Below are 41,730 nucleotides of genomic sequence, written 5' to 3'. Positions count from 1 at the left end.
AGTGACCAGGGGAGACGCGGAGAGACTCCAGGAAGCCGCGCAACCTCCACCGCAACACCCTGGCGCAACCCCCACCGCAACCCCCACCGCAACAGGGCCAGCACCGTAGACATGCCCCCTCCAAGACCGCTCGGCCACCCGGACACTCACGTCGAAAGCGTGGAATCGATGCGCACGTGAGAACCGTCGCCCGTCCGGGGGAACGGTGGCTGATGCGGCTCGGGCGGTGGAAGGCGTCGACCATGCCTGCGTCTGTGCCGTCCAGCTGGTCGTTGCCCGAGCCGATGCGCGCTGTGCCGGTCAACGATCCGGCACTGCCTGCGGGGTGGGCGGCGCAGCCCAAGTGGGATGGCTACCGTGCGCTGGCTGGCCGGTGGGCCGACGGCCGTGTCGCCGTCCGCAGCCGTAACAGCAGCGACCTGAGTGCGGCGTTCCCGGAGATTGAGGAAGCCCCAGCTGCCCGACGACACGGCGGTCGACTGCGAGCTCATCGTGTGGGAGGCGGGCCGGCTCACATTCGAGCGTCTCCAGCAGCGCATGCACCACCGCGGCGCGGCCGCCGCCCGCGCGGCCCTCGAGTTGCCTGCGCACCTGGTCGCGTTCGACTTCCTGCGCATGCACGGACGGGAAACCGACGTGGAGCTGCGCAGTGCGGGGGTGAGTACGGGATTGAGTACACGTACTCATGGCCGGGACGGCGGTGTGCGGCGAAGATCGACGCAACGGCGCGGGAGAACGCGCCAGGACCACAACGGCACGCCAGGCCAACGGAGTTGGCGCCCGGCCGCCATCACACACGGGGGAACCGACCATGTCCCGACGCATCATCCTTTCCGCCACCACCGCCGTCGCCGTCCTCGGCGCGGCCAGCGCCTTCGCCCTCGCCCAGGCCGGCGAGCAGCCGCCGGCCCTGAAGGACAGCGCCGTCCGCTACACCGCCCCGGCCGCCGGCCACGACGGCTCGCTGTCCTTCACCACACAGATCACAGCGCCGTCCGGGCTCAAAAGCCTGAAGGTGCTGGCCTGGCCGAAGGGCGCCTTCGCCGACAAGCCCCTGACCGAGAAAGACATGAACAACGTCGAGTCGGCCACATGCAAGCCCGCCGGCGACGACACCCAGCACTGCACCTACCAGGTCCCGGTCACCACCACCGACGCCGCGGAAGCCACCGAAGCCGGGCAGGACACGTGGTACGTCGCGACGCTGGCCACCGGCAAGAACGGTGACACGGTCTTCGCGGACAAGTCGGCCACATTCACAACGCGTTGACCGACCGACGGAGCAGACCTACCGCCACGGTCTGAAACGCCTGCACAAGGTGCCGCAGCGGCCAGGTGACATCAATGCACATCACCATTGATCACGAAAACCTGGTGCCAGTGACTCCCGAATCCATGTCGAAACGACATCCCCGGAGCGTGAAACAGCCACTACGCGGGACACCCGGCGATTGCGCAGGCCTACGCAATCGCCTCCCACACCCCCAACAGACCCCTGCACAGTCAGCCCGGCTCTGCGCGGCACCCCGCTCACTGCCCGATGAGCAACACCTACACACCCCGACCAACAGGGCCAACCATGCGGGTTCAGGCCCGACCACAGCCCCGACCATGGAGGCCAGGCCCAACCCCACCACCCCGACCACCGCAGGTCACAGCGCTGCGCAGTGAGGTTGGGTCGGAGTCTGCGCAATCGGCGTGCTGCTGCGCACTGCGACACTCACCGCCCACTGCGCAGCATGTGCGCATTCCCCGACCGAAAGGGCGCCCACACGGGGTGCGCAGGTCCGACCACAGCCCCGACCACGCAGGTCAACACCTGCGCAGCCGAGCGGGAATCTGCGCAATCGGCCGGCCAGGGACCTGCACGCAGGTCCCGAGCACGACCATGGACACTCCGAACCGACAGACCCGACCACAGGGCCGACCATGCAGATCAGCGCCACGCACAGGCGATGCGCACTGGCCGCACAACCATCAGCCAGTGCGCATCGGATGAAGCCCGCCGCCCCCGGGCAGTTGCGCAGACTGCGCACCGCCCCTCACCGGCACGCCCCGGGGCACGGATGACCGGGAGAGTCTGCGCAGTGGACGCAGCCGCGTATGCGCCGCCGTCATCGCCGATTGCGCAGCCGCCGCGAAGCCAGTTGCGCAGGCCTGCCCCCACCATTGCGCAGCCGAATGTGAGATAGCCGCCGGGGCCGGGCGATGCCGCACCGCCCCTCCGCGCGCCTGCCGGAGGACGCGGGCAAGGAGACGCTGGTCACCGCAGGGCGCGTCTGCTTCCAGCCCGGACGCCGTCACAGGTCCACTGTCAGTGCCTCTTGCTAGCTTGCTCGTCGAGACCGGTCAGAGAACCCTTGAGGTCCGCGGTTAAGGGGGGTGGGCACAAAGGTCCCCGGGTTCGCCTCGGGACTGTGAGCTTAAGGCCGTGGCATCCACCCCCCTCCTCAAGCCTCGAGCACAACCTCCACCCTCGGCCGGGGCCAGGCCCCGCCACTGCTCGTCGACCACCTGGTGATGATCAGCGCCGCCTGCCCCGACAAGCTCATGGGCATCCGCGACCGTGCCCTGGTGCTCACGCACTTCGCCGTCGCCGGCCGCGAGCACGGACTCGCCTCCAACCGGGTCCGCGACTACGCCGAGACCCTCGGTGGCATCCAGACCGACCTGCGCGTGTCCAAGGTCCGGCCCGTGTCGTTCCGGTCTCGTTCGGCTCTCGCCCCTCGATCTGCCCTGTCCGTGCCTGGGAAGTGTGGCGGGAGCCGCCGGCCTCACCGGCCCGGACGGATACACCTGCGGGGCCTCCACAACCGCTGGCACACCGTCATAGCGGGCGGACTGGAGCCCGAGTCCATCGGCGACGTCGCCACCCGTGCTGGTGAATGCGCCGGGATCGGGATCCGCTTCACCGGCCACAGCCTCGCCGCGGGCTCGCCACTTCGTCCCGCTTGAAGGGCCACGACCAGATCGTCATCGCTAAGCGCAGGGCGGATGGGCCCCGCACTCCAAGGTGCTGGCCGGCTACCTCGAGGTCGTCGGCCAGTGGGAGGACAACGCCCTGCTCGGCGTGCTGTAGGACGGGGTTGATACCGGGGCGCCGGATTCGTCTGCGCTTCAGCCGATCAGCTGGTGCAGGCCCAGGGTGCTGGCCCCTGCACACGCCAGACCGGCAAGAGCGGCGCTGGCGACGTCACGCGTACTGAGGTAGGTGAGTCCGCCGACAACAAAACCAAAGAAAGCGGCCGTCAGCAGGACGAGGACCGCGCGCTGGGTCAAGAGCGGCTCGCTGCGGGGACCCGACGTCGACGGCCGCGAAACGGCAGAGTTCTCTTCTGATGGCTCAATCTGCGACGACACCGCCGGTCCTTCCCAGTCGCGAAGGGCGGGCACGCGAGGACTCAAGCCCCAGATAAGCAACAAGCCGCTTCGCGCGCATGTCTCCTGGGGTTAATTCCCCGGCTTCCTGTCGCTTGCGCGACGAAGCCCGCCCCCAAAAACATGCAACCAAGCGGCTACACACAGCAAGCGTAAGTCGAGCGCCTACGCCGCGTCAATTCCCCTTCACAGTCGGCTGATTCACAACCCGCCGGCTCCTCTGAGCCGCTATGAAGCTCGATGTATCCGTCAGGGTTGACCACGAGGACCCGGGCAGCCAGTGGACCGCCTGCTCCCGCGCCGCACCCTTGGACCGCTCGCCCGCCATGTGACACCCGCCGGCGTGTACGTAGACCGGCGGGCCGTGATGGCCGACGCCCTGCTCGATCAACCAGTCCGGCACCGGCGGCCCGGCCTCGACACCGCGTCGGCGTTCGGCCTCGCGGCGTCCCTCATCGACGATCCACCGCCGGGTGCGGGCCAGATCCCGCTGAGCCGCTTCGCGGCAGGTGCGGCTGACCTCAGCACGACTCACCCCGTTCCACACTGGTTGGACGAAGTGCAGTCGCGAACAGATACCGCGGCCCATTGGTGGCCTGCCATTCGCCGAAGGTTCCCGGTTCGTTGAGAGTCTTCAGAACCCTCAGCGCTCATGTACGTGAGGTCAATGAGTACCGGTCCCTCGACCGGTACTCATTGACCTCACGTACATGAGCGCTGGTTCTCGGGCCTGTTCAGGTTGCGCGGCGCAGGGGTACGACGACGTCCTCACCGGTGCACTTCGCACTGAGCCGGTAGTAACTGATGTGCGCGAGCCGCTCGGATTCCTCGAGCCATCCGGCTTCCACCACCTGACGCCGGGTGCGGGAGAACACCGTGGGAGACATGCCGACCAGCTCGGCAAGCTTGGCGCCGGTCTCAATGACGGCGCCGGCGCGGTCGGCGGGGTGCATCGCGTAGAGCATGACGACCAGGCGCTGGTTGGCGGTCATGCCCGCGGTGCGGTGGAGGACGTCCAGGAGCCTGTTCTTGTCGTCGCTGCTCACTGAGCCTCCCACCACGAAGCGGTCGTGTTGTCGAAACCGGGGATGTCCGGCGGGTTGCACGTCTTGATCGCTTCCCGTTGCTCAATCCCGGTCCCGTGAAAAGCAATGTACGGGCTGATCCGGTAGAGCTTGTAGTTGCCGATGCGGCCGCGCTCGATCAGGATGCGCTGCTTGAGCAGCTTTCGGTTGATCTTGGCGGCTCTTCCCAACGTGACGTTGCAGATGATGCCGGTGGCCAAGGGCGCGCATCCCGGCCTGGGCGGCGCGTTCGCCGTCCTCGAGTTCGAGGACGCTCCCCCGGTCGCCTACGTCGACTCACCGGCCGGAAACCTCTACCTCGACCGGCCTCATGACGTGCGGAAATTCAGCCGGTCCCTCGATCTGCTGCGTGCGCACGCGCTGGACCCCGACGATTCGGCGGCTCTCCTCCAGAACGCCGCCAGGGAGAAACCATGAGCAACACCACCAACCTCGATGGCTTGAACTGGTTCAAGGCCTCGGCCTCCTCCGGTAGCGGCGGGTGCCTGGAGGTCGCTTTCCTCGACGACGGCCGGGTAGCCCTGCGGGACAACGAGGACCTGAGCAATCCCCCCTTCGTCGTCTCCGGACATGTCTGGGAGTGCTTCGTCGACGGCGCGAACCGCGGCGAGTTCAACATCCCGACCTGACTCCGCATCGGGACACGAAGGAGGTGGCTGCCCCCGATTCGGGGCGGCCCCTCCTTCGTGTGTGCAGTGCTTCGCAGTTCCTCCGGTTACACGAGGTCGAGAACCTGGTTGGCGGTGCGGTCGTGTGCATCCTTCTGGCTCGAAATACGCCGGCGAGAACAACGTCAGCAGCCGACCTCGCTCGAGCGCGGCGTTCATCCACGTCAGCAGCCCCTCGAAGGCGCTGTCGTACGGCCGCTGCAGGTTCATCGCCATGGTGTGGACGCCGCTGAGGGCCCGCCGGATGTTCTTCCGGTCTGTACCAGGGCGCGGTGTGATGAGCATGCGGTGATCCAGCCCGCTCCGCTCGTGCGCCTTGGGTTTCGGATGTCACCGTCCTCCAACAAGCACAACCGCAGCCCAGTAGATACCCAGCGCTATTCTGATTGGCCCCGCATGGAGGCAAGGTTCCTAGTTCTGTCAGCAGGAGGTGGTTCTGTCCGGGTCACACTTCGGGCCCCCATGACGGGGGAGGTGGCGGCACACGTCGCGTGTGTGTGGGGACGCGCTGGGATGCCAAGGCTGCTCTGCGGCTGCGCTACGCCGTCATGGACTTATCGCTGACCGTCACCAGCAAGGACATCCCCTTCACTGACATCTCCGGTGAGGCCGTGCCGGAGGGCCAGCTGGCGGGAACCGCCCCAGGCGCGCCAGCGGACTCGCGGTGCGGATGGTGGTTGCGGGTCGGCTCTACGGTCAAGGCCCCGCGGGCGCTATCTGCGCCGTGCGGCCTTTTTGTGAGCGGGGCGTCTTGGCTCCGACCTTCCCGGGCTCGATGGTGCGCGGGTCGACGGCTTCTCCGGGGGCGCCGACCTGGTAGTCGCCGGTGGGGTCGCTGTCGCGGTCGTGTGGCAGGAGGAAGAAGGTCCTGCGGGCGAACAGGCCACTGTCGGGGTCCCGTTCGGCGTCCGCGGCGAGGGTGGTGTAGCCGACGAGGCGGCCGTCGCGGGAGTAGCGGGGCTTGCCCCGCCGGGTGCTGACCTTGTCCAGGGCCTGGCGGACGTAGTCGAGGTGGTCCGGCTCTTCCAGCCACACCACCTCTTCTTCACCGGTGAGCTGGCTGTCTTGCAGCATCGAGCTCATGGCCGCAGACCCTCCTCGTTCTCGTCGCCCGGCTCGTGGCCTGCGCGGGCGTTCGCGCCACTCGTCTCCTGCCACCGTGTCCGGTACGGGCCGAGGGCGCGGTGCTCATCGTACGGCCACGCGTGCGGCAGCCCCAGGGAGTGCGGGGCCGTCATGCGCGTCTCCCCGGAAAGGCCGTGTCCTGGCCGGTTACCGGCTCTTCGTCGTGGACGTCGGCGAGCAGGGCCAGGCCGGGGTACAGCTTCCGGTCATTGTTCTTGATCATTTCAGTGGGTGAGGACAGGCCCAGTTCCTGGCGGATGCGGCTGGCGAAGGCCCGGCTGGTCGCTCGCTGGATCCCCTCGTCCGCGCACCAGTTGCCGTAGGTCTCGTACAGGAGTTTCTGCTCGACGCGCAGGGCCGAGTCGGGACGGCCCTCCTCCCCCATCGTGCACCTCTCGGCGATGAAGCGGCCGATGTGGTCCTCGGTCTTCTCGTACGCCTCGGTCGCCAGGCGCACCGCGGCCGGGCCCGTCAGCGGGTCACGGGTGGCGAGGTAACGGCGGGCTCCGTCGATCAGCCACTGCAGGATGCCCGGCCCTTCGTCCCGCACGAGCTCGGCGGCCAGGTTGTCGATCTTCCGGTGGTTGGGGACTTTCCGCTCAAAGGGGATCAGCCGCATGCGCCGCCAGAACGCGTAGCCGCCGGTGCCGACTTCGGGCCGGTGGTTGCCCAGCAGCCACAGCTTGTGCGTGGGGTGGAAGGAGAAGAAGTCCTGCCGCATCCGCCGGGCTGTGATCGCGTCGCCGCCGGTGAGGAGCTTGACCCGGGCTTCGTTGAACTTGTCGTTCGGCTTGAGTTCGCTGCACACCACGATGCGTCGGCCGTGCAGTTCGGTCAGCTCGGTGCTGTGCTCGGCGAACTTGCCCTTCTCCATCAGGAATCCCGGAGGGGCCGCGTTCGCGTAGTCGCCCAGGATCTGCATCATCACGTCCAGCAGGACGGACTTGCCGTTGGCGCCGGAGCCGTAGAGGAAGGGCAGGACCTGTGCGCCGACGTCGCCGGTGACGGAGTAGCCGAGCAGCAGGTGCAGGAACCGGATCGTTTCCACGCCGGTGTCGTCGCCGCCGAAGGTGTCGGCGAGGAAACGGTTCCAGCGAGGGGTGTCCATCGGCTGGGGGGCGACGGTGGTGGCCCGGGAGTGCATGTCGAGGATCGGATCGGGCTTGCGCAGTTCGCCGGTCTTCAGGTCGACCACGCCGGCCGGGGTGCACAAGGCGTAGATGTCGCCGTCGAGGGTGTCGGGGTCCAGGCTCAGCCCGGGAGCGGCCTGGGCCTGCTGCAGCAGCGCCTTGACTCCGGCCGTCGACTGGGTGCGCCGCCGATGCGCCTGCAGTTGGCCGCTGCTGAAACGTCCGCGGGGGTCGGTCAGCGGGATCTGCTCGGCCATGTCTCCCGCGGCCCAGACCGCGGCCTTCTCCCCGCCGGTGCGACGCCACCGGTACACGTCCCAGGAATACCAGCCCAGCCCTTCGACATGGCGGAACTGGCCGGCGTAGAGCCGGGCGAAGAGCTTGGCCATGGCACGGTCGGTCAGCTCATCAGGGAACAGCCCTTCGGTTCCCGCCGCGGGGCGCGGGGCGTCATCGGACTGCTGCGTCGGCAGCGTCAGGTGGGCCTCCGGCAGGTGCAGGCGCATCTGCTCGGCGGCGGCCGCGGCGTCGAAGCGGACCGGCTCGGCGCTGCTCATGAGCATCCTCGCGAGGGGAACGTGCGCTGCGCACCTGCGGCCAGGGGGCGGGCCGGCCGGCCACAGGAGGCACTCCAGCGGAAAGCAGCGTGGGGCTCCGCAATCCCGGCAGGGAGGATGAGGGCTGTCGCTGGCACTGGATGTCCTTGTCGGGCTTCGGTCGGCGCCGTCAGGCCCGTTCTCCAAAGGTGCTGGTCAGCGTACGAAAATCGGGACTGACGGGACTGACGGGACTGAGGAGTTCACATGCGGAACCGAGCGTAGCGCACGTGTGTCCGGCGTCGCCGTCGCCTGTAGCGCGTGTCGAAAGTTGAGTCCCGTCAGTCCCTCAGTCCCGTACTCCGGTCCGGGCGTGAGAGCGGTCCAGAGCGGGACTCACGGGTCTCAATGCCGCAGCAGCGCTTCAGTCCCGCGTTGAGTCCCGCGACAAAACTCCAGGTCAAAGCCCTGCTGAGCTGAAGCACGGGACTGACGGGACTGAGAGTTGTAGTTATGAGCTACACACGTACAACTACGGAATCTTATATGCGTCCGCGCATACACACGCGCCTGATCACCATAACTAGAAGGTCCAGTCCCGTCAGTCCCGTGACCACAGAGAAGACTGCTCTGACCTGCACTTTTCCAGACGGGACTGAAACGGGACTGAAGCCCTCGGGACTTGTAGAACCTTCTCGCAGGCGGTCCGCTATCCAGAAAGTAGAGTCCCGTGAGTCCCGTTGGCCTACTGCAACAACCCAGGGGAACCAGGCTGACGCGCGAGCGGAGTGGTGGCCGTTATGGCGGAGCTGGCCCACGTTGCGCTGCACGGCGGGCTTGGTCCCCATGGCGCCGGTCATCACCGGGAAGCAGGGCACCGGGAGCTCGGCGGCGACGACCGTCGTTTTGAGCAGGTTGGGGGCAGCGCCTGTGGCGAGGGTGCAGGCGGGGTCGGCAGGCCGGCCATGAAGTTTGGGCCCGGCCGCCAGGGTCGCCTTTTTCTCCCGGCCCGGGCCTCCGGTGTCGTGCCCGTCACCGTCGCCTTCAGCGTGACGGGCTGCGGCCGGTCGGTTCGGATCGCCGAGACGCTGGAGCTGCCCGCGGACACGCCGGTCGACGTACGCCTAGAGCTGCCCGGGTGCCGAACGGCACGGTGGGCCTCATCCCCGACGAGGGCAAAATGCACCAGGTGCACTGGGCGCCTCCGGCACGGGCACTGTCGTGTGGCGTTCGACTCGGCGGTCACATGGAGCTGGGTGACGTTGTCATCGACGGGAGCCGGTCTCGCCGGACTCGGGAAACATGTGCGCTCCAGCCTTCGGAGGGTGCACACGTGCCGTCCGTAGGTGTCTCATTTACCCTTCCGGGCGGTCGCATTCCGTCCTGAACCGGGCAGAGACATGTGTAGACGGGTGTTCTGCGGCTAGTTTTGACCTCATTGACGGCAACAGCCCGAGGACCAACATGCAGGTGCACCTGACTCCCCCGCTCGAACCCGGCAGTGCGCCCCAGCTCGCCGCCGCCATCGTCGCGGCGGCAGCCGACATCAGTGATGCGGAGCTGGACTACAGTCCGCAGAGCATCGAGGTCGTGGAGGACATTGTCGACGGCTTCCGGGCCGAGGGTGTGAGCCCTGAGGAGATGGCCGAGTCCCTCGTCGGCTTCGGGTGTTATCTCGGCGAGATCGTGACGCGCCACATCGGCGGTGCCTGGCGGCACACCCCGGCCGCCCCCCTCCCGGCCGCCGCGTATGTCGTGGTGTTGCCGGACGCGCGGGAGTGCCATCCCATCGACTGGGTCTTCAGCCGTTTGGAATCGGGGGCCGCCGTCAGCATCCGCGCCCTGTACGCGGCAGCGGCCGGCGGCGCGGACAGTGGGCTCGCGGAAGAAGGGGTGCTCGGGTGAGCGCGTGCCGCAGACTTGCGGGCCTGGAACGATAGAGGCGGCGGGAGAGCGGGAGCGCACGTGATCAGCGCGCATGTCGACGCCCAGGCAGCCGACCTGACGGCAGAAACCGGCTCGGCCGGCACCGGTCCCGACGACACCGGCCTGGTCGACACCGGCCTGGTCGGTCGGGAGCGGGAGCGGGAGCTGGTGTGCGCGCTGCTGACGGATCTGCCCCGGGGCGGTGGCCGGGTGCTCCACCTGAGTGGCCTGCCCGGTACGGGAAAGTCCGCGCTCTTGCGCTTCGCTGCGGCCGAGGCCGAGCGGCAGGGCGTACGCGTGCTGGCGACGGCCTGGGCGCCCGGCGAAGGGGCGCTGGCCCACGCCGCGCTGCACGGCCTTCTGCGCCCCGCCCTTGCATTGGTCGTCGATCTGCCGGACCAGGATCGCGCCGTTCTGCGCGCCGCGTTCACCGGTGTCGGCGCCGTGTCGGCGCCGGGAGAGGTGGCCTCGGCGGCGCTTCGGCTGCTGGGCGCACTGTCGGAGCCGGTTCTGCTGTGCGTGGACGACCTCGACCGTCTCGACTCCGCCAGCCGCGACACCTTGCGCGCCCTGGCCGCGATCATGCCCACCGGTGCCCCGCAGAAGGGACCGGTGGAACCGGTGGGCATGATCATGGCCGAACGTGCCGTCGGCGCCCGGACCTGGTCGCCTCCGCACGGGGCCACGGTGGAGCTCGGCCCGCTGTCCGACGCGGACGCCCGCGCACTCGTCGCCCGCGCCGGACGGGTCACCGGGTACGGCGAGGAGCAGCTCGTCCTCGCCGTGGCGCAAGGCAATCCGCTCGCCCTCACCGAGCTCGCCCTGGGCGGTGAGCGGCTCGGGGACGCGGCCGTTTTCGGCATGCTGCCCGCGACACAGCGCCTGGCCGAGGCGTACGCGTACGACTGGGAGACGCTGTCGGCGTCGGCCCGCGACGTGCTGCTCACCGCGGCGCTGAGCACCTCACCGTGCCCGCGGGACATCCTGCGCGCGAGCACCCTTCTGCTCGGCGACGCCGATGGGGCGCGGGCCGGCCTCGCGGAGCTCGTCGCTCGCGGACTGGTCGTGGAGTCGGTCGAGGCGCCAGAGGCTGGCGATGGTGCTCGGGTGCGCTTCAGTGCTCCGCTGATGCGTCCGGCCGTGGTGCGGCTGGCGTCGGCGGCGCGGCGTATGGCCGCGCACGCCGCGCTCGGGCGGAGCCTGACCGGCCCTGCTCAGGCCGCCTGGCACACGGCCCAGTGCGTGGCGGTTCCCGACGAGGACCTCGCGCGGCGACTGGAGTCGCCGGGGGCCGGTGCGTTTCCGGTCACCGGGGTGCTGGTGACGCTCGCCGCGCTGGAGGCCGCCGCGCGGCTGTCAGCGAACCCCGAACAGCGGGCGGTACGGCTGCTGCGGGCCGCCGAACTGGCCTGCGACCACGGGCTGGTGGACCAGGCCCTCCGGCAGGTGAGCCAGGTCGACCCGACCGGGTTGGGAACGTTCGGGCGTGCCCTGCTGCTGAGGGTGCACGATCTGCTGCCGGGCAGCAGCGCGGCCGGGCGGGAGCGGATCGTCGAACTGTGCGAGGCCGCGCGCGCGGTCGCCGCGCAGGATCCCGTGCTCACCCAGAAGCTGCTGCTCGGCGCGGCGCGCAGATGCAGGTGGCAGCAGGTCGGCCCGGAGCGTGACCTGGTCCTGCGGACGGCGAAGGAGCTGAGGGCCGGGCCCCGGGACGGGTGGTATCTCGTCGTGCTGTCGCTGACCGACCCCCTGAGCGTGCCCAGGCCGCCGGTCCCGCAGCCGGTGCCCGGCCCCTCCGAGACCGAAGGGCGGAGCCTGTTCAGTCAGGTGACCACCCTCACCATCGACTTCGAACTGGCCGAGCCGCTCCTGCGTGAGCTGGAGGCCGCCTTCCGCGCCGGCGGCCGGTACGGGCAGCTGCCGCTGATGCTCGTACCGAGGACGATGTGCCAGATCTGGCTTGGCGCCGAGTGGCACACCGCCCTGGCGCTGGCCGAGGAGAGCCAGATGATCGCCGAGCGGACGGCACAGCCCGACTGGGGGGCGCGGGCCACGGGGATGCTGGCCGTCGTCGCGGCGCTGCGTGGGGAGTACGACCGGGCGCTGGAGTGTGCCGCGGAGGTCGAGGAGTCCTCCCTGCGCCTCGGCCAGGACCGGCAGTTGAGCCTGGCCGTTCTGGCCCGCGCGCTCACCGCGTCCGGCACGGGCCGTTACGCCGAGGCCTACGTCCGGCTGCGTTCCCTGTTCGCCGACCCGACGACGCCGTACGCCTTCGAGCAGTTCTGGGGGCTCGCCTTTCTGGCGGAGGCGGCGCTGCCCGCCGGGGAGCAGGACGATGCCAGGACCGTTCTCGACCATGTCGCGGACCTGACCCGGGCGGGGTGCTCCCCCCTGCTGGAACGGATCGTGGCCTACGCCGACGCGGTGCTCGCCCCGGACGACGAGGCGGAGGAGCGCTACCGGCGCGTGTTGCGGCACGGCATCGAGGTGTGGCCGCTGCTGCACGGCATGACCCGGTTCGGGTACGGGGCCTGGCTCAGACGTCGGCGCCGCGTCACCGAGTCCCGCACGCCGCTGTCCACGGCGGAGTCGGTCTTCCGGGCGCTGGGAGCCGTGTCGCGTGCCGAGCAGGCCGCCTCGGAGCTACGGGCCACGGGCTGGGCGGCGGACGAGGAGCCCGCCGAGGACGATCTGGCCGACATCGCCCGCGTGCTGTCACCGCAGCAGCTCACCATCGCCCGGCTGGCCGCCCGCGGCCTGTCCAACCGGGCCATCGGGGAACAGCTGCGGCTGTCACCTCGTACGGTCGCCTCGCACCTGTACCAGATTTTCCCGAAGCTCGGCGTCTCCTCACGCGCGCAGCTCGCTGCGAGGTTCGGGGCCGAGTGACGCGCCGCCGGCCGAGGTTCAGGGGGTGTGTACGTCCCGCAGCGCCTCGGCGAGCTGCGCGCGGGAGGTCACTCCCAGCCGGGGGAAGATGCGGTAGAGGTACGCGCCGATGGTCCGTGGCGCGAGACCGAGCTGCTCGCCGATCTCCCGGTTGGACAGGCCGCGGGCGGCCAGCTCGGCGATCCGCAGTTCCCGGGCGGTGAGCAGATCGCGCGCCGCGGTGGGCCGGGGTGCGCCCGGTGCGGCGGCGTCCACCCGGTCTCCGGAGGCCCGCAGTTCCGCGGCGATCCTCGGGGCGCGCGCCTCGGCGCCCAGCATGGTGAAGCCGGCCGCCGCCTGCCGCAGGGCGGCCTGGGCGTCGGCGAACTGCCGCCGTAGCCGCAGCCATCTGCCCTCCGCCAGCCGCAGCGGCGCCTCCAGATAGGGCCAGCGGGACAGGTCCTCACTCGACGCGCGTTCATACATCGTCCGGGCGTCCTGGTCGTCCGCGAGGACGGCCCGCGCCACCGTGAAGCGGAGGGTGACCACGCGGGGGCGCTGCGGACCCAGTTCCCTCTCGAGCCGGTCGAGCGTGGCGAGCGCCTCCTGGGAGGCGTGCTCGGCCTTGGCGGCCTCGGCGAAGGTGACTACGGCGAACAGGGCGACCGCGCGCGTGCGCGGATCCGTCAGGAGCGACGACAACGTGGGCAGGGCGGACGCGGTCCGACCGGACTCCACCAAGGCCCAGGCGGTGCCGACCGCGAGCACCGCGTCGATCGAGCGCACCGAGCGTCGGGCGGCCGAAAGGTCGTGGGCGTCGGCCAGGTCCACCGGGGCGCCGGTGCGCAGGGCCCGTACGACATGCTCCAGAAGGCGGGCGGCCGCCGTGTGGTGCTCCTGGCCGTACGCTCCGTCGGCCAGCTCCGCGCACTGCCGGAACGCGTGCTCGCCCTGGACCCAGTTGCCCATGGCCAGGTGTGCCAGTCCCTGCCGCAGCAGCACCCAGGGCAGCTGGTCGGGCAGGGCGTGGAAGCGGCGGCGGCGCTCCGCGTGCCGGAACAGGTCCAGGGCCCGCGACGGGTCACCGGCCAGCAGCGCGGCTTCTCCGAGGCGTTCGATGTCGCGTACCGACAGCTCGCTCAGGTGCCGGTGGGCCGAGGCGCCGACGAGGACGGTGGCGGACCGGTCCAGGGGGCGGACCGTGGCCATCGCGTGCAGGAGCCGCGGGTCGTGGGCACGGTCCGGGATCGCGTCGAGGAAGGCGAGCAGCGCCTCGGACCTCTTGTCGTCGCCCGCGACGGCGGGTGCCACGATCCGGGCCAGTTCCAGGGCGTTCTCCTGCTCGGCGGGGCCGATGGGGGCCGGCCAGGAGGACGGGTCGGTGGGGTCGGGATCGTTTTCGGAGCCGGGGTCGGCTGGGATGGTTCGGTCCGGTCGGGCCAGGGCCTTGGCGCACAGGGTGCCCAGGGGTCCCAGCGGGTGGCCCAGTGCGCGGTGGGCCATCGCGCGGGTCATCCGCTCCAGGCCGAAGAGCTGGGCGAGCTGAGCGGCCCGCAGGGCGCAGCGGCCCTGGTCGGCGGGGTGCGGGTGGAGGTCGGCGGCGCGTCGCAGCAGGCGGACGGCCGTCGTCGGCTCGCACTGCTCGAGCGCGTCGCCGTGCAGCGCCTCCAGGCGGGCGGCCAGCTCCGGGTCGTGGCCCTCCACCGCCTGGGACCGGTGCCACAGCATGCGGACCGAGCCGGGGGCCAGGACGGCCGCCAGGGCGGCGTGCGCGGCCCGGCACCGGCGCGGGTCGGTGCCGTGGACGACCGCTCCCGCCATCGCGGGGTGGCTGAAGCAGGGGTGCATGCCGTCGAACGTCACGAGGCCCGCGCGTTCCGCGGGGTCCAGCGCCGCGAAGTCCACCGCGCTTCCGTCGATGCCGGAGGCGGCCGACAGCAGCAGCGGCAGGTCTCCCTCCGGGTGCAGCGCCGCGACCAGCAGCAGGTCGCGGGTCGCGGTGGGCAGGCGGGCGGCGCCCGGCGCCATGGCGGAGGCGAGCCGGTCGGAGGAGGCGGGCATGCCGGGCAGTGCGTCCTCGGCCGGGACGGGCAGTTCCAGCAGGGCCAGGGGGTTGCCGGCCGCGGTCGCCAGGAGTTCGCGGACGGCCTGCGCGTCCAGACCCGGACGCCGCGAGGCCAGCAGCAGGGCCAGCGGGTGGCCCCCGGTCCGGCGGGCGACGAAGGCCAGCACGTGCCTGCTGGGCTCGTCCAGCGCGTCCCAGTCGTCGACGGCGACCAGCAGGGGCTGTCCGGCGTGGCTGACGGCCGTCAGCACCTCCAGGGCGGCGAAGGACAGCCAGGACGGTCCGCCGCCCGGCGCGGGTGCGCCGTCGACCAGCACGCCGGTCAGGGTGTCGAGGTCGACCGCGGCGAGGGAGCCGGCGGTGGTCGGTGGCCGGTGCGGGTCTGCCAGGACCGGCCAGAGGATCTGGAGCAGGCCGGACAGGTCGGGCGGTTTGCTGCCGCGGATGCCGGCACAGCGCAGGACGCGCATGCCGGTGGCCGTCGCCGCCTGGACGGTGGCTTCCAGCAGCACCGACTTGCCCGCGCCGGCCTGCCCGTACATCACCCGGACCGCGCCCTGAGCCGTCGCCTCGATCAGGAAGTCCCGTAGCGCCCGCAGCTCGGCGGCGCGGCCGACGAAGCCGGGATCGACGGGCCGTGTCCGGTGCGCGAAGGAGGCGGGCGACGCGGTGGGGTCTGCGTCCTCGGCGGGGCGGAGGGAGAACCGGCCTTGCGCGTTCATCGGTTCTCCCTGCTGTGGTGCTGACGGTCCCATCCGTCGCCGGGAGCGCTCTCCTGCATGCTGCCATCCCACGGGAAAGGAAGGCGAATGCCCGAGGGGGGCCGATTCCACCATGACGGCCAGGTCCCGCGACGTGCCGCCGGGCTAGGGTCGGCGGCACGCGTCTTGCCCTGTTCGACCTGGACGGCACCCTGGTCGACCGTCGTGCCGCGTTCGCGGATGCCATAGCCGAGCTGGCCCACGACCATGCCTACGGGCCGGAGATCGAGGGCTGGTTGCGCACCGAGTTGGCCGAGAGCGCGGACCGCGCCGACTTCGAGCGGCTGCGGGACATGTTCGAGGTCAAGGAGTCGGCCGGGCATCTGTGGCGGGTGTACGTCGATCGCATGGCGGCCGCCGTGCACTGCCGGCCCGCCGTACTCGACAGCCTGACGCGGCTGAAGGACGCCGGCTGGAGCATCGGGGTCGCGACCAACGGTGCCAGTGACATCCAGCGCGCCAAAGTCCGGGCCACCGGTCTCGCCGATCTGATCGACGGGATCGCCGCGTCCGGTGACATCGACGTGCGCAAGCCCGACGCCCGGCTCTTCGAGCTCGCCGCCGCCCGGTGCGGCACGCAGTTGACTCCCGACGACTGGATGACCGGGGACAACCCCGAGTCCGACATCGCCGGTGGCGCGGCGGCGGGTCTGCGCACGATCTGGGTGCGCGGGCGTGCCTGGCCCGAAGGCCTCGGGATTCCGCACCACACGGCTGACGATGTCGTCGAAGCCGTCGACTACCTCCTGGAGCACTCGAGGTGAGGTGGGAGCCGTCGCGGTTCCCGCGATGAACACATGTGTGCGTGCGTGGTGCTCGCCGAACGACGACGCTCGGCTTGGGGGCCTGCCCTGAGGCGGGGCCCAGGCGACGCGGGCCGTCAGAACGTCGGACCGGTGCCCTTCACCAGCGGAGTGATGTCGATACGGCCCTTCTGGAGGACCTCACCCAGCTTCCAGGCCGTGTCGAGGTGGTGGTAGGAGTCGGGCGGCGTGACCTCCAGGCGGGTGGGGTTCTTTTCGGCCGTGGTCGGTTCACCCGCGGCAGGTACAGCTGCCCAGTGCAGCCGGGTGTAGGCGCTCTGTCCCGGCTTGAGGGTGATCAGCGTGACCCGGCCGCGGTCGCGGACGACGTGGGTGGTGACGTCCTTGTTGTGGGTGTTGAGGAGTTGCAGCCCCACGTATCCCTCGGTCCGGACGGTCCTGTGGGTCTTGTTGGTGAGAATCACCGTCGCGTAGCGCTGCCCCGCCCCGGAGTCCAGCGCATGCACGCGGACGGACAGCGAGGACGTGTCCGCCCAGCCCGGCCGGGTCGCGGCCTGCGACGGAGACGCGGTGACACCGATCAACGCCGCTGCGGCGACCGCCGAGAGGGCGGCAGGAGTGACAACGCGGTGAATGCGTCGGCTGAAGAACATGGTGTGTCCCTTCCAGGTGCCTCATGTGAGGCCTTCCGATAGGTATGAGGCCTTCTCGGAAGGGTCGGTTCGCACACCTTCCGCTTCTTTACGTCCTGGTGGCCACTGTTGAACCACCCTTGGGTGTCTCGTGACCGACGGCCCGCGATTGCTCGTTGTGCGATCATCGCCTCTCACATGTGTGAACGGTTCCGAGGAGGCACTGAGTGATTTCCGAGCCGGAGACGGGCGCGGGGATCGATCCGCTGGAGTCCCCCGAGATCATGGACGACCTCGTGCAGCGGTCTCCTGTACACACCGCGCGCCGGAGGCCCTGGCTGTGGGCTCTGGGTGGCGCGTTGACGGCCTCCGCGCTCTGGGCGGCGGGGGTCCTCCTGCTCGGCCCGGGGGACGGGAGCACTGACGTGCGCAGCTATCGGCTGGACCAGGAATCGTGCGAGGCAGCGCGGTTGGCCTCACTTCGCGAGGAACTCGCGCTGAAGAGCGTTCCCGACACGTCGCAGAACGAGCTGCTGAGGCACCCGGCTCTCGACCAGGTCCACTGCTCCCTGTCCTTCCAGGGCGGTTCCCGGGCCGAGCCAGGCGGACACTGGGCGGTGACCACCACCATCGGCATCTCCGTGGCACTGCACAAAAAGGCCGATCCCCGGGGTGAGTTCGATGCCGACCGGCAGGTGACGGACGCCGGCGTCGTGGCGGCGGACCAGGTGCGGACGGTGCCCGATCTCGGCGACGAGGCGTTCGTCATCGCCGAGGACATCGGGCACACCGAACTCAGGGTGCGCGACGGAGCCGCGGTCCTGATCCTGAGTCTGGCCACCACCAGCTACTACGAGGGGGACGCCGACACCGTCGGCGAGGCGCCCGACCTCCCGGACGTGTCCGCCTACTGGCCCGCCATGATCAGCGATGCGCGTGAGCTCACGGCCACGTTCCGGCATACGTAGGCGTGCCCGGTGAGCCGGCCCCTCAGCGCAGGAAACCCTCGTAGTGGCGCTGCTGGAGTTGGCTCTCGATCTGCCGGACGGTCTCCAGACCCACGCCGACAATGATCAGGATGCTGGTGCCGCCGAACGGGAAGTTGTTCGTCGCGCCGAACCCGACCAGCGCGACGGTGGGGACGAGGGCGATCAGCCCCAGATACAGGGAGCCCGGCCAGGTGATCCGGGTGAGGACGTACGACAGGTACTGCGCGGTCGGGCGGCCGGCCCGGATGCCGGGGACGAAGCCGCCGTACTGCTTCATGTTGTCCGCGACCTCGTCCGGGTTGAAGGAGATCGAGACGTAGAAGAAGGCGAAGAAGACGATCAGCAGGAAGTACGCCGTGAGGTAGATCGGGTGGTCGCCCTTGGTCAGGTTCTGCTCGATCCAGGTCTTCCAGCCGTCGTCGCCGCCTGCGAACTGCGCCACGAGGGCCGGGACGTAGAGCAGCGAGGAAGCGAAGATGACCGGGATCACGCCGGCCTGGTTCACCTTGAGCGGGATGTAGGTGGACGTGCCGCCGTAGGCGCGGCGGCCGACCATGCGCTTCGCGTACTGCACGGGGATGCGGCGCTGTGCCTGCTCGACGAGGACCACCAGACCGACCATGACCAGGCCGACGAGGATGACGGTGCCGAACTCGATCCAGCCACCGCCCAGCGTGCCCTGCTTCTTGATGGCCCACAGCGCCGACGGGAAGGTGGCGGCGATCGAGATGAACATCAGGATCGACATGCCGTTGCCGATGCCGCGGTCGGTGATGAGTTCACCGAGCCACATCACGAGCGCCGTACCGGCGGTCATGGTGATGACCATGACGATCGTGGTGAAGATCGAGCGGTCCGGGACGATGGACGACGCGGCGGTGCAGCCGGAGAACAGAGCGCCGCTGCGGGCGGTGGCGACGAGGCCCGTGCCCTGGAGGACGGCGAGCGCCACGGTCAGGTAGCGGGTGTACTGCGTGATCTTCGCCGTACCTGCCTGGCCCTCCTTCTTGAGGGCTTCCAGGCGCGGGATGACCACGGTCAGCAGTTGGAGGATGATGCTCGCCGTGATGTACGGCAGGATGCCGAGCGCGAAGATCGTGATCTGGAGCAGCGCGCCGCCGCTGAAGAGGTTGATCAGCCCGAACAGCGCCTGGTTGCCGGAGGCTTGCGAGACGCATTCCTGCACGGACCTGTAGTCGACGCCCGGGATCGGGACATGCGTACCGATCCGGTACACCACGATGACGCCCAGCGTGAAGAGCAGCTTCCTGCGCAGGTCAGGCGTCCTGAACGCCTGAATGAACGCGGCGAGCACAGAGCCTCCTGCAGTGAAGCGGCATGACACCGACGGTCACCGCTCTCGAGCGGCAACGGACACACCGCCATGAGATCACACGTATCTCCGATACGTCACACATCGGGGCAGTGCATGCATGTGTCTCGCCCCACATATTGGATAGGGGCACACTTTATTCAATGCCCTACGCTGAACACATGCGTATCCTCTTCTCCAGCACTCCGCAGCACGGCCACCTGCTGCCGGAGCTCCCCCTCGCCCGCGCCTTCCGCGACCGCGGTGACGAGGTCGCGGTGATCACCTCGGCGTCCTTCGCCTCGCTGTTCGCCGCCGAAGGCATCACCCTGCTTCCCGTCGGCCCCGAGATCCACGAGCTGCTCGTGGAAGCGGCCCGGCTGGCCGGCGTGGACGACCCGACGGTGCCCGACCCGGCCGTGGCCGCCGAGTTGTTCGCCGGCGCCCGGATCGACCTGACCGCGGACGCCGCGATCGCCGCCGCCCGGGAGTTCGGCCCGGACCTGATCGTCGCCGAGGCCACCGACTACGTCGGCCCGCTCGTCGCCGCCGCCCTCGACCTGCCCTACGCCAAGCTCGCCTTCGGCCCCCTCATCCCCTCCCGGTTCACCGACGCCTTCGACGCGGTGGCCGAACGCCGGTACAAGGAGCGCGGCCTGACCGTGCCCCGGCCCACCTGGTACCTGGATCCCTGCCCCGAGGCACTGCGGGGCCCGGACTGGGAGTCGCCCCAGGGGCGCCTGCCCCTGCGCCCGGAGGCCCACCGCGGCCCCGGCGCCCCCGCGACGCCCGCCACGTCCGTCGGCAGCGGCGGTGCCCGGCCCAGGGTGCTGCTCTCCTTCGGCACCCACTTCGCCGCGCCCCAGGTGCTGCGCCCGGTCATCGAGGCCCTCGCGGCCAGGGCCGACCTGGTGGTGACCCTCGGTCTGACCGCCACGGCCGCCGACTACGGCGACGGCTTCGACCATGTCGAGTTCGTCGGGTTCACCCCGCTGGCCGAACTGCTCGACGGCATCGACCTGGTCGTCACCCACGGCGGAGCCGGAACGACCCTCGGCACCCTCTCGCGCGGTCTGCCGATGGTGGTGGTCCCCCAGGGCGCCGACCAGTTCCTCCAGGCGGGCGCCGTCGCCGGCGCGCGCACGGGCGTCGCCGTCATGCCGCCCGCCGGGCCCGCCGCGGTCGCGGAGGCGGTGGTCGAGGTGCTCGACACCGACGAGTACCGGACCAACGCGCGCCGTGCCGCCGAGCAGATCGCGGCCATGCCCTCGCCTCGCGAGGTCGCCGACGAGCTGGCCGGGCTGGTCGGCTGACAGCTGCGGCCGCCAGGCGAAGGCCTTCCACGTGAGCGGTCCCGGCGTACGGCGCCGGGACCGCTCAGTGCCGTGGGGCGACGGGAACCTGCACTCCGGAGGCCCGGAGGCGGCCAGGCATCATGGGCGGTGGGCGGCAGAGACGAGGCGTCCGGGACCGGAGAGGAACCCATGAGCGCACGGACCAGCGGCCAGCGGCGACCGTACCGTAACGACAAACGGGCGGAAGCCGCCGCGGGCACCCGGGCGACGATTCTCGACACCGCCCTGCGGCTCTTCGTCCGGGACGGGTACGCGAAGGTCACCATCGGCGACATCGCGCGGGAGGCCGGGACCGCGGTGCCCACGGTGTACGCGAGTACCGGCGGCAAGTCCGCCATCCTCACGGTCCTCATGAACCGCGGAGTGGACGATCCGGTCGTGGAACGGACACTGGAGGAGGTCCGCTCCGCGACCGATGCCAGGGCCGCGATCAACGCCATGGCGCACGGGGTGCGTCTGGACAACGAACGTCATCTCGACATCGTCCAGGTCATGATCACGGCCGCCGCCGTGGAGCGCGGTGTCGAGGAGGAGCTCCACCATGTGGCCGCGGCCTACCGCCAGGCGCTGGGAGTGCTCGCGGAACGCCTGGCGCAACTGGGCGCGCTCCGCGCCGGCCTGAGCCAGGAGCGTGCCACCGACATGCTGTGGTTCCTGTTCGGGTTGCCGTCCTGGCGCCTGTTCATCGCGGAACACCACTGGTCCTGGGAAGAGACCGAGCACTGGCTCGCACAGCAGGCGGCCGCCGCTCTCATCGCGGAGCCGGGGACCGGCTGACCTCTCCGCGGCGGTCGAGGTGGACGGGGAGCCGGCCCCCAGTGGGCCGCGGTGGGCCTCCGGGCGCAGGGGCAGGCGACGCTGGGGCGCTGCCGGTCCGGGCCCCGCAGGGCGGTTGCCGAGAAACGTGTCGCGATGGGGTGGCTCGTGGAGCACGCGCCCGAGATACCCGGGGGCCTTGACGTTGATCTCGGCCGGGCGCCACCGCCTGCTCATCGGCGTGCGAGGCGGACCTGCAGACCAGGGCGACGGACGTGCCTTCCGTGGCCGGAGCGCGGGCCGAATTCATGCTCTCGTTCTCAGTCCGAGGGGCGACGGTAGGCGCCGTGCCACCAGATCCGGGCGAGTTCCCGGGCGAGGGCGGTGTCGCCGCTGCCGGCGTCGACGGCGATGTGGTGAGCGATCGCCTGGGCGCCGCCCCAGACGATGACGCGGCTCGCGGCGGTGACGTCGAGGTCGGCTGGGGCCGATCCGGCGGCCTGTTCGGCGCGCAGGGTCCGCCGCACGGCCTCGTCGAAGCCCTCGAGGTCGGCTGTGTAGAAGTCGCTCACGGCCGGGTCGTAGGCCGCCGCCTCACGGACCGCGGTGAGCACGCCCTGGTGCGCACGGTGGATCGTGATCACCTCCTCGAAGAACCGGGCGAACCGCTCGGCTCCGTCCTGGCCCGCGCCCGGGTCCCACTGCCGGGCCAACTCCAGCAGGGATTCCCGCAGTTGGTCGGTGAGCCGGACCAGGACCTCCGGCTTGCTCTCGAAGTGCGCGTAGAACGTGGCCCGGGACACGCCGGCCTCCTCCAGGATCCGCTGGACGCTGATCTCGGAGAAGGCCTCGCCGGAGTCGAGCAACCGCTCCAGGGTGCTCATCACCCGCGCCCGGGTCGCCGCCGCGCGTGCGGCGTGGTGGTCCGCCTGGCGTCGGGTGACGGGTCTCATCGGACGCTCTGGGCGATCTCGTCGAGGAGGTCGGCGAGCTTGTCCGGCATGGAGAGCAGCGGGCTGTGGCCGCTGGGCAGGTGGTACGTGGTGCCGGTCCGCTGGGCGAACGGCTCCTGGTAGGCGGGTGGCAGGCTCTGGTCGTCGTCGCAGAACACGTAACTGGAGGGGAGGGCCTTCCACGCGGCCCGGTTCACCGGCTCGGCGAAGGAGAGCGCGCTCTGCGGCAGCAGCCGGGCGAGGGCGGCGTCCCTCTTGTCGTCGGGCACATCGTTGTAGAGCGTCGTGCCCGGGTTCTCCCGGACGGGGATGACGCCCTCCACCGTGGTGAGGTCCGGCTGTTCGCCGCCGAAGCACGTCATCAGGCTCTCCCCCTCGTCGAGGGCGAAGGCGGACACGTACACCAGGTGGGCCACGTTGGCCGCGCCGACGGCCGCCTGGGTGACGGGGGCGCCGCCGTAGGAGTGTGCGACGACCACGAGAGGTGCCTCGAGGGTGTCGATCGCCTCGCGGACCACGCGGGCGTCGTCCAGCAGGCCGGGGAGCCTGCCCTCCGCTCCCTCGGGGACGACGCTCGGCAGGTCGACGGTGTGGCTGGTCAGGCCGCGCTCGGTGAGGAGGTCCTGGAGCTCGCGCCAGCACCACGATCCGTGCCATGCCCCGTGCACGAGGAGGAAGTGCGGGGCGCGCGTGTCGTCGTTCATGTTGTTCCTTCATAGGTCCTGTGCGGGTTCGGCGCCGTGCGTGGGTCAGCCGAGCAGGGGCAGTGCGAGGTCCCACAGGCGGTCGGCCGCGGTGGGGTCGACCGACCACCGCGCGACACCGCCCATCACGTCGGGGCCTCCGTCGACCACCTCGGACTCCTGGTTGTCCTCGAAGTAGCTCCCGTTGACGCCGTCGAGGAGCGGTGACGCGGCCAGCAGCACCGTGGTGGCGGCGCCCTGGGCCGGGTTCTTGTAGTAGTCCGGGGTGAGCAGGTTGCCGTCCGCGTCCATGGCGCCGAGCGCCCGCATGGTCGCCGGGTCGAGGTGGCGGGTGAGGTTGGTGTGGATCCAGCCGGGCGCGCAGGCGTTGGCGGCGATGCCGTCCTCGGCCCAGCGGCGGCTGATTCCCACGGCGAGCAGCACGTCGGCGGTCTTGGACTGGGCGTAGGCGAGGAACGGGTCGTAGGGGCGGTGCTCGAACTGCGGGTCGTCGAAGTCGAAGCCGGCCCGCAGCTGCGCGCCGGAGCTGACGACGGTGACGCGGGGGGCGTCGGCGGCCTGGAGAGCGGGGCGCAGGCCCATGGCGAGGGCGAAGTGGCCGAGGTAGTTGACGGCGAGCTGCATCTCCCAGCCCTGCGCGTTGACCTGCCGGGTCGGCAGCATCATCACGCCGGCGTTGGCGACGAGGGCGTCGAGGGGCCCGCTCCAGTCGGCGCAGAAGGCGCGGACGGAGGCCAGGTCGGAGAGGTCGAGGGCGGCGGTCCGTACGCCCGGCAGCTCCTTGGCCAGTGGCTCGGCGGCGGCGGGGTCGCGGGTGGCGACCGTCACCTGGGCGCCCGCACCGGCCAGTGCGCGGACCGTCTCGACGCCCAGGCCGGAGGCCCCACCGGTGACGATCATGCGGCGCCCGCTCAGATCGACTCCGGCGAGCACGTCCGCCGCGGTGGCGCGCGGTCCGAACGGGATGGTTGTCGAGGTCATACCTGTGCCGCCTTCGGAGGGGGTGGGTTTCTCGGCGCCTCAACCATACAACGTGTTCATACATGTCGACTGCCTCGCGGCCGCGCGAGATACATGTGTGACTGGGTGTTCCCATGTGGACCGTACGCGTGGCGATCAGCAGCGCAATGACTTACATGTCACCTCTCGTCGCCCGTCAGAGGCGCGAAGACCGCCAGCCAATCGACGCAAGCCCGATGCCGCCCCAGCCGAGAGAGTGGGCCGAAAGCGACAAGAAGGGCAATCCCATGGCTTCTACATGGTTGATCACCGGTGCGTCCCGAGGGTTCGGGCGTGCCTTGGCGGAAGCGGTGCTGGAGGGCGGCGACCAGCTCGTGGCGACCGCGCGTCGGCCGGAGCAGCTCGCCGACCTCGTCGACCGGTACGGCAACCGGGTGCGGACCGTGGCGCTGGACGTCACCGACCCCGTCGCCGCCCGGGACGCCGTCCAGGCCGCCGTCGACGCCTTCGGGCGGCTGGACGTGGTCGTGAACAACGCCGGGTACGCCAACAGCGCCCCGATCGAGGAGATGGCGGAGGACGACTTCCGGGGCCAGTTCGAGGCGAACTTCTTCGGCGTCGTCCATGTCACCCGGGCCGCCCTGCCGGTGCTGCGCGCGCAGCGCTCGGGGACGTTCGTGCAGTTCTCCTCGCTGGGCGGTCGGGTGGGCGGCACGCCCGGGATGGGTGCCTATCAGAGCGCGAAGTTCGCGGTGGAGGGCTTCTCCGAGGTGCTGGCCAACGAGGTGGCGCCCTTCGGTCTGACCGTCGTCATCGTCGAGCCGGGTGCCTTCCGGACCGACTGGCAGGGCTCCTCGATGGAGCTGCACGCCGTGGGTGCCGACTACGAGGAGACCGTCGGCGCCATGAACACGTACCGGGCGGAGAACAACGGCACCCAGCCCGGTGACCCGGTCCGCGCAGCCCGGGTCCTCATCGACGTCGTACGACATGACGACCCGCCGCGCCGGCTGCTGCTCGGTGCCCAGGCCGTGACGATGGCCCTGGAGGCGGGTGAGGCGCGCGCCGCCGAGACCCGCAAGTGGGCCGAGGCGAGCGGCGCGGCGGACTTCCCGGCCGGGGAGTAGGCACCCCCGCCGCCCATTCGTCCCCTCCCCCCGTTCACGTCCATCCCCCTGACGACACATCTGTACCTGTCATCCGATCCGAAGGAGATATCTCATGTCCCGCAAGACCTGGCTCATCACCGGTGCTTCCAGCGGTCTGGGCAAGGCCCTGGCCGAACACGTGCTGGCCCACGGTGAGCAGGTGGTGGCGACGGCGAGTTCGACGCGCGCCACCACCGAACTGGCCGCGCGTTATCCGGAGACCGCGCTGGCGGTCAAGCTCGACGTCACGGATGCCGGCGACCGGGTCGCGGCGGTCCGTGCCGCGCAGGAGCGCTTCGGTGGCATCGACATCCTCGTCAACAACGCGGCCATCGACTTCGTGGGCGCGCTGGAGGAGCAGGAGGAGAGCGACTATCGCCGGCTGTTCGAGGTCAACTTCTTCGGCGCGGTGGAGCTCACGCGCAGGGTGCTGCCCGGTATGCGGGCGCGGCGCAGCGGCATCGTCGTCAACGTCTCCTCGATGGACGGCCTGGCGAGTCTGCCGGCCAACGGCTACTACTCGGCGAGCAAGTTCGCGCTGGAGGGCTTCACCGAGGCCCTGTGGCAGGAGATCGAACCGATCGGCCTGCACGCGATGATCATTCAGCCGGGTTCGTTCCGTACGGGTATCGAGAACCGTACGAAGGTGTCCGGCGAGGGCATCGAGGACTACGCCGCCACCGCGGGGGCGTTCCGGGCGATGATGAGCAGCCTTACGCCGGAGATGTTCCCCGGTGACCCGGAGCGGGCGGCCGAGGCGATCTACCAGGCCGTCGGCGCACCGGAGTTGGCGCACTGGGTGGTGCTGGGCAGCGACGCCCAGCGGCGCATCGGCGTCAAGCTGGAGCAGTTGCGGGCGGAGTTCGAGGCGGGCAGGGAGCTGGCGCTCAGCACGGACTTCCCGGGGGCCGCGGACCACGCGGTTCTCTGACGGACGGTCCCTCCCGCCCTGTGGCCGCCTGACCGGGGGCCGCGCCGGATATGGGGGGCGTCCGCCCGGGCCCAGGCCGTCGACCGCGCCTTCGGCCCGCGGACGGTGGTCGGCGCTCACCCGGCGGGCCTGACGCACTCCCTGGCCCGCGCGCCCGGCCGAGCGCACCGCACCCGACGCCGGCCAGCTGGACCCGTTCCTGCTGCTACTGCGTTCGGCAGCGGACCCGGAGGCCGCGGTGGGGCTCCCCGACCCGAGGAGCCCCTGCCGGAGGTCAGACGGTGATCGTCTTGTACTCGGTGTAGGTGCCGAGCCCGACCGCGCCGTACTCGCGGCCGATGCCGCTGGCCTTGAAGCCGCCGAACGGGCCGTCGAAGGCGACGGAGGCGCCGTTGACGGTGATGGTGCCGGTGCGGACCCTGCGGGCGACGGCGAGCGCGTGTTCCTCGTCGGCGGACCAGACGCCACCGGACAGGCCGTACTCGGAGTCGTTGGCGATGCGCACGGCCTCGTCCTCGTCGTCGTAGGCGATGACCACCAGGACCGGGCCGAAGATCTCCTCCTGGGCGATGCGCATGGAGTTGTCGACGTCGGCGAAGACGGTGGGTGTGACGTAGTTGCCCTTCTCCAGGCCCTCGGGGATCTGCGGGCCGCCGGTGACCAGGCGGGCGCCTTCCTCGATGCCGAGCTGGATGTAGTTGCGTACCCGCTCCTGCTGGTCGGGGCGGATCATCGGGCCGATGAAGGTGTCGGGGTCGCCCGGGTCGCCGACCTTCAACGACTCCACCAGCGTCTTGAGCCCGCTCACGACCTCCTCGTACCGGCTGCGCGGGGCGAGAATGCGGGTCTGGGCGATGCAGGACTCACCGTTGTTGAGCAGGGAGCCGAACTTCACGCCCGCGACGGCCTTGTCGATGTCGGCGTCGGGCAGGATGATCGCGGCGGACTTGCCGCCGAGCTCCAGGCTGACCCGCTTGAGCTGCTCGCCGGCGATCGAGGCGATACGGCGCCCGGCACGCGTCGAGCCGGTGAAGGCGATCTTGTCGACGTCCTGGTGCGACACCAGGTACTCACTGGTCTCACGGTCGGCGGGCAGGACACTGATCACTCCCTCGGGCAGGCCCGCCCGCTCCAGCAGCTCGGCCAGGAAGCCCATGCTCAGCGAGTTCTCCGGGGAGACCTTCAGGACCACCGAGTTGCCCGCGAGCAGGGAGGGGATGATCTTCGAAGTAGCGGAGGAGAAGGGCGAGTTCCACGGGATGACGGCGGCGACGACGCCGATCGCCTCGCGGCGCACCACGCTGCGCACCGGGGCCGCCGGGTCGGAGGGGACGAGCGTCTCCTCCCAGGCGAACTCCTCGGCCGCCTTCAGGTAGGCGTTGGCCTGGCGGGTCAGACCGGGCTGTCCGGCGCGGGTGAACCAGCCGGCCGAGCCGTTCTCCAGCGAGATCAGGGAGGCGATCTTCTCCGCGTTCTCCTCGCGCAGCGCGTTGAACCGCCGCAGGACCGCGATCCGCTCCGCGGGCGGGGTCAGCCGCCACTCCCCCGCGTCGAAGGAGGCGCGGGCCGCGGCGACCGCGCGGTCGATGTCCGCCAGCTGGGCCTGCGCGGCACGGCCGACCACGGCCTGGTCGTGCGGTGAGGCGATGTCCAGCAGCTCCGGGTTGCTCGGCTCAACCCAGGAGCCTGCGATGAAGAGCCGGTCGTAGGTGATCATGTGCTTTCTCTCTTCTGATGCGCTTCGGTGCTTTCGATTCAGCTCGTTCAGCCTTGCTCTTTAACTGCCACTTCAATGTAGCACTTGATATCTGTACATGCACATCATCGTGGTTTTAGTTCTTTTGATGCTCCACATGAGCGATATTCTTCAAGGATGAGAGCCGACGCAGCACGCAATCTGGCAGCCGTCCTGACGACCGGGGCCCGGATGCTCGCCGCCGACCCAGGTGTGAGCGTCGCGGGCATCGCCGCCGAGGCGGGCGTCGACCGGCGTACCGTCTACCGCCGCTTCGCCAACCGCGAAGAGCTGCTCGCCGCCATCTACGAAACCCGGCTCTCGGCCATTGAGCGGGCCCTCGAGGACGCGCGCCTGCGCGAGGCCCCTGTCGCCGTCGCGCTGCACCGCTACGTCGAGAACATCATCGTCATCAACCGCACCTGGCCGGTCGATCTCGCCCGCATGCTCGCCGACGGGGAGGTACGCCGACGCAGGGACGCCTGCCTCGCCGAGGTCGACACCTTCCTCCGCCGCGCCGCCGAGGAGGGGGTCCTGCGCCGGGACCAGCCGTCGGGGTGGGCCCAGTCCCTGCTGGTGGAACTGGTGAACCTGGCCGCACAGCAGTTGTCACACCTGAGTGCGGGGCAGGCCGCGGATGTGGTGGTCGACACGTATCTGCGGGGCATGGGCCCTCAAGCTACCTGACACTTACCCCTTTCACCCTCTATGTCGCCGTATCGGTGCAGAGGGGCTTCCGGAGTCGGCGGGGACGGGCGTGTACATGGCTTAAGACGTCGTACGCCCCGGACCGCGGTCGGCGTATGACCGTCACATGACTGATGTGTCCGGTTTCGTTGCGGACGAGAGTGTGTCCCGGCACCCCCGTTCACGGGTTTGCGGGACGACATCGGATACATATGACGGAAGGCTTCACATGATCAACAGGCGCACCTTCAGCAAGGCCGTCGGCCTGGGCACCGGCGCGGCCGCGGTCTCGCTGTCCGGCCTGCCGACCAACGCGTCCGCCGCGACCGCCGCGCGGCAGTCGAGCGCCGCCACGGTGCCCACCATCGCCCCCGGTACGCACACCGAGTTCCCTGCGATCAAGCAGGTCAAGGCCGGACTGCTGAACGTCGGTTACGCCGAGCTCGGACCCGCCCACGGCCCGGTCGTGATCTGCCTGCACGGCTGGCCGTACGACATCCACAGTTACGTCGACGTCGCCCCGCTCCTCGCCGACCAGGGCTATCGCGTCCTCGTCCCGTATCTGCGCGGTCACGGCAGCACCCGTTTCCTGTCCCGGCACACGCCCCGGACCGCCGAGCAGTCCGCCATCGCGCTGGACCTCATCGCGTTCATGGACGCTCTGAAGATCGACAAGGCCGTCCTGGCCGGCTTCGACTGGGGATCGCGCACCGCCGACATCATCGCCGCGCTGTGGCCCGAGCGGGTCAAGTCCCTCGTCTCCACCAGCGGTTACGTCATCACCGACCGCAAGGCGCAGCTCTCGCCCGCCCCCGCGGCCGTCGAGCACAACTGGTGGTACCAGTGGTACTTCGCCACCGACCGCGGCAAGCAGGCCATGGAGAACGTCGACGACCGCCTCGCGCTGTGCCGCTATGTGTGGACGCTCGTCTCCCCCAACTGGACCTTCGACGACGCCACCTACGCGCGCACGTCGCAGGCGTTCCTCAACCCCGACTACGCCGCCATCGTCCTGTACAACTACCGGTGGCGCATCGGCCTCATCAAGGGCGACCACCACTACGACCGCTACGAGAAGCTGCTCGCGGCGCAGCCGTCCATCGGCGTGCCCACGATCACCCTCGACCCGGCCCTGGACCCCTTCACCGCACCGGGCGACGGCGCCGGTTACCGCAGCCACTTCACCGGCGCGTACGAGCACCGCACGATCGCGAACATCGGCCACAACCTGCCGCAGGAAGCGCCCACGGTCTTCGCACAGGCCGTGGTCGACGCCGATCGCCTCTGATCTCGACACCTTCTGATCTCGAGGAGCCCCGATGAGTGAAGTCCTGTGGAACCGTCTGACCGCCGCCGAACTGCGCGCTCTCGCGGCGCGGGACGCGGTGGTCCTGCTGCCCATCGGGGCCACCGAGCAGCACGGCCCTCATCTGCCCACCGGTGTCGACGACTTCCTGGCGGCGGAGGTGTGCCGGCGGGCCGCGGTGCTGGCCGCCGAGCACACCGGCGTGGTGGTGACACCGTCCGTGCCGACAGGCCTGTCGGAGCATCACATGGCGTTCGGCGGCACCCTCACCCTGAGTCTGCCGACGTTGCACGCGCTGCTGCGTGACCTCTGCCGCTCCGTGATCCGGGCGGGTTTCTCACGCATCCTGATCGTCAACGGGCACGGCGGGAACATGACCGCCCTCAACGCCCTGACGACCGAACTGACCACGGAGTTGTCGACGCCGATCGCGTTCGCCAGCTACTTCGGCGCCGGGCGGGAGGTCGTACGGGACACCCTGGAGACCCAGGACGGCCTGATGCACGCGTGCGAGGGGGAGACGTCCATGATGATGGCCGCCCACCCCGGGCTGATCCGCGCCGAGCACCTGCCCGAGGCGTACGGGCCGCGGATCACGCTGCCCGCGGAGTCCACCGAGCCGGTGTACATGGCCGTGCCCTTCGAGCGGATCACGGAGTCCGGGGTGGCGGGCGACGCCCGGGTCGCGAGTGCCGAGAAGGGGGAGCGGATGCTCTCCGGGTGTGCGTCGGCGCTGGCGGACATCATCGTGCGCGACCCCTGGGCCAAGTAGCCGCGCGGGGGGCAGGCGCCAGCGCGGGACGTTGCTCCGCGCAGTTCTCCGGGCTTGCACGTGGGCGAACCGGAAGCCTCACCCTTCTTCGTCACCACCTTGACAGGTGATGAACCACATGACAGATTCGTCACCAGTTAAAGCGGTGACGTTGTCCGGCAAGGACGGAACCGCAGTTACCGAGAAGATTTCCCGAGAGGACTTTGTCGTGGTGAGCATCAAGGGCGGACGTAAGCGGCTGATCACGGGAGCCGTCGCGACGGCCACGGCGGGGCTCGCGCTCGGCGCGTTCGCCCTCAGCGGCACCGCCAGCGGAGCGACCGACACCGCCGAAGCGGCCGGTGCCGGCAAGCACGTCAAGCCCACCATCGTCCTGGAGCACGGCGCCTTCGCCGACGGCTCCAGCTGGAACGGCGTCGTCTCCCGCCTGCGCGCCGACGGCTACCCGGTCGTCGCCGCCGCCAACCCGCTGCGCGGACCCGCCTCCGACGCCGCCGCCCTGCGCGCGGTCCTGGACCACGTCAAGGGCCCGAAGATCGTCGTCGGCCACTCCTACGGCGGCAACGTCATCAGCGAGGCCGCCACCGACGACGCCGACGTCAAGGCCCTGGTCTACGTCGCCGCCTTCCTGCCGGCCCCCGGCGAGAGCGCCCTGGAGCTGACCAACAAGTACCCGGGCTCCACCCTGCCCGGCACCCTGGACCCGGTCACCTACCAGCAGACCGACGGCTCCACCGTCACCGACCTGTACATCCAGCAGGACAAGTTCCGCCACCAGTTCGCCGCCGACGTGCCCGCGAAGCAGGCCGCCCTGATGGCCGCCGAGCAGCGCCCCATCGCCCAGTCGGCGCTGGAGGAGAAGGCCACCACGGCCGCCTGGAAGACCATTCCCAGCTGGGACATCATCACCACCGAGGACCTCAACATCCCGCCCGCCGTGCAGCGGTTCATGGCCAAGCGCGCCCACGCGCACACCACCGAGGTCGCCGCCTCCCACTCCGTCGCCGTCTCCCACCCCCGTCTGGTGACCGACGTGATCGAGCGGGCGGCCCGCGCCACCGTTCGCTGACCCCCCGCGAAGGGCGGCGGGGCCTGACGCCCCGCCGCCCTCGGCCACACCATGCCCGTGCCACGTCGCGGGTGTGCGGACCGCAGGAGAATGGACCCATGACCTCACACTCCGACCCCCGGGCACTCGGCGCGTTCCTCAAGGCCCGCCGCGCGCAGCTGGAGCCTGGCGAGTGCGGCCTGCCCGAGACGGAGTCCGCCCGCCGCATCGCGGGGCTGCGGCGTGAGGAGGTCGCCGCCCTCGCCGCGATCAGCGTGGACTACTACACCCGCCTCGAACAGGGCCGCGTCCGCGCTTCCGCCTCCGTGCTCAGCACCCTGGCCCGCGCCCTGCGCCTCGACGAGGACCAGCAGCGCTATCTGTACGAACTCGCCGGCCGCGCCGACGACCGCCCGAGCCGTCGCCGCGCCGTGCAGCGGGTGCGTCCCGCCATGCGGCGCCTGCTGGACCAGCTCCCGCACGCCCCCGCCCTGGTGCTCGGCAAGCGGCTGGACATCCTCGCCTGGAACGCGGCCGCCACCGCCCTCTACACGGACTTCGCCGCCGTCCCGGCGGCCGGGCGCAACTACCTGCGTCTGATGTTCCTCGACCCCGACATCCGCGGTCTGCACCGCGAATGGGCCCATGACGCCCGGGACGCGGTCGCCGCGCTGCGCATGGAAGCCGCCGCCGACACCGGCGACCCCGATCTCGCCCGTCTCGTCGGCGACCTGACCATCCAGGACCCCGACTTCCGCACCTGGTGGGCCGAACACCGGGTCAACAGCGCCACCTACGGCACCAAGCACTACCGCCACCCGCTGGTCGGCGACCTCACCCTCGACTGTGACACCTGGGCCGCGGCCGACGACTCCGGACAGCGCCTGATGGTCCTGACCGCCGAGACCGGCAGCCCCTCCCACGACGCCCTGCGCATCCTCACCTCCTGGACCACGGAGTCGGCAGAGCCCGAGGCGGCCCGGGACACAACCACGTAGGTGAACCCTCGGCCGCCCTCTCTCGTGCTCCTAGGGAAGCTCATGCCCGAGTGCACCTCCTGAGCTCCTGCTCCCGAGGCACATGTGAGAGAAGGTGGCGCATGCTCGCGTACGACGTCCATGGCAGCGGGCCCGGTCTGGTGCTCCTGCCCGGTGTCGGCGGCACCTCGGCCCTGACCTGGGAGACACTGCTCGCCCGGCTGGCGGCCGAGCACACCGTCGTCCTCGCCGACCTGCCCGGGTCGGGGTGCAGCCCGTTACCCGTCGGCCGTCTCCAGATCGATGCCGTGGCAGACCAGGTGCTGGCAACCGCTGAGCAGGCCGGCCTCGGCGACTTCGTGATCGCCGGGCCCTCGCTCGGTGCGGCCGTCGCCATCAAGGTCGCCGCCCGTCATCCCGACCGGGTGCGCGGTCTGGTCACTCTGTCCGGCTTCGCCCGGCCGCACACCTCGCTGTGGCTCAGGCTGGAGACCTGGGCGTCGTTGCTCGCCCGCCATGACGACCAGTTGCACACCTTCCTGACCTCACTGGCCTTCTCCGAGGACTTCCTGGCCACCCGCACACCGGAGACGGCCCGGTACCTCGCTTCCCGGCTGATGACGACCGCTCCCGGCACCGCCCGGCAGATCGCCCTCGCTCTCGCCGTCGACGTCCGCCGCGACCTTCCCTCGGTCACGGCCCCCACGCTGGTCGTGGCGGCCGCCGGGGACCGGTTCGTGGCACCGAAGCATGCGGTGGACCTCGCGGACGGCCTGCCCGGAGCGCGACTGGCCGCCGTGCGGGGCGGACACGCGGCGACCTTCGAGGAGCCGGATCGCACGCTGGAGATCCTCACCGGATTCCTCCGTGGCCTCCGCTCATCCCCCGTCGGCCCCCGGCCTCTCTGTTCACCCGTGTGACGGGCCTGTGGCCGCTCGCACGGCGGTCCGGACGAGCAGGCGGGCCCCGGCGCGGTCAGTCCGTGAGGCGGTCCAGGACCACGGTGACGAGCCGGAGCGCGGCGTGCAGTTCGGTCACCTCGGCGACAGTGGGACGGACCACGTCGGACCACTCGCCACGCAGACCCGGCCACACCGCCAGCAGCACCTGGGCGCCTGCGAGGCCCAGATGGGCCACGACGTCGGTCCGGCCCTCACCCCCGGGTGTCCAGGCCAGCAGGACGTGGCCCTGCGGAATGCGCGAGGAGTCCTCCAGCGGCACCCAGGTGGCCATGAGAGTGCCGTGCACCGGGGTCACGATCGCGCCTCGCACGCCCCCGGGCATGGGCTGCCGGGTCAGCGTCGACAGCTCGGCCCGGGTGCCGGCGCCGGTGCCCGGCACCAGCGCGATGGCGGGCCGGGCCGAGCGGTGACCGTGGGACCGCTGACCGGCCGGTGACGTCGTGGCCGGCGAAGGGCCGCCGCCCGGTCGGCTGAACCTGTCACGTCTCGTCATGCCCTCTCCCCCTCTGGCGCCCGGTGCGTACGTCGTGGCACGGAGTTTTCCGGACCCAAAGGGCGAGGACATCCGTCATCTGACTGCGGGTCCGGCTCGGAACCCGTGGTCGCCCTGCCCGGGGGTGCCCGCGGCGATACGTTCCACCAGCTCCGCGGCGCCGCCCGGCGAGGTGTCCCGGTCGGCCTGGGGGGCCGGATGCGCGGACACCTCGTGCAGCGCGGCCAGGAAGTGAGCGAGGCGGCCCCCTCCGACGTACGTCAGGGCGACGCTGCCCTCCCACAGAACCTCGCGCAGCCGGACCGGGGTGAACTGACCGTCCCCGGCGCAGGCCATCAGCAGCCGCCCCGCCAGGGATCGTTCCAGCGGTCCGGGGGCCCAGCGGCCCTGGTCGAGGTCCGCACCGAGGACGGCGGTCAGCTCGGCGAGCCGCTCCATGGCCGGCATGCGCCGCTGCGGGGCGGCGCCGGAGGCGACTGTGTCATGGGACATGGGATGCGATGGCCTTCTGTTCGGCAGGGTCTTGGGTGACGTGTGTCCGGCGTGTCCGCCCGAGCACATGTCGGTGTAGGTTTCAGTGAGAATACGTGTCTCGACGGGGCCTAGTGAAATGTGTGCGCCTCGACGGAGAGGGACCCGGAGCATCGATGAGATCGGACGCACTGTCCAACCGTATGCGCATCCTGGAGGCGGCGGCAGAGGTGCTCGCCGCTCCCGGTGACACCTCGCTGAAATCCATCGCGCGCAGGGCGGGCGTGGGCCAGGGCACGCTCTATCGCCACTTCCCCACCCGTGAGTCGCTGGTGCTCGAGGTGTACGGGGAGGAGGTCGAGGAACTGGTGGCCGCCGTGCCCGAACTCCTGGGCACCCTGTCCCCGCAGCGCGCACTGTGCGCCTGGCTGCGGCACCTGCTGTACGTCGGGCGGTGCACGCCGGAGTTCGCCGACGCGATGAGCGGGGCCTGCGAGGCGGCGACGGAGCAGTGCCGGCGGGCGTACCGGCCGCTGTCGGACGCCCTGTCGGCGCTGGTGGCGGCCAATGTGGCCGCCGGGACCATCGCCCCGGGAACGACCGCAGAGGACGTGCTCGTCCTGCTCGGTCCGCTGTGGCGGGTGGACGCGGACAGCGAGGAAGGGACGCGGGTCGAGCGGCTCTTCGATGTGCTGATGCGGGGGCTGTGCCCCGAGTCCGGGCCGGAGGGCCGGCGGAGCCGGGGCCGGGATCAGTAGAAGTCGTCGGCCGGGTAGAGGGTGAGCAGCCTGACCATCTCCACGTACAGCCAGGTCAGGCTGAGGGTGAGCCCGAAAGCGGCCGGCCAGCGCTGGTCACGGGGTGTGCCGCGGGTGAGGGCGTCCTCGATCCTGCGCAGGTGCAGGGGCACGAACGACACCGCGAGGGCGATGCCCACCACGCCCATGAGAACGCCCAGGCCGATGGAGTGCAGGCCCAGGCCGTCAGCGCCCATGAGGGGGAACAGGGCCGCGTCCGCGAGCGCGAGGAAGCACCCGGCGAGCACCACGGCACCCACGTAGCCGTACCGCCGTCGGTGCACGCGCATCCAGCGCAGCCGGTGGGCGAGGAGTATCCCCGCCGAGGTCGCCATCGTCCCCAGGACGGTCTGAACGAGCAGGCCCGGGGAGAGGCGGCTGAACGCGGTGGTGGAGAGCACGCCCAGACAGCTGCCCTGCAGGGCGGCGAACGTCAGGGTCAGGGCAGGGGACGGCAGTTTGCGGCGGCACTGGATCACCACCAGTGCCGCGCCGAGCAGTCCGGTGCCGGCGACGACGGCGTAGGCCACGGCCGTACCGACGGGCAGATGAGGCAGCAGGACCCATGACAGGGTGACGGCGAGGGTCGTCACCCCGAGCCCTGCCAGCCAGCGGGGCAGGACGTCTTGCATCGTCAGCAGGTTGCCGACGGACAGGGGCGGCGGGTCGGTGTCGTCGCCGTGGACCTGGTCGAGGTCCTGGCCCGGTGAGCTGCGGCCTTGTCCGACGGCGATCCCCGCGCGCGGGTCTCTGGCCGCCGTCTTCTGCCCGCCCCGCCGCTCGAACCGCGGCCGGGCCAGTATCGGGTTGCTGCTCTTCAGTGAACGGTGCTGCTCGACCGGTGTCACGCCAGGTCCTCTTCTCCGTGTCGGGACACGCCGGAGGCGTCGGCTGCCGTCAGCCTGCACGAGCGGACAAACAACGCACATCAGTCAGTTGACGGTGCGATGCGCCGCCCGTTGGAGCGCGGCGTGGGTGGTCATGGGTCAGCTCGCCGGGGTGTAGAAGCGCAGGGGAGAGTTCGGCTCGAAGCCGATCCTCGGGTACACGGGAGCCCCGGCCACGGTCGCGTGCAGGGTGGCTCGGGTCAGGCCGGTGGCGCGGGCACCCTCGTACAGTGCCTTGCGGGTCACCGCCTCGCCGTAGCCGCGGCGTTGCTGGTCCGGGTCGGTGGCGACCAGGATCACGAACAGGCGGCCCTGGGCCTCGACGGTCGCGGCGCACGCGACCGGGGTGCCGTCGCGCAGCGCCAGGTAGGCGTACACCTCCCGTTTCCACAGCGCGGAGCCGGCCAGTCCGTCGCGGCCGTCCTCCGGATCGAAGCCGTAGGCGCGGGAGTTGATGTCGGCGTAGGCCGTGAGCTGCGCGTCGGTGGTGACTCGCTGGAAGGTGAGCTCGGGGTGGTGGGGCTCGGGGACGGGCAGCAGGTCGCCGGCCATGCCGGTGCCGGGGAAGGCGTGGACGAGGCCCGCGCGCTGTGCGGCGTCCTCGAGTGCGTCACGCGCGTCGTCCGTGAGCAGGTCCTCGAACAGCCACAGGAAGCCCGGCCGTCGCTTCGACCTCATGATGTCCGCGGCCTGGTGCAGGCGCTTTTCCAGCAGTTCCCGGTCGGCGCCGACCTCGTCGAGGGTGATCGCGTTCCAGAAGGCGAAGCGGCAGTCCGCCCAGCGGACGGCGATGCCCGGCAGGTCGCGGACGTCCGCCTGCTCGTCCCGGTCGAGCACCATGGCGCGCCAGACCGTGGACAGCTGTGCCACCGATTCGACCGCGGCCGCGAGATCCGTCACCGCAACTCCCTCACCTGTAGTGCGTGCACGTCATCGGTTCAACGACCGGAAGGGGCCGCGGCACCGGGTTCCCCTTCCCGTCCTCGCCCCCACAGCGGGGACGGGAAGGGGAACCCGGTAAGCGGCCTGCCCGGATGAGGACCATCCGGAAACCGCCGCCTGGTCCCCGCCCCGGCCGACGGCGAGAACCTGCCGCCCTTCACACGGATACGGGGACGCCGCGGGTTCACCGGGCGAGGCACACGTGATTCACATGGAGTTGGAGCACGTGTGGCGTCATCAGGCGGGGGTGATGTTGTAGTTGAAGCGGAAGAGGTTGGCCGGGTCGTACGTCCTCTTCAACGCGGCCAGCCGCTCGTACCGCTGTGCCCCGTACAGCTCGCGCACTGCCTCGGTGTCGGTCGCCTCGTCCGGCGAGAGGAAGTTCACCAGGTTCCGCTCGTCCGCCCAGGGGGCCAGGCCGTCGAAGACCCGCGCCAGCTCGGCCCGCAGCGGCTCCGCCTGGTCCGGGCCGCCCACCGCGAAGCCGAACATGGCGTACGGAAGGCCGCGGCTGGGCACGGAGTTGAGGAACTCCGGTTCCCGGTCGAAGGCGCCGCCGAGCGCCCGTATCTCGACGTTCACCAGGGTGCATCCCGACTCCGGGCCGGTCAGTTCCACGAGGGTCTGAGCGGTCTTCGCGGAGAGCTCCGCCAGGCCGAGGCTGCGGTCGTAGTACGGCATCGCGTCGACGGGGTCCATGTGGATCTCCGCGATCGCGGTGAACGGCTTCTCCCCGACCAGGTCGATCAGGGCCGGCGCGGACGCCCGCAGCGGCTCGAGGAGCCGCTCGCCGTCGGCCGCCGAACCGAGGTAGCCGATCCGCAGATGGATCACGAAGGCGCCGCGCAGCGGGTCGGGCAGTTCGGGGAGGTCGGGCAGCCGCTGGACGGCGAGGGAGGAGGTCATGTCCTCCCCCACTGTCGGCAGCCAGGCCCGCCAGGCGTCCAGCACCTGAGGCAGGTGCTCGCCGGCGAAGTAGATGCCGCCGCCGTAGAAGCGGGTGACCGGGAAGACGTCGAACTCGATCTCGGTGACGACGCCGAAGTTGCCCTTGCCGCCCAGCAGTGCCCAGTACAGGTCCGGGTCGCTCTGTGGGGTCACCCGGCGCGGTTCGCCGTCCGCCGTGACGACGTTCAGCCGTCGTACGTGGTCGGCGGCGTAGCCGTGGGTGCGGCCCAGCAGCGGGCTCTGACCGCCGCCCAGCGTGTAGCCGACGACACCGACCTCGGGTGCCGAGCCGACGACCGGGGCCAGGCCGGCCTCGGCCGCGAGCGGCAGCACCTCGCTCCAGCGCACGCCCGTCTCGACGCGTGCGGTGCCGTGCTGGGCGTCGACGGACATCCCCTTCATGCGCTGTGTCGTGATCAGCAGCCCGCCCTCCGCCGGGGAGACCACCTGGTGGGCGGCGGTCTTCACCGCGACCGGCAGGCCGTGCCGGGCGGCGAAGCGGACCGCCGTCACCACGTCCTGCTCGCGGCTCGCGCCGACCACGACGGCCGGGCGCAGCGGGCAGACCAGGTTGAACGTGGCGCACTCCGCCTCGTACCCCACCGCGCCCGGCTCCAGGACCGGGCCGGTGACGGATTGCCGCAGCTCCGCCACGTCCTGCGGGCTCGGCCGCCCGCCCGCCGCACCAGACATATCCGCACTCATCTTGATCGCAGCCTCACTCACACACGCGGGACACCCGGTGGCGCGCCCGCGCGGAGCGGCGCGGGGACAGCGACGGGGCGTCGTTACCTGACGTGAGGGACACGAGTCGGACGCCCTTCGCCGTTCACATGGATGTGTGCACAGGTATGTGGGCGCGGGTCCGCCTCTCGGCTGGACACGGGACGCCAGGCCATCACTGACCGGCGGGGTATGTGCGCGATCGGCACACCTTCCCATGGGCTGGAGATACATTGCACACTCTGGGGTGTCTGGATTCTTTCCATCGGTAGGCGGGGTATGAGCGCGCAGCAGGAGTACAGGGGTCGGCGACTGGGGCTGACGAGCCTCACGGTCGCGGCGAGTGGCCTGCTCGCCCTGCTGATCGGTGTGGCGTTCGGGGTGCTGCTGTGGGCGATCTCCGACGCCAACAGCTCCACCTCGGCCCGTCGGGCCTCCCGTACCGCGCTCGTCGAGGCCGGGACCATGGAGCGGCTGCTCCTCGATCTCGAGACCGGGCAACGAGGCTTTGTGATCACCGAGCACGAAACGTTTCTTCAGCCGTGGCACCAGGCGCGCTCCGAGCTCCCCGCGGCGGCGCGGCGGTTTGTCGGAAGCGCCACCTCCACGGAACAGCGGCGTGCCGCGGTGCAGATCGCCCAGGGCGTCGACTCCTTCCTCGACGACTACTCGGTCCCCCTGGTCCGGATGGTCCGGAGGGACGATCCGGAGGCGTCCTCCCTGGCGACGACCATGGAGGGCAAGGAGCGCGTCGACACCTTGCGGACCCAGTTCGGCCGGTACACGGCGGACGAACGCGCGCAGCTCGCCGAGCGCACCGACGCCGCCGGCACCAACAGCCACCAGGCGGTGCTCGCGGCGGCCGCGGGGCTCGCGGCGTCAATGGCGCTCGTGGCCGTCTTCACGATCCTGCAGCACCGTGCGGTGGTACGGCCGGTGCGCGGGGCGGCCACCGCCGCGCAGGAGCTGGCGGGCGGCGACCTGAGCATGCGCATCCGGCCCAGCAGGGTGGCGGAGATCGACGCGCTGGGCAGCTCGTTCAACAGCATGGCGGCCTCGCTTCAGGACAGCCGCCGCCGGATCATGGAGAGCACCGAGGCCGTGCACCGGCGTACCGCCCGGGATCTGCACGACGGCGCGCAGCAGCGTCTGGTGAGCCTGATGATCGGGCTGCGGCTCGCACGGGAGATGTTGCCCGAGACGGAGACGGCGACGGCCGACCTGCTGGACCAGTCGATCGACAACGCACAGACCGCGATCAACGAGCTGCGCGAACTGGCCTCGGGCATCTATCCGCTCGTGCTGACGGTGAAGGGGCTGGTGGCGGCGGTCAAGGACCTCGCGACCCGCTGCCCGGTCCCCACCGTCGTCGAGACCAGGGACGAGCGGCGGATCTCCTCCACCGTCGAGTCCAACGCCTACTTCGTGGTGGCTGAGGCGGTGACGAACGCCGTCAAGCACGCCCAGGCGTCCCGGGTCGACGTGTCCATCGAGTTCGGGGACGTCCTGCGCATCAAGGTCGCCGACGACGGGGTCGGCGGTGTCGGCAAGGCGACCGCCGGCAGCGGGATGACCGGGCTGACGGACCGGGTGGCGGCCTTCGACGGCAAGCTGGCCATCGACTCCCCGCCCGGCGGCGGCACCACCATCCTGATCCAGATCCCGCTGCGGGACTGAACAGGCGTGCGCGGCTCTCAGGGACCGTCGGCCGGGCGGAGGGGGACGGTCGCGGTGAGCGTGGTGCCGGTGCCGGAGGTGTGGCTCACCGTCAAGGTGCCATCGAGGCTGACGGCCCTTTCGGTCAGGGCGCTCAGTGCCGCCTGGTCGGCCGTCGTCACGGGCGGTGCTCCGTCGTCGACGATGGTGAGCAGCAGGTCCGGGCCGCGGTCTGCGGTGACGTGGACACGGGCGGCCGCGCCGTGCTCCACGGCTCGCTCGACGGCCTCCGCGACCAGGAGATAGGCCTGGGTCTCGATCAGCCGGGGCAGTCGGCCGGACAGGGTGCCCGAGACACTCAGCCGTCCGGGGTGCCGCCGGGCGAGGGCGGCGAACGCCGCGGACAGTCCTCCGGCACGCAGAGCGCCGGGGCACAGGGCGTCGGTGACCTCGCGGACGCCCGCGAGGGCCTCCTCGGCGTCGCGTACCGCGTCGTGCAGCAGATCGGCCCCGGGGGACGGGATCGCGCCCAGCGACTGCCGGGCCATGTGGAGCCCGAGCAGAGCCCTGACCATGCGTTCCTGTGCCTCGTACTGGAGGATCTCGGCGTACCGCCGCTCCCGTTCCGCCTGCCGGTGGGCGATGAGCCGGAGGGGTGCCCGCGGATCCTGCGGCGCCGAGCCGACGGGATCCGGCTCGGCGAGTGGCTGGAAGATGTACAGGGCTACGTCGCCGTCCGCCTGGGGCAGGGGAACGCGGGTCCAGGCGACCTGCAGGAGCGAGCCGTCGGCGCGGCTGAGCAGGCCCGTGCCCCGTTCGGGAGCGTCCAGGCCGGCCGGTGCCGGCTCCGGCGCCCCGGGCGCGGTGTGCGTGGTGGGCGTGGCTGTCGGACGTCCGTCGCGGCCCAGCAGGTCGGACGGCCGGGTGTGTCCCGTCGTCTCGGCAGCCGCCGGGTTCGCGTAACGCACGGTGTGCTCGGCGTCGACGGCCCAGACAGGCTGTCGTACGACGTCAAGAACACTTCCCCAGGCTTCGGGCACGCTTGCCCAGGCTCCGGCGATCGACGTCATCGCGCTCTGTCCTTCCCCCCGGCCCGGCGACCTGCTGCCGCACCCACCGCCGGGGACGACTCTGGCAGGCGGTTCTCGGCCACGCATCAGTCATCTGACTCGGCTTGTGCAAGGGCGTGGTTCTGGTGTCGTTGTCAGGGTGTGGTGGGGGTGAACAGGTTTTTCAGGTCGGCGTCGAAGAGTTTGTCTTTGGCCACGAAGGATTCGATG

39 protein-coding genes and 1 pseudogene are annotated in these 41,730 nt (G+C 70.8%); 20 read left to right on the top strand and 20 right to left on the bottom strand.

What is annotated here, in order from left to right; translation table 11 throughout:
• The first annotated feature begins 811 nt into the window (after positions 1-811).
• Positions 812-1,270 carry a DUF5707 domain-containing protein gene (locus tag ACIOHP_RS49365; protein ID WP_401898327.1) on the top strand — a complete coding sequence of 153 codons (459 nt, stop codon included), beginning with the start codon at positions 812-814 and terminating at the stop codon, positions 1,268-1,270.
• A 1,250-nt stretch (positions 1,271-2,520) separates the two neighbouring features.
• Positions 2,521-2,955, top strand: coding sequence for a hypothetical protein (locus ACIOHP_RS49360; protein ID WP_401898325.1), 435 nt, complete (start codon positions 2,521-2,523; stop codon positions 2,953-2,955).
• 162 nt (positions 2,956-3,117) lie between these two features.
• On the opposite strand, the gene ACIOHP_RS49355 is transcribed toward ACIOHP_RS49360, so the two are convergent.
• The 4 genes and pseudogenes from ACIOHP_RS49355 to ACIOHP_RS49340 all read right to left on the bottom strand — a co-directional run.
• A complete protein-coding gene (locus ACIOHP_RS49355) occupies positions 3,118-3,360 on the bottom strand; it encodes a hypothetical protein (protein ID WP_401898324.1) in 243 nt (80 codons plus the stop codon).
• Between the two features lie 193 nt (positions 3,361-3,553).
• The gene (locus tag ACIOHP_RS49350; protein WP_401898322.1) at positions 3,554-3,967 is read right to left on the bottom strand and encodes a DUF6233 domain-containing protein; all 414 of its coding nucleotides are present in this window, start codon (positions 3,965-3,967) and stop codon (positions 3,554-3,556) included.
• Positions 3,968-4,112: 145 nt separating this feature from the next.
• On the bottom strand, positions 4,113-4,424 hold the full coding sequence (locus ACIOHP_RS49345; protein ID WP_401898319.1) for a replication initiation protein, RepL2: 312 nt from the start codon (positions 4,422-4,424) through the stop codon (positions 4,113-4,115).
• Positions 4,421-4,621: pseudogene (locus tag ACIOHP_RS49340) on the bottom strand (MarR family transcriptional regulator); the annotation flags it as partial. The gene ACIOHP_RS49345 and the pseudogene ACIOHP_RS49340, both read right to left, overlap by 4 nt.
• A gap of 34 nt (positions 4,622-4,655) precedes the next feature.
• Here ACIOHP_RS49340 and ACIOHP_RS49335 point away from each other — a divergent pair.
• Together ACIOHP_RS49335 and ACIOHP_RS49330 are read left to right on the top strand one after the other, a co-directional pair.
• Positions 4,656-4,880: a Scr1 family TA system antitoxin-like transcriptional regulator gene (locus tag ACIOHP_RS49335; RefSeq protein WP_401898317.1), complete on the top strand. Its 225-nt coding sequence runs from the start codon at positions 4,656-4,658 to the stop codon at positions 4,878-4,880.
• A complete protein-coding gene (locus ACIOHP_RS49330; protein ID WP_401898314.1) occupies positions 4,877-5,092 on the top strand; it encodes a DUF397 domain-containing protein in 216 nt (71 codons plus the stop codon). Before ACIOHP_RS49335 ends, ACIOHP_RS49330 begins: the two co-directional genes overlap by 4 nt.
• Before the next feature lie 735 nt (positions 5,093-5,827).
• Here the strand turns inward: ACIOHP_RS49330 and ACIOHP_RS49325 are convergent.
• The 3 genes from ACIOHP_RS49325 to ACIOHP_RS49315 are packed head-to-tail and all read right to left on the bottom strand — an operon-like array spanning position 5,828 to position 7,943.
• Complete coding sequence (locus tag ACIOHP_RS49325) at positions 5,828-6,214, bottom strand: DUF6009 family protein (RefSeq protein WP_361560777.1); 387 nt, start codon at positions 6,212-6,214, stop codon at positions 5,828-5,830.
• Complete coding sequence (locus ACIOHP_RS49320; RefSeq protein WP_401898312.1) at positions 6,211-6,369, bottom strand: hypothetical protein; 159 nt, start codon at positions 6,367-6,369, stop codon at positions 6,211-6,213. Before ACIOHP_RS49320 ends, ACIOHP_RS49325 begins: the two co-directional genes overlap by 4 nt.
• Entirely contained in the window at positions 6,366-7,943 is a 1,578-nt protein-coding gene (locus ACIOHP_RS49315; RefSeq protein WP_401898309.1) for a phage/plasmid primase, P4 family, read from the bottom strand. The genes ACIOHP_RS49320 and ACIOHP_RS49315 overlap by 4 nt, the downstream gene beginning before the upstream one ends.
• A 1,443-nt stretch (positions 7,944-9,386) precedes the next feature.
• On the opposite strand from ACIOHP_RS49315, the gene ACIOHP_RS49310 reads away from it, so the two are divergent.
• Both ACIOHP_RS49310 and ACIOHP_RS49305 read left to right on the top strand, forming a co-directional pair.
• On the top strand, positions 9,387-9,827 hold the full coding sequence (locus ACIOHP_RS49310) for a hypothetical protein (protein WP_401898307.1): 441 nt from the start codon (positions 9,387-9,389) through the stop codon (positions 9,825-9,827).
• A gap of 60 nt (positions 9,828-9,887) precedes the next feature.
• Entirely contained in the window at positions 9,888-12,737 is a 2,850-nt protein-coding gene (locus ACIOHP_RS49305; protein WP_401898305.1) for an AAA family ATPase, read from the top strand.
• Between the two features lie 18 nt (positions 12,738-12,755).
• Here the strand turns inward: ACIOHP_RS49305 and ACIOHP_RS49300 are convergent, their stop codons facing one another.
• Positions 12,756-15,503: a LuxR C-terminal-related transcriptional regulator gene (locus ACIOHP_RS49300; protein WP_401898303.1), complete on the bottom strand. Its 2,748-nt coding sequence runs from the start codon at positions 15,501-15,503 to the stop codon at positions 12,756-12,758.
• Between the two features lie 170 nt (positions 15,504-15,673).
• On the opposite strand from ACIOHP_RS49300, the gene ACIOHP_RS49295 reads away from it, so the two are divergent.
• Entirely contained in the window at positions 15,674-16,306 is a 633-nt protein-coding gene (locus ACIOHP_RS49295) for an HAD family hydrolase (protein WP_401898332.1), read from the top strand.
• A gap of 116 nt (positions 16,307-16,422) precedes the next feature.
• Here ACIOHP_RS49295 and ACIOHP_RS49290 read toward each other — a convergent pair whose 3' ends face one another.
• Positions 16,423-16,959 carry a DUF4232 domain-containing protein gene (locus ACIOHP_RS49290; RefSeq protein ID WP_401898301.1) on the bottom strand — a complete coding sequence of 179 codons (537 nt, stop codon included), beginning with the start codon at positions 16,957-16,959 and terminating at the stop codon, positions 16,423-16,425.
• 206 nt (positions 16,960-17,165) lie between these two features.
• Between ACIOHP_RS49290 and ACIOHP_RS49285 the strand changes: the two genes are divergently transcribed.
• Positions 17,166-17,906, top strand: a complete 741-nt coding sequence (locus tag ACIOHP_RS49285) for a hypothetical protein (protein WP_401898299.1) — start codon at positions 17,166-17,168, stop codon at positions 17,904-17,906.
• 22 nt (positions 17,907-17,928) lie between these two features.
• Here the strand turns inward: ACIOHP_RS49285 and secY are convergent, their stop codons facing one another.
• Entirely contained in the window at positions 17,929-19,242 is a 1,314-nt protein-coding gene (gene secY / locus ACIOHP_RS49280) for a preprotein translocase subunit SecY (protein ID WP_401898297.1), read from the bottom strand.
• 179 nt (positions 19,243-19,421) lie between these two features.
• Here secY and ACIOHP_RS49275 point away from each other — a divergent pair, with 179 nt between their 5' ends.
• Complete coding sequence (locus tag ACIOHP_RS49275) at positions 19,422-20,552, top strand: glycosyltransferase (protein WP_401898294.1); 1,131 nt, start codon at positions 19,422-19,424, stop codon at positions 20,550-20,552.
• A 171-nt stretch (positions 20,553-20,723) separates the two neighbouring features.
• On the top strand, positions 20,724-21,371 hold the full coding sequence (locus ACIOHP_RS49270) for a TetR/AcrR family transcriptional regulator (protein ID WP_401898292.1): 648 nt from the start codon (positions 20,724-20,726) through the stop codon (positions 21,369-21,371).
• A gap of 299 nt (positions 21,372-21,670) precedes the next feature.
• Here ACIOHP_RS49270 and ACIOHP_RS49265 read toward each other — a convergent pair whose 3' ends face one another.
• Genes ACIOHP_RS49265 through ACIOHP_RS49255 form a run of 3 tightly spaced genes read right to left on the bottom strand, consistent with a single transcriptional unit; the run spans position 21,671 to position 23,988 of the window.
• Complete coding sequence (locus ACIOHP_RS49265) at positions 21,671-22,303, bottom strand: TetR/AcrR family transcriptional regulator (protein ID WP_401898291.1); 633 nt, start codon at positions 22,301-22,303, stop codon at positions 21,671-21,673.
• Positions 22,300-23,007: an alpha/beta hydrolase gene (locus tag ACIOHP_RS49260; RefSeq protein ID WP_401898288.1), complete on the bottom strand. Its 708-nt coding sequence runs from the start codon at positions 23,005-23,007 to the stop codon at positions 22,300-22,302. The genes ACIOHP_RS49265 and ACIOHP_RS49260 overlap by 4 nt, the downstream gene beginning before the upstream one ends.
• A 45-nt stretch (positions 23,008-23,052) precedes the next feature.
• The gene (locus ACIOHP_RS49255) at positions 23,053-23,988 is read right to left on the bottom strand and encodes an SDR family NAD(P)-dependent oxidoreductase (RefSeq protein WP_401898286.1); all 936 of its coding nucleotides are present in this window, start codon (positions 23,986-23,988) and stop codon (positions 23,053-23,055) included.
• A 266-nt stretch (positions 23,989-24,254) separates the two neighbouring features.
• Here ACIOHP_RS49255 and ACIOHP_RS49250 point away from each other — a divergent pair, with 266 nt between their 5' ends.
• Positions 24,255-25,094, top strand: a complete 840-nt coding sequence (locus ACIOHP_RS49250) for an oxidoreductase (RefSeq protein ID WP_401898284.1) — start codon at positions 24,255-24,257, stop codon at positions 25,092-25,094.
• Between the two features lie 94 nt (positions 25,095-25,188).
• The gene (locus ACIOHP_RS49245; RefSeq protein WP_401898282.1) at positions 25,189-26,046 is read left to right on the top strand and encodes an SDR family NAD(P)-dependent oxidoreductase; all 858 of its coding nucleotides are present in this window, start codon (positions 25,189-25,191) and stop codon (positions 26,044-26,046) included.
• Between the two features lie 274 nt (positions 26,047-26,320).
• Here the strand turns inward: ACIOHP_RS49245 and ACIOHP_RS49240 are convergent, their stop codons facing one another.
• Complete coding sequence (locus ACIOHP_RS49240; RefSeq protein ID WP_401898281.1) at positions 26,321-27,763, bottom strand: aldehyde dehydrogenase; 1,443 nt, start codon at positions 27,761-27,763, stop codon at positions 26,321-26,323.
• Between the two features lie 210 nt (positions 27,764-27,973).
• Here ACIOHP_RS49240 and ACIOHP_RS49235 point away from each other — a divergent pair, with 210 nt between their 5' ends.
• The 6 genes from ACIOHP_RS49235 to ACIOHP_RS49210 all read left to right on the top strand — a co-directional run bounded on the left by ACIOHP_RS49235 (position 27,974) and on the right by ACIOHP_RS49210 (position 33,491).
• Complete coding sequence (locus ACIOHP_RS49235; RefSeq protein WP_401898329.1) at positions 27,974-28,468, top strand: TetR/AcrR family transcriptional regulator; 495 nt, start codon at positions 27,974-27,976, stop codon at positions 28,466-28,468.
• Between the two features lie 229 nt (positions 28,469-28,697).
• On the top strand, positions 28,698-29,756 hold the full coding sequence (locus ACIOHP_RS49230) for an alpha/beta fold hydrolase (protein WP_401898280.1): 1,059 nt from the start codon (positions 28,698-28,700) through the stop codon (positions 29,754-29,756).
• Positions 29,757-29,787: 31 nt separating this feature from the next.
• Positions 29,788-30,546 (top strand): creatininase family protein, encoded by a 759-nt coding sequence (locus ACIOHP_RS49225; RefSeq protein ID WP_401898277.1) that lies wholly within the window; start codon positions 29,788-29,790, stop codon positions 30,544-30,546.
• Positions 30,547-30,754: 208 nt separating this feature from the next.
• A complete protein-coding gene (locus tag ACIOHP_RS49220) occupies positions 30,755-31,615 on the top strand; it encodes an alpha/beta fold hydrolase (protein WP_401898274.1) in 861 nt (286 codons plus the stop codon).
• 98 nt (positions 31,616-31,713) lie between these two features.
• Positions 31,714-32,592, top strand: a complete 879-nt coding sequence (locus tag ACIOHP_RS49215; RefSeq protein ID WP_401898272.1) for a helix-turn-helix domain-containing protein — start codon at positions 31,714-31,716, stop codon at positions 32,590-32,592.
• A gap of 101 nt (positions 32,593-32,693) precedes the next feature.
• Entirely contained in the window at positions 32,694-33,491 is a 798-nt protein-coding gene (locus tag ACIOHP_RS49210) for an alpha/beta fold hydrolase (RefSeq protein WP_401898271.1), read from the top strand.
• Positions 33,492-33,546: 55 nt separating this feature from the next.
• Here ACIOHP_RS49210 and ACIOHP_RS49205 read toward each other — a convergent pair whose 3' ends face one another.
• Positions 33,547-34,026, bottom strand: coding sequence for a hypothetical protein (locus ACIOHP_RS49205; protein ID WP_401898268.1), 480 nt, complete (start codon positions 34,024-34,026; stop codon positions 33,547-33,549).
• Between the two features lie 75 nt (positions 34,027-34,101).
• On the bottom strand, positions 34,102-34,518 hold the full coding sequence (locus tag ACIOHP_RS49200; protein ID WP_401898266.1) for a hypothetical protein: 417 nt from the start codon (positions 34,516-34,518) through the stop codon (positions 34,102-34,104).
• A gap of 155 nt (positions 34,519-34,673) precedes the next feature.
• On the opposite strand from ACIOHP_RS49200, the gene ACIOHP_RS49195 reads away from it, so the two are divergent.
• Positions 34,674-35,255, top strand: a complete 582-nt coding sequence (locus ACIOHP_RS49195) for a TetR/AcrR family transcriptional regulator (protein ID WP_401898265.1) — start codon at positions 34,674-34,676, stop codon at positions 35,253-35,255.
• Here ACIOHP_RS49195 and ACIOHP_RS49190 read toward each other — a convergent pair.
• The 3 genes from ACIOHP_RS49190 to ACIOHP_RS49180 form a co-directional block, all read right to left on the bottom strand.
• Positions 35,249-36,142 carry a Bax inhibitor-1/YccA family protein gene (locus ACIOHP_RS49190; protein WP_401898263.1) on the bottom strand — a complete coding sequence of 298 codons (894 nt, stop codon included), beginning with the start codon at positions 36,140-36,142 and terminating at the stop codon, positions 35,249-35,251. The two genes, ACIOHP_RS49195 and ACIOHP_RS49190, sit on opposite strands and share 7 nt — an antisense overlap.
• Positions 36,143-36,280: 138 nt before the next feature.
• Positions 36,281-37,081 (bottom strand): GNAT family N-acetyltransferase, encoded by an 801-nt coding sequence (locus ACIOHP_RS49185; RefSeq protein WP_401898261.1) that lies wholly within the window; start codon positions 37,079-37,081, stop codon positions 36,281-36,283.
• Positions 37,082-37,360: 279 nt separating this feature from the next.
• A complete protein-coding gene (locus ACIOHP_RS49180) occupies positions 37,361-38,764 on the bottom strand; it encodes an FAD-binding oxidoreductase (protein WP_401898260.1) in 1,404 nt (467 codons plus the stop codon).
• A gap of 309 nt (positions 38,765-39,073) precedes the next feature.
• Here ACIOHP_RS49180 and ACIOHP_RS49175 point away from each other — a divergent pair, with 309 nt between their 5' ends.
• Entirely contained in the window at positions 39,074-40,471 is a 1,398-nt protein-coding gene (locus ACIOHP_RS49175) for a CHASE3 domain-containing protein (RefSeq protein WP_401898259.1), read from the top strand.
• A gap of 17 nt (positions 40,472-40,488) precedes the next feature.
• On the opposite strand, the gene ACIOHP_RS49170 is transcribed toward ACIOHP_RS49175, so the two are convergent.
• A complete protein-coding gene (locus ACIOHP_RS49170; protein ID WP_401898257.1) occupies positions 40,489-41,520 on the bottom strand; it encodes a PAS domain-containing protein in 1,032 nt (343 codons plus the stop codon).
• Positions 41,521-41,730 lie beyond the last annotated feature (210 nt).

This window comes from Streptomyces sp. NPDC087859 (genome assembly GCF_044742595.1).
In the GTDB taxonomy this organism is placed as follows: Bacteria; Actinomycetota; Actinomycetes; order Streptomycetales; family Streptomycetaceae; genus Streptomyces; species Streptomyces canus_F.
Note: the sequence above shows the minus strand (reverse complement) of the source record. Positions and strands in the feature narration are given on the sequence as shown.

What these genes read in the sequence shown, in the direction of transcription:
- ACIOHP_RS49325 (WP_361560777.1), bottom strand. Translation starts at nt 6,214, where the DNA reads ATGAGCTCGATGCTGCAAGACAGCCAGCTCACCGGTGAAGAAGAGGTG.
- ACIOHP_RS49350 (WP_401898322.1), bottom strand. Translation starts at nt 3,967, where the DNA reads ATGGGCCGCGGTATCTGTTCGCGACTGCACTTCGTCCAACCAGTGTGG.
- ACIOHP_RS49240 (WP_401898281.1), bottom strand. Translation starts at nt 27,763, where the DNA reads ATGATCACCTACGACCGGCTCTTCATCGCAGGCTCCTGGGTTGAGCCG.
- ACIOHP_RS49270 (WP_401898292.1), top strand. Translation starts at nt 20,724, where the DNA reads ATGAGCGCACGGACCAGCGGCCAGCGGCGACCGTACCGTAACGACAAA.
- ACIOHP_RS49235 (WP_401898329.1), top strand. Translation starts at nt 27,974, where the DNA reads ATGCTCGCCGCCGACCCAGGTGTGAGCGTCGCGGGCATCGCCGCCGAG.
- ACIOHP_RS49275 (WP_401898294.1), top strand. Translation starts at nt 19,422, where the DNA reads ATGCGTATCCTCTTCTCCAGCACTCCGCAGCACGGCCACCTGCTGCCG.
- ACIOHP_RS49195 (WP_401898265.1), top strand. Translation starts at nt 34,674, where the DNA reads ATGAGATCGGACGCACTGTCCAACCGTATGCGCATCCTGGAGGCGGCG.
- ACIOHP_RS49180 (WP_401898260.1), bottom strand. Translation starts at nt 38,764, where the DNA reads ATGTCTGGTGCGGCGGGCGGGCGGCCGAGCCCGCAGGACGTGGCGGAG.
- ACIOHP_RS49300 (WP_401898303.1), bottom strand. Translation starts at nt 15,503, where the DNA reads ATGAACGCGCAAGGCCGGTTCTCCCTCCGCCCCGCCGAGGACGCAGAC.
- ACIOHP_RS49250 (WP_401898284.1), top strand. Translation starts at nt 24,255, where the DNA reads ATGGCTTCTACATGGTTGATCACCGGTGCGTCCCGAGGGTTCGGGCGT.
- ACIOHP_RS49205 (WP_401898268.1), bottom strand. Translation starts at nt 34,026, where the DNA reads ATGACGAGACGTGACAGGTTCAGCCGACCGGGCGGCGGCCCTTCGCCG.
- ACIOHP_RS49200 (WP_401898266.1), bottom strand. Translation starts at nt 34,518, where the DNA reads ATGTCCCATGACACAGTCGCCTCCGGCGCCGCCCCGCAGCGGCGCATG.
- ACIOHP_RS49245 (WP_401898282.1), top strand. Translation starts at nt 25,189, where the DNA reads ATGTCCCGCAAGACCTGGCTCATCACCGGTGCTTCCAGCGGTCTGGGC.
- ACIOHP_RS49315 (WP_401898309.1), bottom strand. Translation starts at nt 7,943, where the DNA reads ATGAGCAGCGCCGAGCCGGTCCGCTTCGACGCCGCGGCCGCCGCCGAG.
- ACIOHP_RS49330 (WP_401898314.1), top strand. Translation starts at nt 4,877, where the DNA reads ATGAGCAACACCACCAACCTCGATGGCTTGAACTGGTTCAAGGCCTCG.
- ACIOHP_RS49255 (WP_401898286.1), bottom strand. Translation starts at nt 23,988, where the DNA reads ATGACCTCGACAACCATCCCGTTCGGACCGCGCGCCACCGCGGCGGAC.
- ACIOHP_RS49320 (WP_401898312.1), bottom strand. Translation starts at nt 6,369, where the DNA reads ATGACGGCCCCGCACTCCCTGGGGCTGCCGCACGCGTGGCCGTACGAT.
- ACIOHP_RS49310 (WP_401898307.1), top strand. Translation starts at nt 9,387, where the DNA reads ATGCAGGTGCACCTGACTCCCCCGCTCGAACCCGGCAGTGCGCCCCAG.
- ACIOHP_RS49290 (WP_401898301.1), bottom strand. Translation starts at nt 16,959, where the DNA reads ATGTTCTTCAGCCGACGCATTCACCGCGTTGTCACTCCTGCCGCCCTC.
- ACIOHP_RS49365 (WP_401898327.1), top strand. Translation starts at nt 812, where the DNA reads ATGTCCCGACGCATCATCCTTTCCGCCACCACCGCCGTCGCCGTCCTC.
- ACIOHP_RS49260 (WP_401898288.1), bottom strand. Translation starts at nt 23,007, where the DNA reads ATGAACGACGACACGCGCGCCCCGCACTTCCTCCTCGTGCACGGGGCA.
- ACIOHP_RS49230 (WP_401898280.1), top strand. Translation starts at nt 28,698, where the DNA reads ATGATCAACAGGCGCACCTTCAGCAAGGCCGTCGGCCTGGGCACCGGC.
- ACIOHP_RS49170 (WP_401898257.1), bottom strand. Translation starts at nt 41,520, where the DNA reads ATGACGTCGATCGCCGGAGCCTGGGCAAGCGTGCCCGAAGCCTGGGGA.
- ACIOHP_RS49225 (WP_401898277.1), top strand. Translation starts at nt 29,788, where the DNA reads ATGAGTGAAGTCCTGTGGAACCGTCTGACCGCCGCCGAACTGCGCGCT.
- ACIOHP_RS49215 (WP_401898272.1), top strand. Translation starts at nt 31,714, where the DNA reads ATGACCTCACACTCCGACCCCCGGGCACTCGGCGCGTTCCTCAAGGCC.
- ACIOHP_RS49210 (WP_401898271.1), top strand. Translation starts at nt 32,694, where the DNA reads ATGCTCGCGTACGACGTCCATGGCAGCGGGCCCGGTCTGGTGCTCCTG.
- ACIOHP_RS49265 (WP_401898291.1), bottom strand. Translation starts at nt 22,303, where the DNA reads ATGAGACCCGTCACCCGACGCCAGGCGGACCACCACGCCGCACGCGCG.
- ACIOHP_RS49360 (WP_401898325.1), top strand. Translation starts at nt 2,521, where the DNA reads ATGATCAGCGCCGCCTGCCCCGACAAGCTCATGGGCATCCGCGACCGT.
- ACIOHP_RS49175 (WP_401898259.1), top strand. Translation starts at nt 39,074, where the DNA reads ATGAGCGCGCAGCAGGAGTACAGGGGTCGGCGACTGGGGCTGACGAGC.